The sequence below is a fragment of the Methylobacterium indicum genome, assembly GCF_017347565.1.
GTDB lineage: Bacteria > Pseudomonadota > Alphaproteobacteria > Rhizobiales > Beijerinckiaceae > Methylobacterium > Methylobacterium indicum.
In genome coordinates this window covers 1,737,255-1,793,459 of the sequence record NZ_AP024145.1, presented here as the reverse complement: position 1 = coordinate 1,793,459, position 56,205 = coordinate 1,737,255, and the positions used below count along the sequence as shown (strand labels likewise).

Annotated in this window: 51 protein-coding genes, 2 tRNA genes, 2 pseudogenes and 1 CRISPR repeat array (2 of these 56 running past the window's edge); of the genes and pseudogenes, 26 read left to right on the top strand and 29 right to left on the bottom strand. The window is 71.2% G+C overall.

Translation table 11 applies throughout. The features are described 5' to 3' along the window. On the top strand, positions 1–385 hold the end of the coding sequence (purB, locus tag miv_RS08365) for an adenylosuccinate lyase (RefSeq protein WP_207182256.1). It extends 926 nt beyond the left edge of the window; only the last 385 of its 1,311 coding nucleotides appear in the window; its start codon lies off the left edge, out of view; it ends in the stop codon at positions 383–385. Between the two features lie 252 nt (positions 386–637). Here purB and miv_RS08360 read toward each other — a convergent pair whose 3' ends face one another. Next, positions 638–1,564: a dihydrodipicolinate synthase family protein gene (locus miv_RS08360; RefSeq protein ID WP_058619644.1), complete on the bottom strand. Its 927-nt coding sequence runs from the start codon at positions 1,562–1,564 to the stop codon at positions 638–640. A 197-nt stretch (positions 1,565–1,761) separates the two neighbouring features. On the opposite strand from miv_RS08360, the gene miv_RS08355 reads away from it, so the two are divergent. From miv_RS08355 to miv_RS08325, 6 genes are all read left to right on the top strand, one after another. Then, positions 1,762–2,613, top strand: coding sequence for a D-amino-acid transaminase (locus miv_RS08355; protein ID WP_207182255.1), 852 nt, complete (start codon positions 1,762–1,764; stop codon positions 2,611–2,613). A gap of 191 nt (positions 2,614–2,804) precedes the next feature. Further along, positions 2,805–3,416 (top strand): HigA family addiction module antitoxin, encoded by a 612-nt coding sequence (locus miv_RS33905; protein ID WP_425312965.1) that lies wholly within the window; start codon positions 2,805–2,807, stop codon positions 3,414–3,416. A 67-nt stretch (positions 3,417–3,483) separates the two neighbouring features. Beyond that, positions 3,484–3,846, top strand: a complete 363-nt coding sequence (locus miv_RS08340) for a hypothetical protein (RefSeq protein WP_207182254.1) — start codon at positions 3,484–3,486, stop codon at positions 3,844–3,846. 161 nt (positions 3,847–4,007) lie between these two features. After that, on the top strand, positions 4,008–5,300 hold the full coding sequence (locus miv_RS08335; RefSeq protein ID WP_207182253.1) for an adenylosuccinate synthase: 1,293 nt from the start codon (positions 4,008–4,010) through the stop codon (positions 5,298–5,300). 73 nt (positions 5,301–5,373) lie between these two features. After that, complete coding sequence (locus miv_RS08330; protein ID WP_207182252.1) at positions 5,374–6,708, top strand: histidine kinase; 1,335 nt, start codon at positions 5,374–5,376, stop codon at positions 6,706–6,708. A 261-nt stretch (positions 6,709–6,969) separates the two neighbouring features. Then, on the top strand, positions 6,970–9,942 hold the full coding sequence (locus miv_RS08325) for a PAS domain-containing hybrid sensor histidine kinase/response regulator (RefSeq protein WP_207182250.1): 2,973 nt from the start codon (positions 6,970–6,972) through the stop codon (positions 9,940–9,942). An 85-nt stretch (positions 9,943–10,027) separates the two neighbouring features. On the opposite strand, the gene miv_RS08320 is transcribed toward miv_RS08325, so the two are convergent. Both miv_RS08320 and miv_RS08315 read right to left on the bottom strand, forming a co-directional pair. Then, positions 10,028–11,806 (bottom strand): PQQ-dependent dehydrogenase, methanol/ethanol family, encoded by a 1,779-nt coding sequence (locus tag miv_RS08320; RefSeq protein WP_048426422.1) that lies wholly within the window; start codon positions 11,804–11,806, stop codon positions 10,028–10,030. A gap of 59 nt (positions 11,807–11,865) precedes the next feature. Then, the gene (locus miv_RS08315) at positions 11,866–12,525 is read right to left on the bottom strand and encodes a QcrA and Rieske domain-containing protein (RefSeq protein ID WP_207182248.1); all 660 of its coding nucleotides are present in this window, start codon (positions 12,523–12,525) and stop codon (positions 11,866–11,868) included. Between the two features lie 471 nt (positions 12,526–12,996). Between miv_RS08315 and miv_RS08310 the strand changes: the two genes are divergently transcribed. After that, positions 12,997–13,377 carry a hypothetical protein gene (locus tag miv_RS08310; RefSeq protein WP_207182245.1) on the top strand — a complete coding sequence of 127 codons (381 nt, stop codon included), beginning with the start codon at positions 12,997–12,999 and terminating at the stop codon, positions 13,375–13,377. A 61-nt stretch (positions 13,378–13,438) separates the two neighbouring features. Here the strand turns inward: miv_RS08310 and miv_RS08305 are convergent, their stop codons facing one another. Then, positions 13,439–15,130 carry a methyl-accepting chemotaxis protein gene (locus miv_RS08305; protein WP_207182244.1) on the bottom strand — a complete coding sequence of 564 codons (1,692 nt, stop codon included), beginning with the start codon at positions 15,128–15,130 and terminating at the stop codon, positions 13,439–13,441. 504 nt (positions 15,131–15,634) lie between these two features. On the opposite strand from miv_RS08305, the gene miv_RS08300 reads away from it, so the two are divergent. After that, positions 15,635–16,567 carry an AEC family transporter gene (locus miv_RS08300; protein ID WP_207182243.1) on the top strand — a complete coding sequence of 311 codons (933 nt, stop codon included), beginning with the start codon at positions 15,635–15,637 and terminating at the stop codon, positions 16,565–16,567. A gap of 71 nt (positions 16,568–16,638) precedes the next feature. On the opposite strand, the gene rpoH is transcribed toward miv_RS08300, so the two are convergent. Next, positions 16,639–17,529, bottom strand: coding sequence for an RNA polymerase sigma factor RpoH (gene rpoH / locus miv_RS08295; protein ID WP_048426417.1), 891 nt, complete (start codon positions 17,527–17,529; stop codon positions 16,639–16,641). Between the two features lie 282 nt (positions 17,530–17,811). Beyond that, positions 17,812–18,807 carry an RluA family pseudouridine synthase gene (locus miv_RS08290; protein WP_207182242.1) on the bottom strand — a complete coding sequence of 332 codons (996 nt, stop codon included), beginning with the start codon at positions 18,805–18,807 and terminating at the stop codon, positions 17,812–17,814. A 95-nt stretch (positions 18,808–18,902) separates the two neighbouring features. On the opposite strand from miv_RS08290, the gene miv_RS08285 reads away from it, so the two are divergent. Both miv_RS08285 and miv_RS08280 read left to right on the top strand, forming a co-directional pair. Then, positions 18,903–18,978: transfer RNA gene (locus miv_RS08285), tRNA-Glu, on the top strand. Between the two features lie 81 nt (positions 18,979–19,059). Next, positions 19,060–19,135: transfer RNA gene (locus miv_RS08280), tRNA-Glu, on the top strand. A gap of 402 nt (positions 19,136–19,537) precedes the next feature. Here miv_RS08280 and miv_RS08275 read toward each other — a convergent pair. Both miv_RS08275 and miv_RS08270 read right to left on the bottom strand, forming a co-directional pair. Continuing rightward, complete coding sequence (locus tag miv_RS08275) at positions 19,538–20,716, bottom strand: pyridoxal phosphate-dependent aminotransferase (RefSeq protein WP_048426415.1); 1,179 nt, start codon at positions 20,714–20,716, stop codon at positions 19,538–19,540. Between the two features lie 115 nt (positions 20,717–20,831). Continuing rightward, the gene (locus miv_RS08270; protein ID WP_048426414.1) at positions 20,832–21,044 is read right to left on the bottom strand and encodes a hypothetical protein; all 213 of its coding nucleotides are present in this window, start codon (positions 21,042–21,044) and stop codon (positions 20,832–20,834) included. Between the two features lie 226 nt (positions 21,045–21,270). On the opposite strand from miv_RS08270, the gene miv_RS08265 reads away from it, so the two are divergent. From miv_RS08265 to miv_RS08235, 7 genes and pseudogenes are all read left to right on the top strand, one after another. Then, positions 21,271–23,082, top strand: coding sequence for an IlvD/Edd family dehydratase (locus miv_RS08265; RefSeq protein ID WP_048426413.1), 1,812 nt, complete (start codon positions 21,271–21,273; stop codon positions 23,080–23,082). Between the two features lie 240 nt (positions 23,083–23,322). Next, complete coding sequence (locus miv_RS08260; protein ID WP_207182241.1) at positions 23,323–25,287, top strand: methyl-accepting chemotaxis protein; 1,965 nt, start codon at positions 23,323–23,325, stop codon at positions 25,285–25,287. Positions 25,288–25,382: 95 nt separating this feature from the next. Next, the gene (locus miv_RS08255) at positions 25,383–26,234 is read left to right on the top strand and encodes an isocitrate lyase/PEP mutase family protein (protein WP_048426426.1); all 852 of its coding nucleotides are present in this window, start codon (positions 25,383–25,385) and stop codon (positions 26,232–26,234) included. Then, a complete protein-coding gene (locus tag miv_RS08250; RefSeq protein WP_207182239.1) occupies positions 26,231–27,391 on the top strand; it encodes a GNAT family N-acetyltransferase in 1,161 nt (386 codons plus the stop codon). The genes miv_RS08255 and miv_RS08250 overlap by 4 nt, the downstream gene beginning before the upstream one ends. 55 nt (positions 27,392–27,446) lie before the next feature. Continuing rightward, positions 27,447–28,193 carry an SDR family oxidoreductase gene (locus miv_RS08245; RefSeq protein ID WP_207182237.1) on the top strand — a complete coding sequence of 249 codons (747 nt, stop codon included), beginning with the start codon at positions 27,447–27,449 and terminating at the stop codon, positions 28,191–28,193. Positions 28,194–28,206: 13 nt separating this feature from the next. Further along, a complete protein-coding gene (gene denD / locus miv_RS08240) occupies positions 28,207–29,190 on the top strand; it encodes a D-erythronate dehydrogenase (protein WP_058618842.1) in 984 nt (327 codons plus the stop codon). Between the two features lie 174 nt (positions 29,191–29,364). After that, positions 29,365–29,694 (top strand): annotated as a pseudogene (locus miv_RS08235) (transposase); the annotation flags it as partial. A gap of 108 nt (positions 29,695–29,802) precedes the next feature. Here the strand turns inward: miv_RS08235 and miv_RS08230 are convergent. From miv_RS08230 to cas3, 17 genes are all read right to left on the bottom strand, one after another. Next, entirely contained in the window at positions 29,803–30,495 is a 693-nt protein-coding gene (locus miv_RS08230) for an RHS repeat protein (RefSeq protein WP_207182233.1), read from the bottom strand. A gap of 24 nt (positions 30,496–30,519) precedes the next feature. Next, positions 30,520–32,028 carry an RHS repeat protein gene (locus tag miv_RS08225; protein ID WP_207182231.1) on the bottom strand — a complete coding sequence of 503 codons (1,509 nt, stop codon included), beginning with the start codon at positions 32,026–32,028 and terminating at the stop codon, positions 30,520–30,522. Between the two features lie 77 nt (positions 32,029–32,105). Further along, on the bottom strand, positions 32,106–32,627 hold the full coding sequence (locus miv_RS08220; protein ID WP_048426406.1) for a hypothetical protein: 522 nt from the start codon (positions 32,625–32,627) through the stop codon (positions 32,106–32,108). Continuing rightward, positions 32,624–33,271: a hypothetical protein gene (locus tag miv_RS08215; protein WP_207182228.1), complete on the bottom strand. Its 648-nt coding sequence runs from the start codon at positions 33,269–33,271 to the stop codon at positions 32,624–32,626. The genes miv_RS08220 and miv_RS08215 overlap by 4 nt, the downstream gene beginning before the upstream one ends. 336 nt (positions 33,272–33,607) lie before the next feature. Next, positions 33,608–34,864 carry a DUF4150 domain-containing protein gene (locus tag miv_RS08210; RefSeq protein ID WP_207182226.1) on the bottom strand — a complete coding sequence of 419 codons (1,257 nt, stop codon included), beginning with the start codon at positions 34,862–34,864 and terminating at the stop codon, positions 33,608–33,610. Continuing rightward, positions 34,861–35,940: a DUF2169 family type VI secretion system accessory protein gene (locus tag miv_RS08205; protein WP_207182223.1), complete on the bottom strand. Its 1,080-nt coding sequence runs from the start codon at positions 35,938–35,940 to the stop codon at positions 34,861–34,863. The genes miv_RS08210 and miv_RS08205 overlap by 4 nt, the downstream gene beginning before the upstream one ends. 12 nt (positions 35,941–35,952) lie before the next feature. Further along, the gene (locus miv_RS08200) at positions 35,953–36,810 is read right to left on the bottom strand and encodes a hypothetical protein (RefSeq protein WP_207182221.1); all 858 of its coding nucleotides are present in this window, start codon (positions 36,808–36,810) and stop codon (positions 35,953–35,955) included. Positions 36,811–36,935: 125 nt separating this feature from the next. Then, positions 36,936–37,757: direct repeats of the CRISPR family, unit length 29 nt; unit sequence GGGTCGATCCCCGCGGATGCGGGGGAGCC. Positions 37,758–37,779: 22 nt separating this feature from the next. Continuing rightward, entirely contained in the window at positions 37,780–38,151 is a 372-nt protein-coding gene (cas2e, locus tag miv_RS08195; protein ID WP_048428683.1) for a type I-E CRISPR-associated endoribonuclease Cas2e, read from the bottom strand. A 19-nt stretch (positions 38,152–38,170) separates the two neighbouring features. Beyond that, complete coding sequence (locus miv_RS08190; RefSeq protein ID WP_207182219.1) at positions 38,171–38,740, bottom strand: CRISPR-associated endonuclease Cas1; 570 nt, start codon at positions 38,738–38,740, stop codon at positions 38,171–38,173. A gap of 15 nt (positions 38,741–38,755) precedes the next feature. After that, the gene (locus tag miv_RS08185; protein ID WP_207182217.1) at positions 38,756–39,100 is read right to left on the bottom strand and encodes a CRISPR-associated endonuclease Cas1; all 345 of its coding nucleotides are present in this window, start codon (positions 39,098–39,100) and stop codon (positions 38,756–38,758) included. A 4-nt stretch (positions 39,101–39,104) separates the two neighbouring features. Next, positions 39,105–39,935, bottom strand: coding sequence for a type I-E CRISPR-associated protein Cas6/Cse3/CasE (locus tag miv_RS08180; protein ID WP_207182215.1), 831 nt, complete (start codon positions 39,933–39,935; stop codon positions 39,105–39,107). After that, complete coding sequence (cas5e, locus tag miv_RS08175) at positions 39,932–40,741, bottom strand: type I-E CRISPR-associated protein Cas5/CasD (RefSeq protein WP_207182213.1); 810 nt, start codon at positions 40,739–40,741, stop codon at positions 39,932–39,934. Before cas5e ends, miv_RS08180 begins: the two co-directional genes overlap by 4 nt. A gap of 5 nt (positions 40,742–40,746) precedes the next feature. Next, entirely contained in the window at positions 40,747–41,961 is a 1,215-nt protein-coding gene (gene cas7e / locus miv_RS08170) for a type I-E CRISPR-associated protein Cas7/Cse4/CasC (protein WP_207182212.1), read from the bottom strand. Continuing rightward, positions 41,958–42,611, bottom strand: coding sequence for a type I-E CRISPR-associated protein Cse2/CasB (locus miv_RS08165; RefSeq protein WP_207182211.1), 654 nt, complete (start codon positions 42,609–42,611; stop codon positions 41,958–41,960). Before miv_RS08165 ends, cas7e begins: the two co-directional genes overlap by 4 nt. Further along, the gene (locus miv_RS08160; protein ID WP_207182210.1) at positions 42,601–44,127 is read right to left on the bottom strand and encodes a hypothetical protein; all 1,527 of its coding nucleotides are present in this window, start codon (positions 44,125–44,127) and stop codon (positions 42,601–42,603) included. Before miv_RS08160 ends, miv_RS08165 begins: the two co-directional genes overlap by 11 nt. A 119-nt stretch (positions 44,128–44,246) precedes the next feature. Continuing rightward, complete coding sequence (locus miv_RS33225; protein WP_244496404.1) at positions 44,247–44,339, bottom strand: hypothetical protein; 93 nt, start codon at positions 44,337–44,339, stop codon at positions 44,247–44,249. Positions 44,340–44,673: 334 nt separating this feature from the next. Further along, positions 44,674–47,247: a CRISPR-associated helicase Cas3' gene (gene cas3, locus miv_RS08150; RefSeq protein WP_207182209.1), complete on the bottom strand. Its 2,574-nt coding sequence runs from the start codon at positions 47,245–47,247 to the stop codon at positions 44,674–44,676. A 171-nt stretch (positions 47,248–47,418) separates the two neighbouring features. On the opposite strand from cas3, the gene miv_RS33900 reads away from it, so the two are divergent. After that, complete coding sequence (locus miv_RS33900; RefSeq protein WP_420890935.1) at positions 47,419–47,736, top strand: contractile injection system protein, VgrG/Pvc8 family; 318 nt, start codon at positions 47,419–47,421, stop codon at positions 47,734–47,736. Continuing rightward, a pseudogene (locus miv_RS33895) lies at positions 47,733–47,792 on the top strand (hypothetical protein); the annotation flags it as partial. The gene miv_RS33900 and the pseudogene miv_RS33895, both read left to right, overlap by 4 nt. Positions 47,793–47,932: 140 nt before the next feature. Here the strand turns inward: miv_RS33895 and hppD are convergent. Next, positions 47,933–49,063, bottom strand: a complete 1,131-nt coding sequence (hppD, locus tag miv_RS08135; RefSeq protein WP_207182208.1) for a 4-hydroxyphenylpyruvate dioxygenase — start codon at positions 49,061–49,063, stop codon at positions 47,933–47,935. Positions 49,064–49,183: 120 nt separating this feature from the next. On the opposite strand from hppD, the gene miv_RS08130 reads away from it, so the two are divergent. Both miv_RS08130 and miv_RS08125 read left to right on the top strand, forming a co-directional pair. Further along, positions 49,184–49,675, top strand: coding sequence for an Lrp/AsnC family transcriptional regulator (locus tag miv_RS08130; protein ID WP_207182207.1), 492 nt, complete (start codon positions 49,184–49,186; stop codon positions 49,673–49,675). Positions 49,676–49,824: 149 nt separating this feature from the next. Continuing rightward, a complete protein-coding gene (locus miv_RS08125; RefSeq protein ID WP_207182205.1) occupies positions 49,825–50,877 on the top strand; it encodes a patatin-like phospholipase family protein in 1,053 nt (350 codons plus the stop codon). An 18-nt stretch (positions 50,878–50,895) separates the two neighbouring features. Here miv_RS08125 and miv_RS08120 read toward each other — a convergent pair whose 3' ends face one another. Continuing rightward, on the bottom strand, positions 50,896–51,327 hold the full coding sequence (locus miv_RS08120) for a CBS domain-containing protein (RefSeq protein WP_048428671.1): 432 nt from the start codon (positions 51,325–51,327) through the stop codon (positions 50,896–50,898). A 133-nt stretch (positions 51,328–51,460) separates the two neighbouring features. Further along, entirely contained in the window at positions 51,461–52,273 is an 813-nt protein-coding gene (locus miv_RS08115; RefSeq protein ID WP_207182203.1) for a rhomboid family intramembrane serine protease, read from the bottom strand. A 472-nt stretch (positions 52,274–52,745) separates the two neighbouring features. Here miv_RS08115 and miv_RS08110 point away from each other — a divergent pair, with 472 nt between their 5' ends. From miv_RS08110 to miv_RS08100, 3 genes are all read left to right on the top strand, one after another. Next, positions 52,746–53,348: a PAS domain-containing protein gene (locus miv_RS08110; protein ID WP_048428670.1), complete on the top strand. Its 603-nt coding sequence runs from the start codon at positions 52,746–52,748 to the stop codon at positions 53,346–53,348. 188 nt (positions 53,349–53,536) lie between these two features. Beyond that, positions 53,537–54,112 (top strand): PilZ domain-containing protein, encoded by a 576-nt coding sequence (locus miv_RS08105; protein ID WP_048428686.1) that lies wholly within the window; start codon positions 53,537–53,539, stop codon positions 54,110–54,112. Positions 54,113–54,488: 376 nt separating this feature from the next. After that, positions 54,489–54,986: a hypothetical protein gene (locus miv_RS08100; RefSeq protein ID WP_207182201.1), complete on the top strand. Its 498-nt coding sequence runs from the start codon at positions 54,489–54,491 to the stop codon at positions 54,984–54,986. A 75-nt stretch (positions 54,987–55,061) separates the two neighbouring features. Here miv_RS08100 and miv_RS08095 read toward each other — a convergent pair whose 3' ends face one another. After that, positions 55,062–55,544, bottom strand: coding sequence for an MmcB family DNA repair protein (locus miv_RS08095; protein WP_048428668.1), 483 nt, complete (start codon positions 55,542–55,544; stop codon positions 55,062–55,064). A 277-nt stretch (positions 55,545–55,821) separates the two neighbouring features. Here miv_RS08095 and miv_RS08090 point away from each other — a divergent pair, with 277 nt between their 5' ends. Continuing rightward, a protein-coding gene (locus miv_RS08090; RefSeq protein WP_058617981.1) for an ABC transporter ATP-binding protein crosses the window boundary here: on the top strand, positions 55,822–56,205 show its start. It continues 444 nt past the right edge of the window; the window shows 384 of its 828 coding nt (coding positions 1–384); its start codon is at positions 55,822–55,824; its stop codon lies off the right edge, out of view.

Genomic DNA, 56,205 nt, shown 5'->3' with positions numbered 1-56,205 from the left:
CTCGGTCGAGCGGATGATCGGCCCGGACGCCACCGTCACCCTGGACTTTGCGCTCGCCCGCCTCACCGGCGTGGTCGACAAGCTGCTGGTCTATCCCGAGCAGATGCAGCGCAACCTCGACCGGCTCGGCGGCCTCGTCCACTCGCAGCGGGTGCTCCTGGCGCTCACGCAAGCCGGCGTGTCGCGCGAGGACGCCTATCGGCTGGTCCAGCGCAACGCGATGCCGGTCTGGCGCGGCGAGGGCGACTTCCTCACCCTGCTCCAGGCCGACCAGGAGGTGACCGCGGCGCTGAAGCCCGAGGCGATCGCCGAGTGCTTCGACCTCGGCTACCACCTCAAGCACGTCGACACGATCTTCCGACGGGTGTTCGGCTCGGAGAAGTAAGTGGACGGGCCGGACGCTCCAATGCGCCGGGCCACACCACGCGCAGGCTGAATTGAAACCTCCGCGTCATCCCGGGGCCGCGAAAGCGGAACCCGGGATCCATAACCGCTGACGTCGCAAGACGAAGCGGAACGCGATCTGTCTCGTCTTGAAATCTCAGCGGCTATGGATCCCGGGTTCTCGCCTTCGGCGAGCCCCGGGATGACGCGGAGAGTTTGGCTTTTCTCGATCAGACCCGACCAAGAGTCGGCGTTACACCCGCGCCCGCGGGTCGTGCCGCCCCAGGCGCTCCAGCAAGAAGTCCACCTCGGCGCGGGCCGCCGCCGACAGGCCGCCGGCGGGCTTGCGCTGGGCGTCCGAGGCGAGGATGCCCCGGCGCATCAGCACGTATTTGCGCACCGCGAGGCCGACGCCGGGCTGCTGCTCGTAGCGCAGGAGCGGCAGGTGGGCGTCGAAGATGTCGTGGGCCTGCGCCCGCTCGCCGGCCGCCGAGAGGCGGACGACATCCACCAGCATCTCCGGGAAGGCGTAGCCGGTATTGGCCCCGTCGGCGCCGCGCTCGCACTCGAAGTCGAGGAAGAGGCCGCCATTGCCGCACAGGATCGAGATCGGCCGCATCGACCCGTCGCGCTGGAAGGCGCGCAGCGCGGAGATCTTCTCGAGGCCCGGCCAGTCCTCGTGCTTGAGCATCACGCAATTGGCGTTGTCGGCGACGATGCGGCGGATCACGCCCGGCGTCATCACCACGCTCAGGGTCAGCGGGTAGTCCTGGATCACGAACGGCACGTCCGGCCCGATCACCTCGGCGGCCTGGGCGTAGTAGCCGACGATCTGGTCGTCGGTGCGCAAGGACGGCGGCGGCGCGATCATCACGCCGGCCGCGCCCGCCTCCATGACGGCGCGGGTGAGCGAGCCCATGGCGGCGAAACCCGGGGCCGAGACGCCGATGATGACGGGAAGCTTGGTGCGCCGGATCACCCGGGAGGCGACCGCGATCGCCTCGGCGCCGTCGAGCTTGGGCGCCTCGCCCATCATGCCAAGCACGGTGAGGCCGGTCGCGCCGATCTCGCCGTAGAAATCGGTCATCCGGTCGATCGAGGCCTCGTCGATGCGGCCGTCCGGGTGGAACGGGGTCGGGGCGATGGGGAAGACGCCCTTCGCGTCGGGGGTGAGCCGCATGTCGTGTCCTCTCCGTGTCGGCGAACGATAGGTCGCGCGCGCAACGGAGCGCAACCGCCCCGCGCGCCGGGGGCCCGCCGGATTCGCGCAGGGCGGGGCGGCCGGAATCGCGCTTGCCGCCGGGCGCCGCGTGGTGCTTGAAGGGCGGCTTGTTCGTGTATGGCCGCGCCGCCGGCCCCGCGAGAGGAAGACCCGCCATGTCCCGCATCGTCTACGTCAACGGCCGCTTCGTGCCCTTCGAGGAGGCGACGATCCCGATCATGGACCGCGGGTTCCTGTTCGCCGACGGGATCTACGAGGTGAGCGCGGTGCTCGACAGGCGCCTCGTCGACAACGAGGCCCATCTCGCGCGCCTCGACCGGTCGCTCTCCGAGATCGGCATCCGCAACCCCCACAGCATCGCCGAGTGGACGAGGCTCGAGGAGGAGCTGGTCACCCGCAACGGCCTCAAGGAAGGCCTCGTCTACATGGAGGTGACCCGCGGCGTCGCCGAGCGCGACTTCGCCTTCCCGCCCGAGGGCACGCCGCCGACCGTGGTGATGTTCACGCAAGCGAAGACCGTCTCGGCCAACCCCCTCGCCGAGCGCGGCGCCAAGGTCATTACCGTCGAGGACCTGCGCTGGAAGCGCCGGGACATCAAGTCGGTGGCCTTGCTCGCCCAGGTGCTGGCCAAGCAGCAGGCCGCCGCCGCCGGCGTCGCCGAGGCCTGGATGCACGAGGACGGCTTCGTGACCGAGGGCGGCTCCTCCACCGCCTTCATCATCACCGAGGACAACCGCATCGTCACCCGCCCGCTCTCGACGGCCCTGCTCCCCGGCATCACCCGCCGCGCGGTGATGCGGCTCGCCGAGGAGAACGGGCTCACGGTCGAGGAGCGCGCCTTTACGGTGGCGGAGGCGGAGGCCGCCGCCGAGGCGTTCTTCACCTCGGCCTCGGCCTTCGTGATGCCGGTGATCGAGATCGACGGGAAGCGCGTCGGCGGCGGCCAGCCCGGACCGATGACCCGGCGCCTGCGCGACCTCTATCTGGAGATGGCCAGGGCCGGCTGACGGCAAGGACGGCTGCGCGTCGTTCCGCCTGCCGCGGACGGCCGGCTCGCTCGCGGATTGCCCCGGAAAGTCCCGGGCATGTCCGCGGCGACCGACGGAGACCGCGACGCGCTCGTATCGGGCACCGATACGTCTCACTTGATCAGACCGTATCGGCGTGCGATACCAAATGCCGATGAGGGGGCCGCCTCGTGATCCGCAGCTTCGCCGATGAGCGGACCCGCCACGTCTTCGAGGGACGGCATCCGAAGGGTATCCCGGCCGACATTCTCAAGACGGCCCGGCGCAAGCTCGACTATCTGGACGCGGCAACCTCCCTCGACGCCCTGAAGGTTCCGCCGGGCAACACGCCATCCGGATCAACGATCAGTTCCGCGTGTGCTTTCGCTGGACGGAAATCGGACCGGAGGACGTGGAGATCGTCGACTATCACTGACGACCACCGTTCCGGGCAGCGCCCTGCTCCGTGGGAGACGACCGGCATGAGCACCGAGTACGAGAGCGATACCGTCCTGCCGCCGATGCACCCGGGCGAGGTTCTGCGGGAAGAGTTCATGGTTCCGCTGAACCTGACGGCCTACGCCATCGCGAAGGCGTGTCGCGTGCCGCGGACGCGGATCGAGCGCATCGCCCGCGAGGAGATCGGCATCACCGCCGATACCGCCCTGCGGCTCGGACGCTATTTCGGAATGGACCCGCAGGTCTGGGTGAACCTGCAGAGCCGTTTCGACCTGCTGACCGCCCGCGCGGCGATCGGTGCGGCGATGGACGACATCCGCCCCCTGCAGCGCGAGGCGGCCTGAGCGGGGCCGGAACCCTCGGGAGCCGGCCCGGTTTCCTTCGGGAGACTCCACTCGCAGGAGAAACCCGATGTCCAAGCTGATGCGTGGCGGGCTCGCCGCGCTGGCGATCGTCGCCGGCGCCACCGCCGCCCTCGCCCAGTCGCCCGAGGTACCCCTGAAGGGGCGCGACCGCGATCCGAACCTGCCGCCCCTGAACCAGACCATCCCCGAGAAGGTCCGGCCCGGCGATGCGACCACGAACGCCGACAAGTCCGACACCACCGGCTCGACGCTGAGCGACAAGCTCCAGCGCTCCGACGGCGTGATCAAGCCGCCGGCCACCGGAACGCCCGACATGGCGGTGCAGCCCCCGGAGCCGACCCCGAACTCGACCCCGGTGATCAAGCCCGGCGAGCTGCCGGGCCAGGGTCCCGGCACCGAGGCGAAGTAGGCCCCTGTCCCCGCGCGCCTGACGCATCTCCCGGGCCCAGCTTGATTTCCAGGCCCGGATCGCCGAAGAGCGCATACGCGTGACACCATTCGCAGCCGATCAGCCCCGCGCCTCGTGCGCCGGGGCTTTTCGCGCGGCGGGCAGGGACGGGTATTAGTGATATGGCGAACGTCGTCGTCGTGGGCGCCCAATGGGGCGACGAGGGCAAGGGCAAGATCGTCGACTGGCTCTCCGAGCAGGCCGATGTCGTGGTGCGCTTCCAGGGCGGGCACAATGCCGGCCACACCCTCGTCATCGACGGCGTGACCTACAAGCTGTCGCTCCTGCCCTCGGGCGTGGTGCGCGGCGGCACCCTGTCGGTCATCGGCAACGGCGTGGTGGTCGATCCCTGGCACCTCGTGGAGGAAATCGCCCGGATCGGCCAGCAGGGCGTGACCATCACCCCCGAGAACCTGCGCATCGCCGACAACGCGACGCTGATCCTGCCGCTGCACCGCGAGCTCGACCACTTCCGCGAGACCTCGAACGCGGTGCTCAAGATCGGCACCACCAAGCGCGGCATCGGCCCGGCCTACGAGGACAAGGTCGGCCGCCGGGCGATCCGCGTCGTCGACCTCGCCGATGCCGAGATGCTCGATGCCAAGATCGGCCGGCTGCTCGCCCACCACAACGCCCTGCGCCGGGGACTGGGCATCGACGAGATCGACGGCGCGGCGCTGAAGGCCGAGCTGCTCGCCATCGCCCCCAAGATCCTGCCCTTCGCCGACACGGTGTGGTCGCTCCTCGACGACGCCCGCCGCTCGGGCAAGCGCATCCTGTTCGAGGGCGCGCAGGGCGCCCTTCTCGACGTCGACCACGGCACCTACCCGTACGTGACCTCGTCCAACATCGTGGCCGCGCAGGCGGCGACGGGGTCGGGCCTCGGCCCGGGCGCGATCGGCTACGTGCTCGGCATCGTCAAGGCCTACACCACCCGGGTCGGCGAGGGGCCGTTCCCGACCGAGCTCACCGACGCGATCGGCGAGCGGATCGGCGAGCGCGGCCGCGAGTTCGGCGTCGTGACCGGCCGCAAGCGCCGCTGCGGCTGGTTCGACGCCGCCCTGGTGCGCCAGACCGTGCGGACCTCGGGGATCGACGGCATCGCGCTCACGAAGCTCGACATCCTGGACGGCTTCGAGACGATCCAGATCTGCACCGGCTACCGCCTCGACGGCCGCGAGATCGACCACCTGCCGGCGAGCCAGGCCGACCAGGCCCGGGTCGAGCCGATCTACGAGGCCTTCGAGGGCTGGAGCGAGACCACCGCGGGCGGCCGTTCCTGGGCCGATCTGCCGGCCCAGGCGATCAAGTACGTGCGCCGGATCGAGGAACTGATCGGCGCGCCGGTCGCCCTGCTCTCGACCTCGCCGGAGCGGGACGACACCATCCTGGTCCACAACCCCTTCGAGGATTGAGCGGATCCCTGCGCGCATCCCGGCGGGCGAAGCTTGACGCCCGCCGCCCCGCACGACAAGGCATGCGGCGACCATGGCCGATTATTACCCCCTGCTCGCCCGTGCCCTCGAGGCCCTGCCCGACCGCTCGCCCGACCTGCGCCACACGGTCTACGAGCGCGCCCGCGCGGCACTGATCGGCCAGCTCCGCTCCCTCGATCCGCCCCTGTCGGAGGCCGATATCGAGGCGGAGCGGGTCTCCCTCGACCGGGCGATCGCCCGGCTCGAGATCGAGCATGGCGGCCAGCCGGATCCCGCGGCCCGGGAGGCGCATCCGGAACCGTCACCACCGGCGCCGGCCGCCGATGCGACGCCCGCGCCTTCCCCGGCCGAGCCGGAGGCGAAGCCCGGACTGCCCCGGGCCACCCCGCCCGCCCCCCTCCCCGACCCCGCGCCCCACACCGCCGACGCCCTACCGGAGGCCGGTCCCCCGGTCGAGCTGAAGCTGCCCCCGGCCCGCCCCCGCACGCCGGAGCCGGCCGCCGAGGAACCGGGGACGGAGACGGCCGCCGGCGGCCCGCAGCGTCCGCGCCTCGACGTGGTGGCGCCGAAGCGCGACCGCTCGCGGCTGGTGCGCAACGGCATCGTGGCGGCGGTGCTGGCATCGATCGTCGGCGCCATCGCGGTCACCGCCTGGTCCCTGCGCGACAACCCGGCCGCTCTGCCGACGGGGTTTGCCGAGAACGGTCCCAACCGGCCGGCGGAGGCCCAGGATTCGAAATTCGCCGACCGGGTCGGTGGCGAGCGGGCGCCCCAGGCCCCGGCGCCCGCGCCGGCACCCGCCGCGCCCCAGGGCGGCACGGCCCGTCCCGCGCCGACGCCCGATCTCGCGGTGGCACAGCGCGGCACGCTCTACGAGGAGAACGGCCCGCAGGGCTCGGCCCCGAAGGCGACCCAGGCCCGGGTGGTCTGGCGCCTCGACGCGGTGAATGCCGGCCAGGGCCAGCCGCTCCAGACCGTGGTGCGGGCAACCGTCGACGTGCCGGATGCGGGCCTCAGCCTCGCGATGGTCCTGCGCCGCAACACCGACGCGACCCTGCCGGCCTCGCACATCATCGAGCTGACCTTCACCTCGACCGACGCGAACCGCACGGTGCGCGACGTCGGCCTGATCCAGTTCAAGGACGACGAATCCAGCCGCGGCTCGCCGGTCTCCGGCCTGCCGGTGCCGGTGCGCGACAACCTGTTCCTGATCGGCCTCTCGAACCTGAAGGCCGATATCGAACGCAACACCGACCTCCTGCTCAAGCGCAACTGGATCGACCTGCCGATCCGCTACGCCAACGGCAACCGGGCGATCCTGACCTTCGAGAAGGGCAATGCCGGCGAGAAGGTGCTGCGGGAAGCCTTCGAGCAGTGGCAGCCGTAAGGGCCCGGCACGGCTGACCGGCCCGCCGGCACGAGACGCGATCATGCCCGAACCTGCGGCGGGCCGGCCTCACCCGTCCCGGAATTCGTCCGATATCATTGTGCATGTCGGGCGGCGCGGATCGAGCATTGTGCGACGAAGTGGAGGCTGGTTCGTCGAAGAAAATGCGGCAAGACAACGACTTAGAGAGCTTCGCGATTGCAAGGCGATCGTGAAGTGCTCTAGAAGCCCGCCCCTGGGGCGGGCATGGCGGGTGGGGACGTGCTGACAACTCTTTCGCGCGACGAGCTCGAGGCGGAAGTCCTGCGCCTGCGCGCCATCCTGGACAGGGCGGGAATCGAGCCCGGCTCCGTCGGCACGCCGGTGGATGCGGCGTCGCCGGACGGCGCGCGGGATCTGGCGGCGGCCCTCGACGCCAGCCGGACGGCCCTGGCCCAGAGCGAGGCGCGCCAGCGGGCGATCTTCGACAGCGCGGTCGACGTCGCCATGATCGTCACCGACCTCGACGGCACCGTCACCAACTGGAATTCGGGCGCCGAGCGGGCGATGGGCTGGACGGGCGCGGAGATGCGCGGCCAGGGGGTCGACCGCATCTTCGCGCCTGAGGACCGGGCCCGGGGCTGCGTCCCGCGGGAGATGCGGCAGGCCCTGCGGGACGGACGGGCCTCCGACGACCGCTGGCACCTGCGCAAGGATGGCGAGCGGTTCTGGGCCTCGGGCGAGCTGATGCCGCTGCGCGACGGGGGCGGCGGGCCGATCGGCTTCGTGAAGATCCTGCGCGACCGCACCGGCGAGCATCTGGCCGGCATCGCCCTGCGCGCGGTCGAGGATCGTTACCGTCTCGCCGCCCGCGCGACCAACGACGCGATCTGGGATTGGGATCTGGCGACCGACGCCGTGCTCTGGAACGAGGCCCTGGCCCGGTCCTACGGCTACGCCCTCGCCGGCGTCGCGCCGACCGGCGCGTGGTGGATCGCCCGGATCCATCCGGACGACCGGGACCGCATCGAGCGCTCCATCCACGCGGTCATCGACGGGACCGCCACCTCCTGGACCGACGAGTACCGCTTCTGCCGTGCGGACGGCTCCTACGCGCCGGTGCTCGACCGCGGCCACGTGATCCGCGATGCCGAGGGCCGCGCCGTGCGCATGATCGGCGCCATGCTCGACCTGACCGGCCTGCGCGAAGCCGAGACCGCGTTACGCGCCAGCGAGGAGCGCTTCCGCACGATCCTCGACACGGTGGAGGCGGCCTTCGCCATCGTCGAGGTCAAGTTCGATGCCGACGACCGGCCGGTGGATTACCGCTTCGTCGAAGCGAACCCCGCCTTCGAGCGGGAGGCCGGGGTCAACCTGCGCGGCAAGTGGGTGACCGAATTCGCCCCGGACCTGGAGCCGTTCTGGTTCGAGACCTACGGGCGCGTCGCCCGGACCCGGGAGCCGACGACCTTCGAGAGCTACGCCGAGGCGTTCAAGCGCTGGTTCGACGTCCGGGCGGTCCCGGTCGGGCAGCCCGACGACCGGCAGATCGCCATCATCTTCAACGACGTGACCGCGCGGCGCGACGCCGAGGAGCGCCTGCGCGCCAGCGAGGCGCTCGCCCGCGAGAACGTCGAGCGCGTCCAGCTCGCCCTGGCGGCGGGCGCGATCATCGGCACCTGGCATTGGGACATCCCCGCCGACCGGTTCACCGTCGACGAGGGCTTCGCCCGGGCCTTCGGCCTCGATCCCGCCCTGGGTCGCGAGGGCATTCCCCTCGCCCAGATCGTCGCCCCCGTCCACCCGGACGACCAGGCAGCCCTGGCCGCGGCGATGAACGAAGCGATCGAGCGAGGCGGCGCCTATGCCCACCAGTACCGGGTGCGCCGCGCCGACGGCCATTATTCCTGGATCGAGGCCAATGGCCGCGTCGATCACGGGCCGGACGGGACGCCGCTGAGCTTTCCCGGCGTGCTCCTCGACGTCGAGGAGCGCCGCACCGTCGAGCAGGAGCGCGACCGCGCCATCGCCCAGCTGCGGGCGCTCGCCGGCACCCTGGAGCAGCGCGTGAGCGAGCGCACCGCCGAGCTGATGCAGGCGGAGGAGCAGCTGCGCCAGTCGCAGAAGATGGAGGCGGTGGGCCAGCTCACCGGGGGCCTCGCCCACGACTTCAACAACCTGCTCGCCGGCATCTCCGGCAGCCTGGAACTGATGAACGCCCGCATCGGCCAGGGCCGGCTCGCGGAGATCGACAAGTACATGGTCGCGGCGCAGGGGGCGACCCGGCGGGCGGCGGCCCTGACCCACCGCCTGCTGGCCTTCTCGCGCCGCCAGACGCTCGACCCCAAGGCCACCGACGTCAATGCCCTGATCGGCGGCATGACCGAGCTGATCCAGCGCACGGTCGGCCCCAGCGTGCAGATCGACACGGTGTGCCTGCCCGACCTGTGGCCGGCGCTGGTCGACCCGTCGCAGCTCGAGAACGCGCTCCTCAACCTCTGCATCAATGCCCGCGATGCGATGCCCGACGGCGGCCGGATCACGATCGAGACCGGCCACCGCCGGATCGACCGTCCGGCGGCGCAGCGCCAGGACATGCCGGAGGGCCATTACCTCGCGCTCGCCGTCTCCGACACCGGAACCGGGATGCCGCCGGAGGTGATCGCCAAGGCGTTCGACCCGTTCTTCACGACGAAGCCGCTGGGCCAGGGGACGGGCCTGGGCCTGTCGATGATCTACGGCTTCGCCAAGCAGTCCGGCGGGCAGGTGCGCATCCACTCCAAGGAGGGCGAAGGCACGACCGTCAGCATCTACCTGCCGCGCCATCGCGGCGCGGCGGAGCGGGACGAGGCACCGGTGGAGCAGGGCCTGCGCCCCATCGCGGAGGCCGGCGAGACCGTGCTGGTGGTGGACGACGAGCCGACCGTGCGCATGCTGGTCGCGGACGTGCTCGGCGACCTCGGCTACACGGCGATCGAGGCGGCGGATGGCGGCGGCGGCCTGTCGGTCCTGCAATCCGACGCGCGGATCGACCTGCTCGTCACCGATGTCGGCCTGCCCGGGGGCCTGAACGGCCGCCAGATGGCGGATGCGGCCCGGGTGAGCCGCCCCCACCTCAAGGTGCTGTTCATCACCGGTTTCGCGGAGAACGCGCTTCTGAGCAACGGCCAGCTCGAACCGGGCATGGCGGTGCTGACGAAGCCCTTCGCGGTGGATGTGCTGGCAACCCGCATCCGCGAGCTGATCGGCGCGTGAGCGGTGCCGGGCGCCCCGAGAGGAATGCGGTGCCGCGCCCCGTCGGCGCGGCACCGGACCGTTCGGCTCCGTCTCGCCCGGAGGATTACCGGATGGACGACCCGACCTCGGCCCGCTTCTGCGGCACCGTCTCGTCCTCGACCGCGAAGACCCAGACCGTGCCGCCCTGCGGGATGTCCTTCTCCCAGCCGTGCTCGTCGGCCATGATGCCCTGGACCAGGGCGGAATCGACGCCCCAGCCCGACACGACCGCGATGTACTGCTTGCCGTCGATGGCGTAGCTGATCGGCGGCGAGATGATCCCCGAATTGGTCTTGAAGCTCCACAGCTCCTTGCCGGACTTGGCGTCGTAGGCCCGAAACATCCGGTCGCTGGTGCCGCCGGTGAAGATCAGGTCGGTGGCCGTCGACAGGATCGAGCCCCACATCCACGACTTGGCGTAGGTGTCGCGCCACACCTCCTTGTTGGTGTTGACGTCGATAGCCTGGATGCCGCCGATATATTTCACGTCCTTGTCGATCAGGAGCTTGATGTCGGTGATGTCGACGCCGGCGGACCATTGGCCGGGGACCCGCTCCTGGATCTTGCCCTCGTAGGTCATGCAGTGATTGTCGTTGAACGGGACGTACAGCATCCCGGTCTTCGGGTTGAAGGATTCGTAGGGCCAGTCCTTGCCGCCCCACACGCTCGGGCAGTAGGTGCCGGCCCGGCCGGTGCCGGGCACGCCGGCCTGGTTGTAGGTCGGCCGACCGGTCTTCGGATCGACGCTCGAAAAGACCGTGTTCTTCACGAAGGGCCGGGCGTCGAGGAAGCTGATCTGGCCGCCATCGGTGCGGCCGAGCCGGTAGAGATACCCGTTGCGCTGGGCGCTGATCATCGCCGGCACCTTCTTGCCGTCGCGGTCGAGCTCGATCAGGGTCGGGGCGTTCATCGCGGCCCAGTCCCAGGAATCGTTCCAGTGGTACTGGAAGTGGCTCTTGATCGTGCCGTCCGCCGGGTTCAGCGCGACGACCGAGGCGACGTACAGGTTGTCGCCGGGCCGCTGGTCGCCGAGCCAGGGCGAGCCGTTGCCGACGCCCCAGTAGAGCACCCCGTTCTTGGCGTCGTAGTTGCCCGGCATCCACATCGTGCCGCCGCCGATCTTCCAGGCATCCTTCCAGCGGCCCTCCTTCGGCCAGGTCTCGGAGCCCGGTTGGCCGGGAGCCGGCACGGCCCAGAAGGTCCAGTCCTCCTTGCCGGTCTCGGCGTCGAAGGCCTTCAGGAAGCCGCGCACGCCGAACTCGCCCCCGGACGGGCCGATCATGATCCGGCCGTTCACCGCGACCGGGGCCGAGGTGATGTAGGCCCCCTGCGTCCAGTCGCAGACCTCGGCCTCCCACGCTACCTTGCCGGTCTTGGCGTCGAGGGCGACGAGCCGGCAGTCGAGGCCGGCGACGTAGACCTTGTCGCCCCACAGGGCGACGCCGCGATTGGTGTAGTGGAAGGCGCTGAACCCCTCGGGGAAGTCGCGCTTGTAGCGCCAGACCGACTCCCCGGTCTTCGCATCCATGGCGATGACCTGGTTGTAGGGCGTGGCGACATACATGACGCCGTTGTTGACGATCGGCGGCGCCTCGTGGCCGGAGGTCACGCCGGTGGCATAGCTCCAGACCGGCCTCAGCGACTTGACGTTGCCGGCGTTGACCTGCTCGAGCGGCGTGTAGCTCCAGCCGGCATAGTTGCCCTTGGCCATCAGCCAGTTCTCGGGCTCCGGGTTGGAGAGCCGCTCCTGGGTGACCGTCGCGTAGGTCTTCAGCGGCGCCGCCGCGGCGAGGGCGGGCACGAGGACGGAGCCGAGCAGGGCCGCGGACAGGGTCTTGATCATGGCGTTGACCTCCCAGAAGCGTCGTGTGGCGAAAGCGTCTTTCCGGTTCTCGCGACCGGTTATTGCTGCGACGGGGCCGCGCCGAGGGCGCCGACGAACGCGCCCGCCACCGTGACCGCCCCGTCGGTCACGGCGATCGGCAGCCCGGCGAGGCGGCGCGTGGCCGGGCCGGTCAGGACGGTGCCGTTGTCGGCGAGGTCGAAGCGCGAGCCGTGGCAGGTGCAGACCACCGAGCGGTGGTCCTCGTTGAGGAGCGTGATCGGGCAGCCGTTATGGGTGCAGATCGCCGAATAGGCGACGAGGCCGTCCGCCGCTCGCGGCGCCGTGGCCGCGGTCAGGGCGGCGGGGTCGGTGCGGATCAGCAGGATCTGGTTGACCCGCGAGCCGCTGCGGACCGTCCCGGTCGCCGGATCGACCGGATAGACGAGACGCGGCGGATCGCCGGCCTTGAGGTCGGCCGCCATGACCTTCTGGTCCTTGGCCTCGCCGCTGAGATACGCGAAGGTGTCGCCGGGCTGCGGGCGCATCGATTTGGGATTCGGCGCCTTGACGGTCGATGCGTTGGCGGCCGGGACTTGACCGCCGGCCGGCTCTGCGGCGGCGAGGGCGTCGGCGGGGGCGAGAAGCAGCGCGAGCCCCGCCGTGAGAAGGCCTCGGCGCGGCAACGGCGCCCCGGTGCATCCGCCCGCGCACGGCTCCTGCGTCGTCTCGTCGGTCATGGGCACTCTCTCCGCGAAGGACCTATCGGGGAAGGGCTTCGGCCCCGGCCCCGGAGCAGCGTGCGGCCGCCCGGGACGGCGCGCGTCAATGGACGCACGGTCGTCGCGGCCTCGACGCCGCAGCGCAGCATGGTGATGTCAAGAAATGTGTGCGTCGCACACGCGGTCATGACCGACTTATGCCGGTCTCTCGCATCCTTATCCTCCCTGTCGTCTCGTCGGTCGGACGTGTCTCCGCCGGATGGCACTGCTAAAGGCGCCTTGGACAGACGATATCACCGTGATTTTCTCTCTTGCAACAATTCTAGACACAACAGAGACGACAATATTATCATAATAAGATTATGATAAATCTATAATATCATAATAAAAATCAGGGACGCACTTTCCATTTGCGGGACGTCTCGCCGCCCGGCAGGCTCGCGACGACGCGCGCCGGTACCTCGGCGGCGCCTCTGCGAAGGACCGGGCATGACGATGCGACTCGCGCTGGGCAGCCTCGCCCTCGTGCTCCAGGCCGCTGCGGCCCAGGCCGTCGAGTGGAGCCGGCACGACATCCTGACGGAAGCGGGCCGACCGCTGCTGGTCGCGGGCGCCGGCGCGACGGTGGAGGTCGGCGAGACGCCCGCCTTCTTTCGGCGCGTCGCGGCCGGCGGCGCGGAGTGCGAGGCCAAGGACGGCAAGACGGGCCGCATCCGCATCGTCTGCACCGGCGCGGGCGGCCATCCGGTCACCGTCTATATCGGCGCGATCGTCGACGCCGGGAAGTTCCTGATCCAGCAGGTCGCCATCGACACGCGGATGCTTCCGGCCGCGGAGCGCGTGGCGCATATGCGAACGCTGACGCGATGACGGGCCGGTCGTCGGACCGGCCCGTCATCGCGTCGATTCGACGTGCGGGGCGACGAACGCCTCAGGCCGCCCGCACGGTGTCGAGGAAGCGGTGGACTTCCGCCGAGAGCTGCTCGGACTGGCGCGACAGCTCGGAGGCCGAGGCGAGGACCTGGCTGGCCGCCGCGCCCGTATCCTCGGAGGCGCGGGCGACGCCCGCGATGTTGCCGGTCACCTCGGCGGTGCCGTTCGCGGCCTGGGAGACGTTGCGGACGATCTCCTGCGTGGCCGCACCCTGCTGCTCCACCGCCGCGGCGATCGAGGCCGCGACCCCGGAGATCTCCTGGATCCGCCCGGCGATGCTGCCGATGGCGCCGACGGCCTGCGCCGTCACGCCCTGCACCTGACCGATGCGCTGGCCGATCTCCTCGGTGGCGCGTGCCGTCTGGCCGGCGAGCTCCTTCACCTCCGCGGCGACGACCGCGAAGCCCCGTCCCGCCTCGCCGGCCCGGGCCGCCTCGATCGTCGCGTTCAGCGCCAGGAGGTTGGTCTGGCCGGCGATGCCCGAGATCATGCCCACCATGGCGCCGATCTGTTCGGCCGCCCGGCTGAGCTCCTGCACCAGCTGCGAGGTCCGGTCGGCCTCGGCCACCGCCGATTGGGCGAGGTCGGCCGAGCCGGCGACCTGCCGGCCGATCTCCTGCACGGCGGCACCCAGCTCCTCGGCCGCGGCGGCCACGGTGTTGACGTTGGCGGCGGCCTCCTCGGCGGCCGCCGCGACCGTCGTCGATTGGGACGCGGTCTCGGCGGCGGTCGAGGTCATCTGCTGGGCGGTCGCCTGCAACTCGGTGGCGGACGACGAGACGACGCCGACGATGCCGCCCACCGCGCGCTCGAACCCGTCCGCCATCTCCACCATGGTGCGCTTGCGCTCGCTGGCAGCCGCCTCCTCGGCGATGCGCTCGATCTCGGCCTGCTCGGCCGCCTTGCGGGCCACCATGGCCTTGATGTCCTGGACGGCGCGGCCGACGGCGCCGATCTCGTCGCCGCGTGCCGCCTCCTTGATCTCCGCCTCGGCGTCGCCGCCGGCCATGCGCTGCAGCACCGCCACGAGGCGGCCGAGCGGGCGCGTGATGCCGAGCACGCTGACCAGCATCGCCGCGAGGAGCCCGAAGAGCACGCCCGCCGTGCTGAAGGCAATCAGGCTGTAGCGCGTGGCGTTGGTCTGGTCGGTCAGGTCGTCCGAGCTCTTCTCCATGTAGACCCGGATATCGTCGGAGAGCTTGGCGGCCTCAGCGACCATCGTCCGGAAGGTCGGATCGACCTCCCGGTGCACCAGGGACAGGGCCTCGGCGTTCCGCTTGGCGAGGCCGAGGCGGCGCACCTCGGCGACGGCCTCGACGAAGCGGGCGATGCGCGCGGCCTGCTCGTCGGTGCGAGTCGCGAAGCCCGGCGCCTCGCGGCGCAGGTCGGCGAGCATCTGGGTGATCTCGGGCAGGGCCGCCTCGAAGGCCGTATCGGCCCGCCGCATCACCTGCTCGTCGTTCTCGGCGATGATACGGTAAACGTGGTAGTTGAGCTCGAACACGACGCGGTTGATGCGCCGGGCGGTGGCGACGGCCCGGGCCTCCCGCACGAGGAACCGGCTGTAGGCGTCGTCGATGTCGGTCATCCGCGCCTGCGCGTACCAGATGCAGCCGCCGACGATGATGCCGATCAACGCGATCACCCCCATCAGCTTATGCAGGATCTTGACGTTGTTCAGGCCGGACATGATGCAACTCCTCGGGGTGTGTCCCGGTTAGGTCCGATCGTCTAAAAAATCCCTAATGCTCGACCGCCGGCGATGGAAACGCTCGCCTCCGATGCCACGGACCGGCGAATTCGCTGACCTGGGGGAACAAATCTCAAAAGGACGATTTTTGGCCAAATGTAGTTCGACGATGATCGTTCGAGGACCGCCGCGCACGCCCCGCTGGCGACGTGGGACGGCGAGACCGGCCAAGGCGCGGCCGCGATCCCGGCAACGCCCTCGATGGATGAGGATTCGCCCGCGCATGGCCGGGCTCCGTCCACCCGGCTAGGAGACGTCCGCGGCTTGGGCCGGCGCATGGCCCGGCGATGCGCGCGCCGGTTCGTCGCGAGAAACGCGGCCCCATCAAGGACCTAGAGCAGCGCCCGGTTGCAACGCGATCGGGCGCTGCTCTAAGCGTGGATCGCAGCCGGATCGCCGGCCGCCCCTCCCGCTCGAAGGCCATCCCGCGTTGACCACCTCTCCATGACCGGCGCCGTCCTGCTGGCGCTCCTGCCGATCGTGTTCCTGACCACCCTGGGGCTGGTTCTGCGGCGGCGGCGCTTCCTCGCCGAGAGCTTCTGGCCGCAGGCCGAGCGGCTCGGCTACTTCGTGCTGCTGCCGAGCCTGTTCTTCCACGGCCTCGCCACCGCGCGGGTCGAGGCGGTGCCGGTGGGCACCCTCGCCCTGACCCTGATCCTCGCGACGCTCCTCGTCGCCGGGCTCGTCGTCGCGATGCGGCCATTGTTCCGGGTCGACGGGCCGGCCTTCACCTCGGTGTTCCAGGGCAGCGTGCGCTTCAACAACTATGTCGGGGTCACGCTCGCCGTCGGGCTGTTCGGCCCGAAGGGCATCGCGCTCGCGGCGATCTGCAACGCGGCGATCGTGCCGACGGTCAACGTCCTGTGCGTGCTGGTCTTCGCCCGCCACGGCGCGGCGCGGCTGACGCCGCGGGGCGTCGCCCGGCAGCTCGCCACCAATCCGCTGATCGTCTCGTCGCTCGCCGGCCTGGCCTTCCATCTCCTCGGCTGGAGGCTGCCACCGGGGCTGGAGCCGGCGCTCCGCACCCTGGGCGCCGCCTCGCTGCCGATCGGCCTACTCTGTGTCGGCGCCGCGCTCGAATTCACCGGGGCGCGGACCTGGCTATGGCCGGTCCTCTCGGCCTCCGCGATGAAGTTCCTGGCGATGCCGGCGGCGACGCTCCTCGTCGCCTCGCAGCTCGGCCTGGGCGGGCCGGCGCTGACGACGGCCCTGTTGTTCCAGGTGCTGCCGACCGCCTCCTCGGCCTACATCCTGGCTCGCCAGCTCGGCGGCGACGCCGCCCTGATGGCCGGCATCACCGCGGTGCAGACCGTGCTGGCGCTGGTGGCGATGCCGCTGGTGCTGATCGGTCTCTCGGCCTTCGTGCCGATGGGATGAGGCTGATGCTCACGGGCCGGTGCCGGGGCTGCGGATCCGGGGCCGATCCTTGCGAGCCGAGGGCCCGGCCCTCAGGCCGGCACCCCCGCCCGCGGCGCCTCGCGGGTGGCGAGGTTGCGCTTGACCGCGTCCTGCACCTTCTCGAAGGCCCGTACCTCGATCTGCCGCACCCGTTCGCGGGAGACGCCGAACTCGCTCGACAGATCCTCCAGCGTGATCGGGTCGTCGGCCAGCCGGCGGGCTTCGAAGATCCGGCGCTCGCGCGGGTTGAGCACGCCGAGCGCGTCCTTGAGGGCGGCGAGGCGGTTCTGCCCCTCCTGCTCTCGGGCGAGCACGGTCTCCTGGGTCGGGCTGTCGTCGACGAGCCAGTCCTGCCACTCGCCCTCGCCCTCCTCGCGCAAGGGAGAGTTGAGCGACGCGTCGCCGCCGAGGCGGCGGTTCATGTCGATCACGTCCTGCTCGGGCACGCCCAGGCGGGTGGCGATCTGCTTGACCTGATCGGGGCGCAGGTCGCCCTCGTCGAGGGCGGAGATGCGGCCCTTGGCCTTGCGCAGGTTGAAGAACAGCTTCTTCTGGTTCGCGGTCGTGCCCATCTTCACGAGCGACCACGAGCGCAGGATGTATTCTTGAATCGCGGCCTTGATCCACCACATCGCATAGGTGGCGAGGCGAAAACCCTTGTCGGGATCGAAGCGCTTGACCGCCTGCATCAGGCCGACATTGCCCTCGGACACCACCTCGCCGATCGGCAGGCCGTAGCCGCGATAGCCCATGGCGATCTTGGCCACGAGCCGCAGGTGGGAGGTCACGAGCTTGTGGGCCGCGTCGCGGTCGCCGTGTTCGCGCCAGCTCTTGGCGAGCATGTACTCCTCCGTCGGCTCCAGCATCGGGAACCGGCGGATCTCGTCCAAGTAGCGCGACAGGCCCCCTTCATTGGCGAGCACGGGAAGTGCAGCAGCCATACCTACCTCCTCAAAGCTCCCCTCGGTCAGGCGAGCACGAACGACCTCCCGTTGGCCGGCCGCTCGATCCGCTTTCATAGCAGAACGCGGCGCAGCCCGGTAGCGACGGGTGTCGCCACTAACGCGCGAGAGGCCGCTTGGTGCGGCCGTGGCGGTTCGCCGCGTGCGGTGCCGCACGCTCCGGGCGAAGGTCCGCCCGCGGCAGCCGCGTCCCTCCGAGAAGAACGGTCAGGGCGGAGGTTTTCGTCCCGCCGCCCTCGCTGCGTCGCGCCCGGGGCGGTCCTACGGCGTCAGCGCCGCGATCAGCCGGGCCATGTCGGCAGGGGGCGGGCTCTCGAAGCGCAGAGTCTCGCCGCTGCGGGGATGGCGGAAGCCCAGCAGCGCGGCGTGCAGCGCCTGGCGCCCGAGATCGTCGAGGGCCTGGCGCGCCTCCGGCTCCAGGCGGTTCGCCTTGGTGCGGAACGCCGCGCCATAGACCACGTCGCCGAGCAGCGGGTGGCCGCGATGGGCGAGGTGGACGCGGATCTGGTGGGTGCGCCCGGTCTCGAGCCGGCAGCGCACCAGCCCGACGGGCTCGCGCGCGCCCAGCACGTCCTCGGTGCGGTAATGGGTGATCGCGTGGCGCCCGCGGCCCTCGCGCACCACCGCGATCTTCTCCCGGTTGCGCTCCGACCGGGCGAGCGCCGCGTCGATCGTGCCGTTGGCGGGGTCCGGCACGCCCCAGACGAGCGCGAGATAGGCCCGCTCCAGGGGGCCGGTGCGGCCGTGATCGGCGAACTGCGCCGAGAGATCCTGGTGGGCGAGATCGGTCTTGGCCACCACCATCAGGCCGGTCGTGTCCTTGTCGAGGCGATGGACGATGCCCGGCCGCGCGACCCCGCCGATGCCCGACAGGCTGGCGCCGCAATGGGCCAGCAGCGCGTTGACCAGAGTGCCGCTGTCGTTGCCCGCCCCGGGATGCACCACGAGGCCGGCCGGCTTGTCGATGACGATCAGGTCGTCGTCCTCGTGGACGACGGCGAGGTCGCGGGCCTCCGGCTCCGGCTCGGCCGGGCGCGGCGCCGGCACCGTCACGGCGACGCGCTGGCCGCTCACGACCTTGGCGGAGGGATCGCCCGCGGGGGCCGCATCCAGCGTCACTTGGCCCTCGCGGATCAGCGCCTGCAGGCGGCTGCGCGACAGATCCGGCCACAGCCGCGCCAGGGCCCGGTCCAGGCGCTCGCTCCCCTCCCCCGGCGGGATCACGTCCTCCCGCACTTCGCCGTCGCTCAAACCCATCTCTCCCGTCGCGTCACCGGAAACGCCGCCGGGATACGATTTCGGGCTTGTGCCCGTCCAGGCCCGTCGCTATACCCCCGCCATCCCGCCGGCAAGCTCCCATCGTCTAGCGGTCCAGGACGTCGCCCTCTCACGGCGAAAACAGGGGTTCGAGTCCCCTTGGGAGCGCCACGGGTTTCTGGACGACGGAGGATGGGTCCGGGCTTCTCTCTCGAGGATCTCGCGGGTCTTCTTCCGGTGTCCGGCATGTCAGCTCCCATCGTCTAGCGGTCTAGGACGTCGCCCTCTCACGGCGAAAACAGGGGTTCGAGTCCCCTTGGGAGCGCCATTCCACCCCTCCGGGGTGTCGGCGGCCGTATCACCAGCCATCCTCGTCATCACCAGCCATCCTCGTCGTTTCATAGCTGATGCTCTGCGGATCGCGGGGTTTTAGCGCGAACGAGGCGCGTTTCGGCCAGATTTCTTCGGACATGCAGCCCGTCCCGCGGCCAGTCCGTCCCGCGGCGCCGGTGGCCGACCGATAGGATTTTCGTTCGATCCCTTCGAATGAAGGGGGGGCGCATCTCCCCGCCCCCGTGTGGTCGGACCTGCCCCGGTGCAAGAGAAGCGGGCCGTCTCCCCTCCCCGCCGGCGGGGAGAGTGAGTTTCCCGCTCTCGACCGGTCCTGGGCCGCGCCGAGCGGCAATCCTCCCCGCGATCGCCGCCCGCCTCTCGGACCCGCGCCGGGCCCTCAGCGCCGGTTCCGCTCCAGGAACGCCCCGATCCGCTCCAGCGCGCGAGAAATATTCTCCGCCGAGTTGGCGTAGGACAGGCGCAGGTAGCCTTCGCCGTGGATGCCGAAATCCGGCCCGCCGATCGTCGCGACGCCGGCGTCCTCTAGGAGCGCCGAGGCGAGCGCCTTGGCCTTCCAGCCCGTCTCGGAGATGTTCGGGAAGGCGTAGAAGGCGCCCTTCGGGGTGATGCAGGAGACGCCCGGCAGGCGGTTCAGCCCCTCGACCACCAGGAGGCGGCGGCGGTCGAACTCGGCCATCATCGCGGCGACGCAATCCTGCGGCCCGTCGAGGGCGGCGATCCCGGCCCATTGCGTCGCGGCGTTGACGCAGGAGAACGAGTTCACAGCGAGCTTGCGGGCGGCGTCGTAGAGCGGCGCCGGCCAGACCGACCAGCCGAGGCGCCAGCCGGTCATCGCGTAGGTCTTCGACGCACCGTCGAGGTAGATCAGGCGGTCGCGGATCTCCGGATAGGCGAGCAGCGTGTGGTGGCGCTCGCCGTCATAAGTCATCGTGCCGTAGATCTCGTCCGACATGATCGTCACGTCGGGATGCGCGGCGAGGCCGGCGACGAGCTTGTCGATCTCGGCCTTCGGGGTCACGCCGCCGGTCGGGTTGGCGGGAGAGTTCAGGATCAGCAGGCGGGTGCGCGGGGTGATCAGCCCCAGCGTCTCCTCCGCCGAGAAGGCGAAGCCGTTCGCCTCGCGGATCGGCACCGGCACGGGCGTCGCGCCGGTGAACTCGATCATCGAGCGGTAGATCGGGAAACCCGGATCCGGGTACAGGATCTCGGCGCCCGGCTCGCCGAACATCAGGATCGCCATGAACATGGTGACCTTGCCGCCCGGCACGATCATCACGCTGTCGGGCGAGACCTGGACGCCGAGCCGCCGGTCGAGGTCGCGGGAGACCGCCTCGCGCAAGGGCAGGATGCCGGTCGCCGGGGTGTAGCCGTGGTGCCCGTCCTGCAGGGCCTTCACCGCCGCCTCGACGACGTGGGGCGGGGTCGGCATGTCGGGCTGGCCGATGCCGAGATTGATCACGTCGCGGCCGGCCTGGGCGAGAGCCGTGGCGCGGGCGAGGACCGCGAAGGCGTTCTCCTCCCCGATGCGCGAGAAGGCGGGGACGATCACGGGCATGCGATTCTCTCGTTTCCTCGAGGGACGTCCGGCGCGACGGGGGTCTGCCCCGCCTCGCCGCGGCGTCGTCAGGATCCCGCGGCCTTCCTGTGCCGTCGGGACGGGTCGTCCGGGCTCAGCGCGAGCCGTTGCGCTCGGCGAGCCGGCTGACGCCGAACGAGATCGCGCCGCCGAGCACGATCAGGATGATGCCGGTCTTGATCGCCGCCCAGAGCAGCGAGCGCTCGATGCCGGTATCGGTCAGCATCAGGATCAGGCAGACGAGGACCGGAATCGCCACCACGATGGCGATCGGCACGAGCGGGTTGGACGGCGTCTCTTGGCTCATCGGCGGCTCCCCCTGGAGAAGTCGAGCGGTATGGTTCAGCCGGCCTCATAGCATCGCTCGGCGGCCTTGCGACAGCGCCCGCGCGATAAACTTTGGGCGCGGGCCGCCCCTCGCCGGCACGGCCCCGGTCATGCGCCGCGCGGTGTTGCCTTCCTGCACCGGCCGGGTCCATAGCTTCCCGAGAACGGTTCTCGACAAGAACGAACTCGGGAAGGACGACCCCGCCATGGCCCAGACGCCGCGCCCCCGCATCGACGCCAGCCGCCTGCGTTCGCGCCTCTGGTTCGACAACCCGGACAATCCGGGCATGACCGCGCTCTACCTCGAGCGCTACCTCAATTTCGGCCTCACCGTCGGCGAGCTGCGCGGCGGCAAGCCGCTGATCGGCATCGCCCAGACCGGCTCCGACCTGTCGCCGTGCAACCGCCACCACCTCGAGCTGGCTAAGCGCGTGCGCGAGGGCATCACGGCGGCCGGGGGCGTCGCCTTCGAGTTCCCGTGCCACCCGATCCAGGAGACCGGCAAGCGGCCGACCGCCTCGCTCGACCGCAACCTCGCCTACCTGTCCCTCGTCGAGGTCCTGTACGGCTACCCCCTCGACGGCGTCGTGCTGCTCACCGGCTGCGACAAGACCATGCCGGCCTGCCTGATGGCGGCCGCCACCGTGAACATCCCGACCATCTCGCTGAACGTCGGCCCGATGCTGAACGGCTGGAGCCGCGGCGAGCGCACGGGTTCGGGCACCGTGGTGTGGAAGGCCCGCGAGCGCCACGCCGCCGGCGACATCGACTACCAGCAATTCCTCGACATCGTGGCCTCCTCGGCGCCCTCGGACGGGCACTGCAACACGATGGGCACCGCCTCGACCATGAACGCCCTGGCGGAGGCGCTCGGCATGGCGCTGCCGGGCTCGGCGGCGATCCCCGCCCCCTACCGCGAGCGCGGCCAGGCGGCCTACGCCACCGGCCAGCGCATCGTCGACATGGTGTGGGAGGACCTGAAGCCCTCCGACATCCTGACCCGCGAGGCGTTCGAGAACGCGATCGTCGCCAACACCGCCATCGGCGGCTCGACCAACGCGCCGATCCACATCAACGCCATCGCCAAGCTGATCGGCGTGCCGCTCACCTGCGACGACTGGGAGCGCGTCGGCTACGACATCCCGCTCTTGGTCAACATGCAGCCCGCCGGCCAGTATCTTGGCGAGGAATATTATCGCGCCGGCGGCCTGCCGGCGGTGATGTCGGAGCTGCTGGAGGCCGGCAAGCTCCACGCCGACGTCCTCACCTGCAACGGCAAGACGGTTGCCGAGAACTGCGCGGGCGCCCACACCTGGGACCGCGACGTCATCAAGCCCTACGGCGAGCCGATGCGCGAGCGCGCCGGCTTCCTCAACCTCAAGGGCTCGCTGTTCGATTCGGCGATCATGAAGACCAGCGTGATCAGCCGCGAGTTCTACGACCGCTATCTCGCCAACCCGGACGATCCCTACGCCTTCGAGGGTAAGGTCGTGGTGTTCGACGGGCCGGAGGACTACCACCACCGCATCGACGACCCGGCGCTCGAGATCGACGAGCACACGGTGCTGATCATGCGCGGCGCCGGCCCGATCGGCTATCCGGGCGCGGCGGAGGTCGTGAACATGCAGCCCCCGGGCGAGCTGATCCGCAGGGGCGTTCTGTCGCTGCCCTGCATCGGCGACGGGCGCCAGTCCGGCACCTCGGGCACGCCCTCGATCCTCAACGCTTCGCCGGAGGCGGCGGCCGGCGGCGGCCTCGCCTTGCTCCAGAACGGCGACCGGGTCCGCATCGACCTCAACAAGCGCACCGCCGACATCCTCCTTCCCGCGGAGGAGATCGCGCGCCGCCGCGAGGACCTGACCGCCCGGGGCGGCTACCCCTACCCGGCGAGCCAGACCCCCTGGCAGGCGATCCAGCGCGCGATGGTCGACCAGCTCTCCGAGGGCATGATCCTCAAGGGCTCCGAGGCCTTCCAGCGCATCGCGCAGACCCACGGCGTGCCGCGCGACAACCACTGACGTCCATGCACTGACGCCCGTGCACTGACGCTCAAGCCCCGTCCGGCCGCCCGGACGGGGCACCCGCGGCCTCGGGCGGCGATCAGGGGTCGCGCGCACGACCGGAACAAGATCTTACAATGTCGCAACACCCCGCCGACGCGCGAAGACTTGCGACATCAGTCCTCGGGCGCGCGGCATCGGATCTTAACGCTTTCCCGGCTAATAAGACCGTCATTCCTCCGGGAGGGCGGTCACGTGATGTTCGGGTTTCCCAACGTCGGGTTGCGTGCACAAATCGCGGCGTTGGGCGTCGGCGGCGTCCTTCTCGTCGGCCTCATCTTCGGCCTCGGCGCGCATAATCAGGAACGTCTCCAGGACGAGGCCGACCGCGCCGCCGCCCTCGCGGGCCTCGTCGCGGCGATGGCCGAGGAGGTGCAGCAGGCCCACCAGATCGAGACCGACTTCCTGCTGAACCGGCGCGACGCGCTCATCGCCGCGCGTCACGACCGGCTCGCCCGGGCAGCCACGCACCTGGACGAGATCGAGCGCCGGGTCGCCCTCCTGCCGGCGGAGGCGCCGCTCAGGGCGGCCGACGGGCTGCGGGCGGGCCTGAACGTCTATGCCACGCGCTTCGAGAACGTGGCGGCGGCCCAGCGCACCCTCGGCTTCACCGAGAAGGAGGGGCTCCAGGGACGGTTGCGCCAGGCGGTGCACGCCATCGAGCGGCGCCTGGCGCGGGTCCAGGAGACGCGCCTGACCACGCTGATGCTGATGATGCGGCGGCACGAGAAGGACTTCATGCTGCGCGGCGAGGACACCTACGGCGACGAGCTGCGGGCGCGGGCCGCCGAGTTCGAGGCGGCCCTGGCGGCATCGGCCCTGCCGCAGGTGGACAAGGCCGAGATCGCGGGCCTGCTCGGCACCTACCGGGACGGCTTCATGGCCTATCTCGTCGGCGCCGGCAGCCTGAAGGAAGAGGCCGACGACCTCCGGACGATCCACGCGCGCCTCGCGCCACGGCTGGCCGAGGTGGGGCAGCTCGCCGAGGAAGAGCGGCGACAGGCCCAGGCCGCGGTGACGACCTCGCGAACGCAGACCGGCCGCGTGATGCTCGGCTGCATTGCCTTCGTGGTCCTGTGCGCCGGCGCCCTGTCCTGGTGGGTCGGCCGGCGCATCACGATCCCGCTCCGGCATCTGGCCGGGGCGATGGGCCGGGTCGCCGGCGGCGACCTCTCGGTCGGCGTGCCGCCATCCCGGCGCCAGGACGAGATCGGCGCCATCGGCCGGGCCTTCGCGGTCTTCCATGCCGGGATGACGGAGAATGCCCGGCTGGTCGTTGAGCAGGCGGCCCAGCGATCCCGCGGCGAGGCGGAGCGCAGGGCCGCGTTCCGGGAGATGGCCGACCGCTTCGAACGGGCCGTCGGCGGGGTCGCGGCGTCGGTCGCCGTCTCGGCGGACGCGCTGCAGGACACCGCCCGCACGATGAGCGCCATCGCCACCGGAACCGCGGGGCGCTCCGTGACCGTGGCGGCGGCCGCCGAGGAGACGGCGCAGAACGTGGCCGCCGTCTCCTCGGCGACGGAGCAGTTCGGCGCCTCGGTGGCGGTGATCGGGCGGCAGGTGGCGGGCTCGGCCGACCTCGCCCGCCGCGCCGTGGCCGAGACCGACGAGACCGGGGCGCTGGTCCAGGCCCTGAACGGGACGGTGGCACGGGTCGGCGATGTCGTCGGAGTGATCGCCTCGATCGCGGCCCAGACCAATCTCCTGGCGCTGAACGCTACGATCGAGGCGGCCCGCGCCGGCGAGGCGGGACGCGGCTTCGCGGTCGTGGCGGCGGAGGTGAAGGCGCTCGCCACCCAGACCGCCCGGGCCACCGACGAGATCGGCGAGCAGATCGACCGGATCCAGGCCGTGGCGGGCCGGGCGGTCGCGGCGATCGGCACGATCACGGCGCGCATCCGCGAGATCGATGCCGGGGCCGGCGAGATCGCGGCGGCGGTCGCCCAACAGGGCGATGCCGTGCAGGAGATCGTCCGCAACGTGACCCAGGCCTCCTCCGGTACCGGCGAGGTGACCCGCACCATCACCGGCGTGGCCCAGGATTCCGAGGAGACCGGCGCGGCGGCCGCCGAGGTCCTGGCGGCGGCTTCCGCGCTCGCGCGCCAGTCCGAGCATCTCGGGGCCGAGGTCGCGGGCTTCATCGCCTCGATCCGGGCGGCCTGAGACCCACGCGCGGGGCGGGAGCCCGGTCGGCGGCGGTTTACAGCGGCCGGCGCCCTATGGAACTGTGGGACACCGATTCCCGCGAGACGTCCCCGATGACCGACTTCGCCGCGCGCCGCGCCGCCTTCCGGCGGCTCCACGAGGGCGGCTGCTTCGTGATGCCGAACCCCTGGGACATCGGCACCAGCCGCTACCTCGCGGCGATGGGGTTTCCGGCGCTCGCCACCACCAGTTCCGGCTTCGCCTTCACCCGGGCGCTGCCGGACACCGACTGGGCGGTCCCCCTCGACGCGATGCTCGCCCATATCGCCGAGATCGTCGCCGCCACCGACCTGCCGGTGAACGCCGATTTCGAATCCGGCTACGCGCACGATCCCGAGGGCGTCGCCCGCAACGTCCGTTCCTGCGTCGCCACCGGGGTCGCCGGCCTGTCGATCGAGGACGCCACCGGCGATCCCGCCCGGCCGCTCTACGACATCGCCGAGGGCGCGGAGCGCATCCGCGCCGCCCGCGCGGCGATCGACGCCGCGGGCGGCGGCGTTCTGCTGACCGGCCGGGCCGAATGCTACCTCACCGGCCATGCCGAGCCGCTGCCGGAGGCGATCCGCCGGCTCCAGGCCTATGCCGAGGCCGGAGCCGACGTGGTCTACGCGCCGGGCCCGAAGCGGCGCGAAGAAATCCGGACGCTCGTCGAGGCCCTGGCGCCGGTGCCGGTCAACATCCTGATGAGCACCAATCCCGGCCTCAAGGTCGCGGATCTCGAAGCGCTCGGCGTGCGCCGGATCAGCGTCGGCTCGTCGCTGGCGCGGGCGGCCTGGACCGGCTTCATCCGCGCCGCCCGGCGCATCCACGACGAGGGCAGCTTCGGCGGCTTCGACGGCTCGGTCAGCTTCTCGGAGATCAACGGCTTCTTCCGACAGGACCTGAAGGAGCGAGGAGGCGCATGAATCCCGATCGCGATCCCGTCACCGGCCAGCCGATCGGCCACCCCGTCGCCGAGACCAGCCCGGCGCCCGGGCCGGAGCAGATCCGCCTGAACGGTCGCCACGTCCTGGTCGTCCCGCTGAACGCGGACGTCCACGGCGCCGACCTCGCCGAAGGGGCGGTCGGCCCCGGCAAGGAAGCGCTCTGGCAATACATGGCCGCTGGTCCGTTCGACGACCGCGAGAGCTTCCAGGCCTATCTCGTGGCCTGTGAGGCTTCCAGCGATCCCCTGTTCTACGCCATCCTCGATGCCGGGAGCCGCAAGGCGATCGGCCACGCCTCGCTGATGCGGATCGACCGGGCCAACCGGGTGATCGAGGTCGGCAACATCCTCTACACCCCGGCCTTGCAGCGCACGGCCGGCGCCACCGAGGCGATGCGGCTCCTCGCCGGATACGTCTTCGACCTCGGCTATCGCCGCTACGAGTGGAAGTGCAACGCCCTCAACGCGCCGTCGCGAAGCGCCGCCGCGCGCCTCGGCTTCTCCTACGAGGGGCTGTTTCGCCAGGCGGTGATCGTGAAGGGCCGCAACCGCGACACGACGTGGTTCTCGATGCTCGACGGCGAGTGGCCGCAGATCCGCCAGGGCTTCGACCGCTGGCTCTCGCCCAAAAACCTCGAGGGCGGCCAGTCCCTGCGCCTCGGCGCGCTGACCCGGGCGACGATCCCGGGGCACGCCTTGCGCCGGGCGACGACCGCCGACGCGCCCGCCCTCGCGGCCCTGCAGAACGCCGCCTACGCGCCGAACCGCCCGCTGCTGGGCGTCGAGCCGGTGCCGCTCCTCACCCCCGCCGCCGAGGTCCTGGGGCGCTACGAGGTCTGGCTCGCCGACCACGAGGGGGAGCCCGCCGGCGCCCTGGTGCTCGATCCGCAGCCCGACCACCTGATGCTCTGGAGCGTCGCGGTCGATCCGGCGCATCAGGGCTCGGGCCTCGGCAATACCCTGCTGGCGGCGGCCGAGAGTCGGGCGCGGGACCTCGACCTCGTGGAGCTGCGGCTCTACACCGGGGACAAGCTCGTGCGGAACATCGACTGGTACGCCCGGCGGGGCTACGCCACCGCGCGGGTCGAGACCCTGACCGACCGACGCCTGGTGCACATGCACAAGCGCCTCGGCTGAGCGACAGACCAAGCCCCGCCGATCGAGCGGGGCACGACACGACGGGAGGATGAACATGGCGGGACGGCTGACGGGCAAGCGCGCGGTCGTGACGGCGGCGGGCCAGGGGATCGGACGCGCCATCGCGGCGGCCTTCCTGGCCGAGGGCGCCGAGGTTCTGGCGACCGATCTCGACGCGGGCAAGCTCGAGGGCTTGACGGGCGCGCAAGCCGCCTCCCTCGACGTGCGCTCGGACGCGGCGGTGGCGGACTTCGCCAAAGGCGCCGGCCCGGTCGACGTGCTGGTGAACGCCGCCGGCTTCGTGCATCACGGCACCATCCTCGACTGCACCGATGCCGAGTGGGAGCTGGCCTTCGACCTCAACGTGCGCTCGATGCACCGCACCATCCGGGCCTTCCTGCCCGGCATGCTGGAGCGCGGCAATGGCTCGATCGTCAACATCGCGTCGGCGGTCGGAGCGGATGCCACGGCACCCAACCGCTACGTCTACGGCGCTTCGAAGGCGGCGGTGGTCGGCCTCACCAAGGCGGTGGCGCGGGACTTCATCCGCAGCGGCGTGCGGGCGAACGCGATCTGCCCCGGCACCATCCAGTCGCCTTCACTGGACGAGCGCATCGCGGCGCTGGCCTCGATGAACAAGACCTCGGTCGACGAGGCCCGCCAGGCCTTCATCGACCGCCAGCCGATGGGCCGGCTCGGCACGACGGAGGAGATGGGCGCGCTCGCGGTCTACCTCGCCTCGGACGAGTCCCGCTTCACCACCGGCCAGTGCTATATCGCCGATGGCGGCTTCACCCTCTGAGGGAGACGGTTCGATGCATATCCTCATCCTCGGCGCCGCCGGCATGGTCGGCCGCAAGCTCCTCGACCGGCTGGTCAAGGACGGCTCCCTCGGTGGCGAGACGATCTCGCGCCTGACCCTGCACGACGTGGTGCCGCCCGAGGCGCCGGCCGGAACAAAAATCCCGGTCTCGCTCTCGGCGTCAGACTTCTCCGAGCCCGGCGAGGCCGAGCGCCTGGTCGCCGGCCGTCCGGACGTGATCTTCCACCTTGCGGCCATCGTGTCCGGCGAGGCGGAGGCCGATTTCGACAAGGGCTACCGGATCAACCTCGACGGCACCCGCCGTCTCTACGACGCGGTGCGGGCGATCGGCGAGGGCTACAAGCCCCGCTTCGTCTTCACCTCGTCGGTGGCCGTCTTCGGCGCGCCGATGCCCGAGCCCATCCCCGACGAGTACCTGACGGCGCCGCTCACCAGCTACGGCACCCAGAAGGCGATCGGCGAATTGCTGCTCTCCGACTATTCGCGCCGCGGCATCTTCGACGGCGTCGGCATTCGGCTCCCCACCATCTGCGTGCGGCCGGGCAAGCCCAACAAGGCGGCGTCCGGCTTCTTCTCCGGCATCATCCGCGAGCCGCTGGCCGGCCAGGAGGCCGTGCTGCCGGTCTCCGACCAGGTCCGCCATTGGCACGCCTCGCCGCGCTCGGCGGTCGGTTTCCTGATCCACGCCGCGACGATCGACACCCAGCGCCTCGGCGACCGCCGCAACCTGACCATGCCGGGCGTCGGCGCGACCGTCGCCGAGCAGATCGAGGCCCTGCGCCGGGCCGCGGGTGATTCCGCGGTCGCCCGCATCCGCCGCGAGCCCGACCCCACCATCGAGCGCATCGTCGCCGGCTGGCCCCGCACCTTCGACGCCCGGCGGGCGCTGGAGCTGGGCTTCCAGGCCGAGCCGGACTTCGACGCCATCGTGCGGGCGCATATCGAGGACGAGCTGGGCGGAAAGGTGCCGACGTAAGGATTGGCTTGGTAGGCAGAGCGCGGGTTCCCCCCTCTCCCCGCGGGCGGCTGGCAGCCTGTCGGATTCGGCAGGCTGGCACGGTCGCCGTTCTTTGCTGCCAACCTGTTGGCTTCGCAGGCTTTCCAGCGGTTTTGACAGGCGCGTCCCGCCAGGTCGGCGTAGCGTGCGGCCATGACCGTCCTGCGACCCTACAGCCGCCAGCAGCGGTTCCTCCTCCCCCCTGACCTGGCGGACTGGGTGGCGGAGGACGATCTGGCGCACGTCGTCGCCACCGTCGAACGCGTTGCGCTCGATGCGTTCGGGATCAACCATCGCGGCGCTGGCAAGGCCCAGTCCCATCCCCGGCTGATGCTCGGTCTGCTGATCTACGCCAACGGCATCGTCTCGTCGCGGCGCCCCGAACGGGCCACCTACCGCGACATCGGCGCGCGGTTCGTTGCCGCCGACCAGCATCCCGATCACGATACGATCGCGGCGTTCCGCCGGGACAACGCTCGCGCCTTCGGGCCGTTGCCGTCGTAGCGGTAGGCCGCCGGGCCGAACAATGCGTCGTCGATCAGCGTCGGCGCGCCGGCCCTGTCCCAGGCGTAAGACCTGCCCGCTTGGCCCTCACGGCCCGCCCGCTGGTGGCGCAGCTGCCCGACCGGGTCCGAAGGCCTGCTCCAGCACGAAGCCTTTCGCGGAGGCCCGCCGCGTCTCCCGCCCGAGCGGGTCGCGGGTGAACGCCAGCGGCGCGTGGTCGTCGATGGTCAGCGAGGCCAGGGCCCCGAGGGGATCGCGCCCGATCCGCACTAGGCTCGCCCCCGGCTGACCCGCCCCGATCCGCCGTTCGATCCGCCGCCCGAGCCCGTCGAGGCGGCTCTCGACCCGGCGCCCGTTCGTCGTCTCGGCCACGATCCGGCCGTTGCCGTCCCGCTCCAGCACCACCCGCGCCGCCCGGCTCGACGCCTCGACCAGCAGGCCGCGGCCGTCGTAGCGCAGATGCGTTTCATCGCGCGGACGCCCGCCCTCGGGATCCTCGGCGGCGTAGGTGCGGATCGCGGTCAGCCGGTCGGAACGGTCGTAGGCGTAGGTGAGCCGCGACCCGTCGGGCTTGCGCGTCTGCGTCACCCGCCCGGCCGGATCGCGGGTATACTCCGTGCGCCGTCCGTCGAAATCCTCCTCCGCCACCACCCGGCCGGCGGCGTCGCGGATCAGGTGGTAGACATGCCCGGTCTGGTTGGTGACCGCGATCACCCGGCCCTCGCCGTCGTGGGTCAGCGTCAGGCGCCCGCCGCGGGGGTCCTCGATCGCCTGGAGCACGTCGAAGGCGCCGTAAGCGTAGCGTCAGGTCCGGCCCTCGCCGTCGCTGACCGAGGCCAGCACCCCGTCCTCGGCGAAGGTGCGGCTGACGCTCACCCCGTCGGGGCGCACCAGGGTGGTGGGGGTGGCGAATCCTCCGGCGCCGGCCTCGTAGGCGAAGCGGGTGGTGTGGCCGGCCGGATCGGTGAGCGCGACCTGGCGGCCGAACGCGTCGTAGGCGTAAGTGCTGGTGCCGCCGCGCGGGTCGGTGAGGGTGGAAAGCCGCCCGAACGCGTCGTAGCTGCGTCGCTCCTCGCTTCCATCCGGAAAGGTGGTGCGGACGATGCGCCCGCCCGCGTCGCGCGCGTGGCGGGTGACGTTCCCCTCGGCGTCGATCTCCTCGACGACGTTGGCGTGTTCGTCGTGCTCGTAGCGGCGGACGTGGCCTGCGCCGTCGACGACGAGGTCGAGCTGGCCCTCCGGCACCCAGCCGTACTCGGTGCTGCGGCCTTCCGGATCGACGACGCTCTTCGGGTTGCCCCAGAGGTCGTAGGTCGTGGTGGTGGTGTGGCCGTTGGGATCGGTGAGGGCGGTCTCGAAGCCGGCGGCGTCGAAGGTGCGGGAGACGGTGTGGCCGAGGGCGTCGGTCTCGGCGGTGACGTTGTGGTGCTCGTCGTAGGTGAAGCGTTGGGCGAGGGCCTCGGCCCCGCCGGGCAGGTAGGTCGTCTCGCGCTTGTCCCGGTCGTAGGCGAAGCGGTCGTCGTGCCAGAGGCCGTTGGTGGCGGTGTGGACGACGCGTCCCTCGGCATCGTAGGTGAAGCGCGACTGCGAGCGGCGGGTGCGGTTGTGCCAGGCGGCCAGCAGGTCGCTGTCGGGCTCCCAGAGATACGCGACCGACATGCCGAAGGCGCAGTCCGCCTCGGTCATGCGGCCCTTGGCGTCGTAGGCGTAGCGGGCGAGGTCCAGGCGCGAGCCGTCGGTGCTGATCAGCGCGATGCCGGTGCGCCGGCCGCGTTCGTCGTTCGTGAAGGCGAGCGCCAGCCCGTCGGTGCCCTCGGCCCGCTCCAGCACCCCGTCGGCGTCGCGCAGGAAGGTGATGGCGTGGCCGTCCAGATCCTCGATCCGCACGAGGCGGTAGATGTCGTCCTCGTCCTGGCGGAAATGCTTGATCAGGCGGCGGTCGCGCAGCTCGAGCTGGCGCAGCCAGGGGGCGCGCAGGTCGAGATGGGGGCAGCCGGCATTGTGGCTGGCGAGGAAGTTGAACGGCCGGTCGAAGCTGACGACCTTGCCGTCGGCCCGGTGAAAGTCGAGCGGGCCGGGCTCCGGGTTGGCGACGATCTCGTCGAACATCGAGATCTGGCAGGGGCCGAGGGGGCTCGCATAGCCCGCGGGCAGGGGCAGCTTGAGGCCCATGTAGCGCGCCCCGTCGAAGGGCAGCGTCGCCGGAATCAGGAAGTCGTGCCAGGTCTCGAGGTATTCGCCGGTGGCGACGGAGACGGGTCCGTGCGGCGCGCATCGGCCGCCAGACGGTGGTTCTCCCCATGGTTCACCCACCACTCGTCGTCGTGGCGCGCCAGGGCACCCCTTCCGCCCGCACGCGCCACGACCCGTCGATGATCTGCCCGTCGATCTCACCGACCGGGGACGGCGGAGCCGGAGCGTGGCGGAAACCGCACCGCCCCGTACAACCGCGTCACGCGCAGGGTCTCGATCCCCCGGCCGCCCTCGAGGAACACGATCGTCACGGCGCGGTCGTCGTCGAGGTAGAACGTGCTGGTCCGCGTCGCCGGGAAATCGTCACGGTCGGGGTCGAGCTTGCCCGTGGCGCTCTCGACCGTCTCGCCCTCGGCCTCCAGATCGAACGGCAGAGGCGCCCGCAGCGGATCGAACGTCACGTCGGCGATGAGCCACTGGTCGGGATCGCACGTGGTCGCCCTGTCCCAGAAGGGATAGTGCAGGCGCAGGGCCACCCCGCGCTCGGGCGCGGCGTAGAGGGCGAAGCGCTCGGGGCGCGACGGCGGAAAGGTCCCGGCCGGCTGGCCGAGCCAGGCGCCGATCTCGGGCAGTTGGTCCGCGATGCCGGTGCACCAGACGAGACCGGCCAGCCGGTCGCTCCAGGCCCGGGCCTCGGGCCGCTCGGACGGCGCGCTCATCGGATCGGCGGATGACCGGGGAAGTCGATCCGCTCCCAGGCATGGCCGTCGAAGCGGACGATGTCCTTGATGCTCATCGCCCACAGGACCCCGTGCGCGCTGTCGACGAAGTGCGGGTCGGCGATCTCGGGCTGCAGCCCGGTACGGACCGGGGCGATGCGTCCGTCGCGATAGGTGAAGAGGCCGAACGGATCGCCGCCGCTGGCCGCGAGATAGAGCGTGCCGTCGTACATCGTCATGCGCTGGAACAGCGTCGTGCCGAGGCCGGTGCCGGGGCAGAGCCGGAACCCGGTCCTGTGGTTGCCCTTGAGCAGGGTGCCGTCGCCGCCGCAGATCCAGATCGCGTCGTCGGACTCGACGTGGATGTCGATGAGGGTGGAGCGGACGGGGCAGTCGAGCTTCCGGACGGTCTCGCCGTTCCAGAAGTAGATCGATCCGCGCTGTCCGACGGCGTAGACCGCGCGCTCGTGGGGACCGTTGATGCGGGGCATGATGCAGTAGGCGGAGGCCGGCGTTCCGGGCGGCTGGCGCAGGTCGGGCGCGAGGCAGTGCCAGGTCCCGTCCCCGTAGCGGTTGCGCCTGTAGAACTGCAGGCCGTCTCCGCGGGCAAACAGGCTGTCGCCGATCTCCTGGATGTCCTGCATCCGCCCGAAGTATTTGGAGTCCGGCGCATGTATGCCCGTCTCGGGTATGCGTTCGGAAATGGTCGGAAATGAAAAATAACCAACATCGCCTTCAGCCGAAACGACACAGAATCCAGCGTACTCTACTCCTTCGAGCTGAATAATAGTGACGCTCTGAACGCAGCTATCAAGCGCAAACGATCCCTACTTGTTTTCGCCTCGATCATGGTGATCGTAGACACAAAATCGTGTGAAAGATGAATATGTATTGTTTTCCTCCGGATCAGCAGAAATACCAAGACGTCGACCACATTTCATGCACGTCAACAAATATTGCGTTTTCATTTTGAATGAACATTATCTCTCTGTTCCTGGCTTGACAATATTTAACAACTTTGATGTTGCGCTATCTTTGCCGATCGGATTTTTGGTACCTCTAATCGGCGTGTCCGGATCGAACCTCCCATATTCGTCATAAGTCTTCGTCAGGATTTCGCCGCTGCATTCCGGTCTCGCCGCGAGGGCGTGCGACACCGAGATGTCAACGCCCTCACCGAGGGAAAGCACCCCACCGTTGTCGGCAGCCTTGGACTGGATTTCGCCGTCTCCCCCATGGGCGGCGTTATGGGGAGTTCCCTGGGTCGACTTGTTGCCGATCAGGCAGATCGCGGGTCCATCGCCGAACGACGTCAAGCGACTTCCATCGTTGGCGTAGAGGCGGTCGCCCCTCTCCCGCATCTTCCAGTTGCTCGCCCCGAGAAGATAATCCGGGACGATGTGGTGCGCCTGCGACCCGGGGCATTCGACCTGGCAGGCCGTCTTCTGCTTCGAGTAGGGCTCGACGGTGCAAGGGCATTTCCGTTGGCGATCCCGCGCACTGATACGGACGCTGCCCGTTCCCGATTTCGTTCCTGACTTTTCTTTCTTCTTCTTTATCCCGAGATTGTACAGCGGCCGCTGCATGTAGTCCGAGAACGTCTCCCCTTCCTCGGGTTTCAGTCCCTTGATGCCCTTCCACACCGCATCCGCCGCCGCCGTTCCCTGCCCCTGCGGGATCGGCGGCACCGGCATCGGCACCGGAACGGGACCCGGCATCGGCACCGCCAGTTGCGCGTAGTGCGCGCCCGGACGAACCGCATCCGGCCTCGCGTCGCTCGCCGTCTCGCCCGGCGGCCCGGACGCACCCGGCATCCGCGGCGTGATCTCCTTCTCCTCCGGCGTCTCGTAGCGCTTGGCATCCTTGACGTAAGTCAGACGCCCATACGTGTTCCTGTGGTTCATCCACCACTCGTCGTCGTGGCGCACCATGGGGCGCCCTTCCGCCCGCACGCTCGACGACCACGTCTTGGGCTCGCACTCCGCCCCCCGCGTCCCCGACCTCACGCCCCCGCCAACCCCCGGCTCGTCGCCGTAGCACTGCCGGATCAGCGAGCCCCGCACGTGCGAGCGCTCGTCGGTCTGGCGCACGCTGTCGGCGGTGCCCGCCCCCTCCACCTGATGATGCGTGTAGATCCTGTAGGGCACGATCGCGGTCGGCGAGCGGCACCAGTCCATCGCCTCCGCGACGACGATCCCCTCGCGAACCGTCCGCGAGCCCTCCCGCGGCAGGCTCATGCCCCCGCCTCCGCGCTCAGCCCGTGCTCGCCCGACACCGCCAGGCCCGCCGCTTCGGCCAGCGGCAGCACCGCCAGCACCGCTCCGTGATAGGCCGGGCAGCGCGCCACCCAGCCGCGCCAGGTCAGGTCCACCCGCCAGGGCGGCGCCTCCGCCCGCAGGTCGAGATGCACCCCGTCGAGGTGCAGCCGCGCCGACACGGCCCGGCCGTCGAACCAGGCGTGGTGGGCCACCGGCACCAGCCCGGGCAACCGGAACGCCAGCGCCCCGCCCGGCACCAGCCCGTCGAGCCGCACGGTCTCGTCGCCGTGGAGGCGTGGCCGGACCAGGGCGGGCGGGGCGGTCTGGAAGAAACGGTAGTCGAAATCCGCCGGCATCTGCGGGCAGCGCTCGCGAAGCCACGCCTCGTCGCGGGTGCCGCAATGCCCCTCGCGCCAGCGCCAGAACGGCGGCACCGGGCCGAAGCCGGCCGGGCGCGCGACCGTGAAGGGATCGGCGAGGGCCGCCTCCGGCGCCTCGATCCGGGGCGCCGGCAGCACGCGGCCGACCGGGCTCCAGTCCCGGTGCAGCTGCCCCGGGCCGATCGGGTTGTCGGGGCTCATCGTGCCCTCCGGATCCCCCACGATGCGCCCGCCCGCGGCGAGGCGATAGTCGAGCGGCACGCGGGTGGCGGGCTCGGCCGGGCCGAGCTTCCAGGTCGGCCGCAGGAAGCGCAGCGCCGGTTGCCAGGCGCGCGGCCCGTGGACCCGCAGCGCCGCCCGCGTCTCGCCCACCGTCAGCGCGACCGTCCACGAGCGGGCCGGCCGGCCGCCGGGCGCATGGGCGTGGCCGAGGACGGTCACGTCGGCGCCGGGCTTGTAGGGAATCAGGTCCCCGACCTGCACGAGCGGCGTGCGATGGGGATCGCCGGCATAGACGTCGTTGAGCACGAGTGCCTGGGTGTCGGCGAGGCCGAGCGCGCCCTCGGCGGAGAGGTCGTAGCGGCCGCGCACCGCGACCACCGCCATCCCGATCCCGTCGCGGTGCAGGTCGCCGAAGCCGAGGGCGGCGAACGGCGTGTCGTTGCGGATGAGCATCGGACGTCCCCGTCAGCGCGACGGGTTGAGGTCGATGACCTTGCCCCAGTGCTTCACCTGGTCGGAGAAGTCGGTGGTGAAGGTCTTGCCCGTGATGGTGACGTTGCCGTCCTTGTCCATGGTCAGCGTCGAAGCGCCGACGACGATCCGGAACACCTCGCCGACCTTGACCAGCATCTCCTGGCCGACCTCGATCACGTACTGCTCGCCGACCGTGTGGGTGTGGGCCTTGCCGACGTTCTCCCGCATCGTCTGCCCGACATTGACGACCTTGCTGACGCCGACCTGCTCGGTCGAGGCGATGCCGGTGGTGGAGTTCTGGAAGCGCGTGACCATCGTGTTCATCACGCCGCCCAGGCCGCCCATCATCCCGCCGACCTGGCCGGCGAGCGCCGTGCCCGCCGCCGCCATGCCGGCCCCACCGGCGGTCCGCATGCTGCGCACGCTCGCGTCGTTGATCCCGGCCCGGGTTCCGTCGATGCCCGCGCCGATCAGCCCGCCGATGCCGCCGCCGCCCACCAGCCCGCCGAACCCCGCCGCCAGCGCCCCGAGGGCAGAGGCCGCGGGATCGCCCGCGGCATCGCCGCCGCCCGTCCCGGCCGGCCCCGCGAGCGCCCCCGCATCGACCGGCGCCGCCCCGCCGTTCCCGGAGGCCGCGCCCATCGCGTCCATCGCGACGCCCATCGCCTGGCCCAGCAGCCCCGCCGTCTGCCCCGACATCGCCGACACCGCCGCGGCCAGGGCCGCGCTCGCCGCGCCCCCCACCGCCCCCACGGTGAGCGAGCGCGAGCCCCCGATCGCCTGGTTCTGGTTGTGCCCCACCTCGAACGAGTGGTTCGCCCCCACGCTGCCGACCTGGTTGGCGTCCACCCGCGCCGTCACAGGGATGCACGAAGGCGTCAATGTGGGTCGATCCCCGCGGTGCAGAGGAGTCTTGATGACGTCCACGCCCTCGGAGAAGCCCTCAGGTCGATCCCGACGACGTTGATCTCACGGGGTCGATCCCCGCGGATGCGGGGGAGCCTGCCGGAGCACGTCTTCGCGGCTCGGGAGGTTGGGTCGATCCCCGCGGATGCGGGGGAGCCCTTCTACCAGCGCCAACATCGCCTTCAAGATCGGGTCGATCCCCGCGGATGCGGGGGAGCCATGATGCAGACCTTCGACACCGAGGAGGTCTACGGTCGATCCCCGCGGATGCGGGGGAGCCGTTGTGGAAGGGCCGATCATTCTCGCCAACCAGGGTCGATCCCCGCGGATGCGAGGGAGCCGTGCAGAACCGCATGACCGGGTTGGCCGGCATGGGTCGATCCCCGCGGATGCGGGGGAGCCGCGGCCCAGCCCGGGGAGGCGCCGGCCTCGCGGGGTCGATCCCCGCGGATGCGGGGGAGCCAGGCCGCCGCTGCCGACGCTCATCTGGCAGTAGGGTCGATCCCCGCGGATGCGGGGGAGCCACGGTGCCGCTCTCCCCCTACATCCTCGGCCTGGGTCGATCCCCGCGGATGCGGGGGAGCCACTTCGTTGAGTGCCGCCCGAGCCGAGGAATAGGGTCGATCCCCGCGGATGCGGGGGAGCCCCGGACCCTCGCCTCCGACGGCGTCGCGCGGGTGGTCGATCCCCGCGGATGCGGGGGAGCCTACGACCGGGTCGCCGCAGAGCAGAAGGTCGAGGGTCGATCCCCGCGGATGCGGGGGAGCCGGCATTGCGAGCGGCGGCAGATGGACTGCACGGGGTCGATCCCCGCGGATGCGGGGGAGCCACGCCGATCAAGGCGAGCCTCGACCTGTCGCGGGGTCGATCCCCGCGGATGCGGGGGAGCCTCTACCAGTCAATATACTGACATCATTCACTTATCAAAGAGCTCGTCTCCTGGGCCAGGGTCGTCTCCTGGGCCAGGGGCGGTATCCCCGCTCCGCGGCCCAGCGGACGGCGGGTGAGAAGGACGCCCTCATGGGCGATCACCTCCTTGGGCGGCGAGCCGAGCGTGCGAACGCCGAGCGCGCCTGCCGCAGACGTGTCCGCCCAGGTCATCACGATGCTGCCACGGCCGAGCTGGCCGTACCAGTCCGACAGCACGGTCCAGACACGATCGCGCACGCCCGCGCTCATGCGCGGGTAGGCGTAGACACCGGGGGCCAGCTCCAGCATGGCGGATCCCAGGAAGCCCCGGTAGCGATCCTCGACATCGCGGGTGACGACCACGCAGAGCGGCATGCCCCTCTCCTCGTCGCGTTCACGTCGGCTCGGCGTCGGTCGTCGAACCGACCTCTGCCTGGGGGGCGTCGTCCCGCTCCCGAGGCACCAGGACGGACTTGATCGCGTCGATCAGACCCGGGATGACCTCGCGTCGGCGAAACAGCTCGGCTGCCCTGCGGCGGACCAGCCGGTCGATGCTCTCCGGACGCTTGGTCGCCTCCTTGGCAGCCCCGAAAGCGATGTCGAGGACGACGTCGTGGCGCCGCACGTCGGCGATGTCGAGGACGAAGCTCTGTCCGGAGTCTTCGTGGATGAAGCCGAGTTGGGGGATCGTGCCGGTGGCAGCAACGGCGATGGCGGCGGCGGCCTGCACCGTCACAGCCGCGTGGTTGAGGGCCTGGTTGGGCAGGTCCGCGCTGTCGGGGTTCGCTCGATCGTAGCGGCGTCCGCGCCAGGGCACGCCGAATCGCTCGGCGGCCAGCTCGTAGGCCCGCTTGATGCGCCCGCCCTCCATGCCGCGCAGGACCGCGATGTCGCGGGTTCGCACGATCTCGCCGAAGCGCAGGGCGTACATCCGCCGCGCCACCTCCATGCGCGTGGCCTTCACCGCCCAGAGCTCGACCTAGCGCCGAGCCAGGGCGGAGGTGTCCGGCAGGAGCGGCGGCGCCGTGTCGAGCCGTACGCCCCCCTCACCGATGGCGCACAGGGCGCAGCCGTGGCGGGCGAGGAGTCGAAGGGCATCGTGGGTCACCGAGGAGCCCGGGCCGAGCAGCACGGCCGAGACCGACTGATGCGGGATCTGATCGTCGCCCGGTGCGAGGGTCGCGCCGCCCTCCGGCCCGGCTCGAGTGACGAACCGCAGGCAGCCGTCCTCCACCTCCAGGCGACCGCGGTCGAGCCGGAGGAGGCCGTGCCGGTCGCCATGGGGGACGCGGGCCGTGTCGAGGCCGAGGCGGCCGAGGAGCATGGCGCTATCGTCCCGCCGGCCGCAGCAGCAGCATACCGAAACCGAACGCGCCGTGCCGCCCCACCCCGCGTCCCAGCAGGGCGATAAAGGCCGCCGGATCGGCGATCGTCAGCACCCCGTCCACCACGGTCTCCGGCCCGGCGAACCCCGGCCGGCGGCGGGACGCGGCATCCGGCGGGATGGATCGCACGGTGCGGATGCGCCGATGCGCCACCAGGCGGAAGGCGGAGAGACGCGCCGCCGAGCTCATGCGCCGTTCCAGCCAGGCTTGGTAGACCGGTTCGCGGTCCAGGGGATCGTTCGCCTCGCTCCCGCCCGCCAGATCGCGTTGCTCGAGCGCCGCCAGGAAGGCGTCCCGCTCGTGGCCGCCCTGGCGGTCCGCCGCCGACCGGGCAGCGGCGGCACGCGGACCGTAGCGCACCACCGGCCGCATCCGCAGGGTAAAGCCGTAAGCGGCCCCCTCGGCAAAGGAGCGTGGCATCGCCTTTGTCTCGAACGGATGTGGAAAAATCGCCGCCAACGCGCTCTCGGCGTCGTCGTCCGCGCGCCAGTCCGCCTCCCAGTCCGGAGGGCGTTCGGGGCGCGCATCCGCACGGGGATCGGCCGCTCGCAGGGCGTCCTTGTCGTGGCTATAGCCGAGCAGCATGTCCGGTCCGCCGTCGCGGCCTGGCATCAGGCGCCAGGGCTGAGGGGCCGCCGCCCCGAAGCGCCGCCGCAGGGCGAGATGCAGCGCGTAGCCGAGATCGTCGTCGAGGACACCCTGATGCGCCGCGAAGATCCGCAACGCCGCGGGCGCCACGGCGGTGCGCACGAGGTGCAAGAGCGGACCGCTCACGGGGTTTCTCCGTGGGTGCGGGCCGGAAGGCACAGCCGGCCCTCGATCACCCCGCGCGAGCCGCCATGCACGCCTACCACCCAGTCGCGCTCGTCGCACATGTCCAGGCGGCGCTCACGCTCCCCCGGCGCTCGATCGGCCTGCCCCAGGTCGGCCGGCCATTGGGCGCGCACCCGACGCTCGGAGCGGGGCCAACCGTCGGGCGTCTGCCGGAGGCGGGAGGGATGGAGGCGAAAGCGCTCCGTGCCTGCCGCGCACGCAGCGAGGGCAAGATCGAGGGCGGTGCGGATGTCGTTCGATGCGATGCGCCCGGCCACGAGCGGCCGCGACGGCAGGCAGGGCTTTCGCCCGATGAAGAGCGGCCGCTCCGGCCGGTCGAGGGCGCCCTCGATCTCCGCCAGGGTCGGCCTTTCCTCGGGCGGATCGAGGTGGAAGACGACCAGCACCAGCGCATCGGCATCGGCATCGCGGTAGCGGATATGGGGCGAGTCGTAGGTCGCCGCCCCGCCGCTGCGGCCCTCGACCCGGCCTCGCGTGGTCCAGCCCCGGTCGCCGGCGCCGAGGCGGGCGGTCTGGAAGTCGCGCACCCGCCGGCCCTCCGCCACCCGGGCGGAGCCCAGGACGAGGCGGGCTTGCAGCCGGTCGAGCAGGGCACCGTCGGCCCGGTCGTAGCCCAGCGCGTTGGCGAGGAGCCCGGTGACCGTCGAGCGGCCGGGGAAGTCGCGCACGACCCCGTAGGCGTCGATGATGTCGCCGCCGAAGGCGCAGAGCGGCGCGTCGAGGAGGAGGACGAGGTGCTCCGGCACGGCCGCTACCCCGCGATCAGCGCCCGGCGCACCATCGCGCCGGCACGGGTGGCGAGATCCGGCAGGGTCAGCGCGTCGATGCCGGGCAGCCGCGCCGCGCCGCGGGCCGCCTGCATCCGGGTCTCGTGCGGGCCGAACATCCCGTCGAGCCCCTCGATCTCCCGCTCGATCGCCCGGGCGGTCTCGCGGGCCAGGGTCGCGCCGGCCTCCAGCGCCTGGCGGTTCCGGGGCGGCTGGACGGGATCGCGGAAGGCGTTGGCCAGGGTGCGCGGCTGGCGTTCGCCGGCCTCGACCAGCACGAGGTCGGCATAGGCGTAGGGCGCCGTCGAGCCCCGCTTGGCCCCGGGGCTGACGGTGGCGACGAGGTGGACCAGGTTCTCGACCACGCGGGCCGCGAGGTCGCGCGCCTCCGGGTCGAGGCCGGCCCAGGCCTTGCGCGGGCAGCCGGTCAGGTTCGAGACCAGGAGCGGCACGTCGACGACGACGTATCCATAATAGAGGCCCGAGGTCAGCTCGGTATCGAAGACGCCGGCCGCACCCGCATCCTCGCGCTCGGCGAGGTCGTCGACCACGGTGAAATAGTCGAGCTCGGGCTGCTCGTCATGGACGGTGAAGGCGTGGGCGACGTGGATGGCGGCGTCGGTGTTGGCACGGACGTCGGAGGTCACCATGCGGCCGAACAGGGCGCTCTCGAGACCCGGGGCGAGGTGGTTCTGCTCGCGCAGCTGCTTGAGGTTCGCCTTCCCGTCGCCGTCCTTGAAGAAGGCCTGTGCGGCGGCCTCCGCGGCCTTGGCGTCCTCCGCCTCCCCGGCGATGCGGGCGGCGTTCTCGGCGAGATAGGCGAGTTCGGGGCGGCCGAGCAGCAGCGCCTGGCGGGACTTCTTGTCGCCGGCCTTGCCGCCGTAGACCTTCTCCACGAAGACCTTCTCGATGGCGTCCACCACCGCCTTGTCGGCCCGGCCGCGCAGCGGATCCGTCACCGCCTGTTCGATCGCGACCTTGGAGCGCTCGGCCTCGAGGCCGACCTCCTCGGCGAGCCGGTGCAGGCCGCGGGCGTCCTCGGTCATGCGCCAGTGGCGCTTCAGGCATTGCGAGGAGATCCGCGTGCGGGTGGCGCCGCCGAAGGGCAGGCGCTTGGCGAGCCCCGCATCGTCGCGGTTGAGGAGCACGCCCGGATAGGAGGCCAGGAAGTGGATCTGGATGAAGCGGGGAGTGGTCACGCTCGAGCGTCCTCGTCGATCTGGTCGGTATCGCGGTCGTTGCCGGCTTCCGCAGCGTAGTAGGCGCGGGCGAGCGCGAGGCGGGCCTCGTCGGCCCGGGTCTCGTCCAAGCCTTCGCTCAGGATCAGGTGCGCGAGGGGCGTGAGGTCGAGGGGGATTGAACCGGCGGCGGCCAGGAACCGGCCGAGGCGGGCGACCTGGGCGACGAGCGCGGGCCCCCGGGCCGTGGTGAGCCGCATCAGTCGCGTCTCCGACACGCCGGCGGCGTGGATCCTGCGTCCGGCCTCGCGCTCGCGGTGCCGCGGGCCCGTCATCTGTCCGTCGGCCCCGCGCTCCCGCACCGGCGCGTGGACCTCACGCGCCGCGGTGCCGGCCAGGGTCGCGACCAGGTGGCAGATCAGCGCCCAGCGGCGAAAGCCCTCGTCGGAGGCGAAGGCGCGCCGGTTCACGCCGGCCGCGATCAGGAGCGGGATCACCGCATCGACGCCGCGGCCGGGGGCCGCCGGATCCAGGCGCCGCAGCGTCGCCCGGGTCCCGGTCGGCAGACCCGGCATCCGGCCGGAGATCGACCGCAGCTGCGCGGAGAGCGAGGGCGCCCGCCGTGCCGTCCGCTCGCCCGCCTCGGTCATCGGTTCGGCCTCACCCGGCATCCTTCACCTCCGCCACGAACGCGCCGGCCCGGCGCTCGAACAGGTCCGAGGCCTGGGCTCGGGCCCGGATGCGCCGCATCTCGGTGCGCGGCGCCGCCTCGGCGGCCTCCGCGAGGACCGCGCGGGCGAGGCCCGCGAGCCGCCCCCGCCAGGGCATCCGATGCGGCCCGTCCCGCTCCGCCACCTCGTTCCAGAATGCGTCGTCGAAGAAACCCACCTCGACGCGGCCGTCATAGGCCGCCTGCCAGGACGCGGCCTTGCGCTGGGCCGCCTCGTCGTCGAGCCGCACGCCGTCGCGTCCGCCGCGGATCAGCGCCAGGAGGGCGTGGCGCAGGATGCGCCCCAGTTCCCCGGCCTCGTCGGCGCGCTCCTGCGCGACCTTGCCGGTGCGGTCGAGGATCGCGTCGCCACGCTGTTTCAGCAGGGCACCGACGAAGCCCGGTACCGGCAGGTGACGCTCGTGGAAGCCCTCGGTCTTGCCCTGGCCGCGGACCACGGCGCTGATCGTGATCGCGAGGCCGGTGCCCGGCATGCCCGGGGTCGGGGTGGCGAGCACCGGCCGCACGATGATGTCGGTGTTCATCAGCCGGGCAATCTGCCGGTAGCCGAACCCGGCTCCGGTCGGCGTGTAGGCCTTCTCGCCGTCCTTCAGCACCGGCGCCCACGGATCCCCGGTCCGCCCGGTGAGCGCCTTCGCCTCGATCCGGGCCGCCTTCGAGCCGGCGGTGCGAGCGATGAGGCGATCGCCCTCCCGCACCAGCCGCACGCGCCGGCACACCTCGACGTAGAGCGGATCGAGCCCCGCGAAGCCCAGCGAGGCCTGCCCGTCCCACGGAGCGAGCCAGACGAGGCCCAACCCGTCGCGGGCGGCGAGCGCCGGCTGCCTCTTCAGGATCTCGTCGCGCCCTCCGGCCAGGAGCTGGCCGACATCGTGCCGGAAGGCGGCGCCGGGACTGCCCTGCGGGCGCAGCCCGACGGTCGTGCGGCTGCCGAATCCGCCGTTCATCCGGCTGATGCCGAAATTGCCGGCCCCCATGAAGCCCTCCTGGGTCTGGAGGCTGACCAGGGCGAAGAGCCAGTGGTCGTCCGCGGCGTCCCGCATCCGCTCGGCCTTCAGGTCGTGGTTCTTGGCCGTGACCAGCATATCGAGGCCGTCGGGCGCCTCGATCCGCCCCCGGTACTCCGCGGCGTTCGCAGGTCGGACCACCGGCGGCTGGAGCAGGGCCGGCTTGCTCCAATCCTCGACCACGAGGTCCCAGGCCTCGCCATCCGGCCAGTCCGGAGTGAGGGCGAGGAGCAGCCGGCGCCACGCCTCCCCGGTCTCCGGCAGCGTCGCCGCGCCGGCACGATGCAAGGCCATCGCCGCGACCTGGACCAGGAAGGCGTGCCAGGCTTGGCGCTGGTGCGGGCGCAAGGCCGGGAAGGCGGCGACGGCGTCGGCGCTCAGGGCGGCCAGGATGTCGAACAGGTCGCCTGTTCTCGGCTGGCTCGATCGATCGCGATAGCGGATCGGCATGTGAGATCCCCGCGGATGCGGGGGAACGACCCGCATGATGGCGGCAGCCACCATCTGACGCGGTCGATCCTCTCCGGGAGAGGGAGCGGTTCGGGGCAGGATGTCCTGCCCCGATGTGGCTACAGGCGCGAGACGGGGGCGCCAGAGGAGGATTTACTTAATGCGATCGAGTAATCGCACGCATGCTCGGTGACGTATGTCTCGCGCGACATCGATATGATGCGCCCGTTATCGGCACGAAGGTGCCATCGCCATCCTCGCCCTCCAGCGACCATGAACTTCTCGTACCTCATCGGCGACATCCTGTGCGCGATCGACTTGACGAAAGGCGCAGAAGATCTGCAATTGTCGTGTCAGACGACACCCGACTCTGCGGTCCCAAGCCGCCTTCGTTCGGAACAAGGACCGGAGGCGGTGGAACGTCTCCGGTCCTTACCTCATCGCAAATATTTATACTTGAGGTGAGATAGGGGTCAAGTGGCCCCCGAACCGTTCGACGGCGCGGCGCCTGCGGCAGCACCATCTGACGGTTTGACGAGTTCCGGCTCATTCCACCCGCAGCCCCAGCCGATCGTAGCGAAACCCGACCGCGCCGAGCGTGAACCTCACGCCCTCGGCACCCGCCTTCTCCCGGACCGCGACGGTCGCGTCGTCGGGGATCGGCCCGGCCTTCGTCAGCATCCATCCCGGGATGCGCAGCTGCGTGACCACTGCCCCGAACGGGCCGACGACCGGCACCTCCGGCCGGATCAGCCGGTCGTCGGCGCCGAGCCGGGTGCGTACCGTTTCGTCCTCGGGAAACGACAGGTCCGTGAAGGGAGCCGCCATGTCGAGCCGATGGTGAGCGGCCAGGGCCATGTCGGCGACACGGCCGCCCTCCTGGCGGGTCGCATGGTCGAGCCAGGCGCCGCCCTTCTGCGCCGCGACCGCGTCGAGCGCCTCCGGATGGGTCGTCAGCTCGACGAGCCGGCGGCAATCGCACGGGACGATGATCCGGGCGCGCTCCTCCAGCAGGCGCCACGTCGCCTCGATCACCGCCAGCCGGGGATAGATCCCGCGTCCCTCCTTGGACGGCCCCAGCCCGTGCCGGGCGCGCTCGAGCAGGGGCGAGAGATCGCGCGCCTCCGGGACCAGCACGATGGCCCGCGGCGTCTCGAAGCCGGCCGGCCGGTCGCGCCGGTGCCGATGCAGGCGGCCGAAGCGCTGGAGCAGCACATCCATCGGCGCGAGATCGGTGATCAGGAGATCCGCATCCAGGTCCAGGCTCATCTCGAGCGTCGTCGTCCCGACCGCGACGATCGGCCGGCGCTCGCGGCCGCGACGCTCCCCGGGGGCCTGATCGTCGTCCACCTTGCCGAAGACCGCCTCGATCTCCGTGTCGAGGAGACGCCGATCCTCGGCGGCGAAGCGGCCGTGATGCAGGGTCGCGACGTCCCCGACCCGGAACAGCAGGTTGCCGGCGTCCTCGGCTTCGAGTGCCTGCTGCACCGCCACCGCGTCGGCGACGGTGTTGCGGACGACGAGCACCGAAGCGCCCGCGCGGGCGGCGGCGAGGGCCCGGACGGCGATCTCCCGCGGGTGGGCGATCAGTGGCACGGTCCCGACCACGATCTCCTTGCGCCGGCCTCCGGTCTTGACCTCCGCCGGAGCCGCCTCGGCGCCCGAGAGCGCCGGATAGGGCGTCTCGAGGGCGAGCGCGAGACTCGGCGCCTCCTGGCCGAGGAGGGCCGTGCGCGCCGCGCTGCCGAGGGTGGCCGAGAGCAGCATCACCCGGCCGCCGGCCGCAACGTGGTTCCCGATGACGGTCTTCAGGATTTCGGTCTGGAACGTGTCCGACGCATGGACCTCGTCCACCACGAGCAGCGCCCGCGACAGGGCGGCGGCGCGCAGGTGAGCGTGCTTGACCTGCAGGCCCGCCATCAGCGCCTGATCGATGGTACCGACGGCGATGCGGGCGGCGAGATAGCGCTTGGGCGCCTCCGCCGCCCACCGTGCGTCGTTATCGTCCTCGTCGGGCCACAGCACCGTGAAGGGTGCGAGCCGCTGCCCGTCCTCGTCGCCGGCGCGCAGGTAGCCCGGCACCGCGAGCACCGCACGGGGGGCATCGGCGCCGAGGATGCGGGCGAGGTGGCGGTTGATCCGCCCGTGCAGCTGCGTGGCGGCGGTGCGGGTTGGTACCGCGAAGTACAGCGCGTCGACCTCGCCGCGGGCGATCAGCGCCAGCGCCCGCCACAGGGCCGCCTCGGTCTTGCCCGAACCGGTTTCGGCCTCGAGGGCCGCGATGGCGCCGAGCGATGCGGCGGCGGCCTTCTCCTGGGCCTCGTAGGGTGGAAATCCGAAGGCCGCTGCAAAGGAGTCGGGCGCTGCGCGTGACAACGGGCGGAGGCCCCGCACGGTGACGCCCAGAGCCGCTTGCCGCACCGCAAACTGCGATCGCGAGAGCCCGGGCGGCGTCGCGAGGGGAAAGTGCGCCGTGTCCGAACCGAGCCAGTCGGCCAAGGTCGTCAGGCCGGCGAGCAATGCCACGAAACGCGCGGCATCGGGCAGGGGCGGGCCCTCCAGGAAGGCGAGCGGAAAGCGCAGGCGGGCGGCGGAGAGGAGCCGTGCCAATTCGGCGAGCGGATCGTAGCCGTCGATCGGACGCCACCAGCCGGCATCACACCGTGCCTCTCTGGTGCTGGATCCGCTCATGGCACCTGGCGTGCTGAAACTCGTGAGCGGACGGCCGTGATGAGCCATGACGGCCGTGAGATGTTCGGCCGCCCCCCAAGCCGCGATACGATCGCTCAGCTCCCGCACCACGGCTTGGTCACGGAGCGGTACGCTGTGGTGAAACAGGGCGCCGACGACCTCGGTGTGACCGATGCGCGGCATCTTGGGAAACTGGCGCCGCCAGAAGCCGCTATTGGCTTTGCCGAGATCGTGTAGAAAGGCGAGCGTGCACAATCGCTCGATGTCTTGATCAGACAACGCACGTCCGGCGAGTCTCTCGATCCTGCTTCGGTAGGCGGTCTGCGTCAGCACGGCGTACAGGACGGCGGCGACATCCTCGCCGTGATCGATCAGAGCGAGCGTCGTACCGAACTCGTCACGCTTGGCCCAGGCGTGAATTTCAGTCAACGATCCCTCCCGATCACTTCAATTTGAAATGATGATATTCGTGATAAACCATAAGATGCGAGGGATATTTCTGTAACGCGATCGGTTGTTCACGGCGTCCCCCCCGGGTCGCGCTCTACTCGCCGCCCGCGGCGGCTCCCCGGACCCGCTGCGCGGTTTCGGCCTGTCAGGTTGCGGTCGCCGACGCACCGTGCGGCGATCTACGGCCGAGGTCACTTGGTCTGGTTTCGCCATGAGCGCGACAAGCATACGCTCGTCGGCGGTGACCACCCCTCGGCCTATGACGAGCGAGACCGAGACCCGGGCTCGTCGGATGCCGAGCACATCCACGACTGGCGCCGGCAACTCTCGTTCACGCCGGGACGACGAGCCGGAAACGATGACGAATTCTTGACGCCAAATCTCGATCTTACTTCCGATACGCCGTCGATCGATCGCGTTCCCGAGGCACGGCTTACGAACTCTACGAGTATCCGGCACGGGCGCTGACCCGCGAGGCCGGCGAGCGCGCCACGCGACTGCGCATCCAGGCGACCGAGACCGGCTTCGACCGCGTCGAGGGCCGCTCCAGCGTGCGAACCCTGGCGGCGGGCGGGCGCTTCACCCAATACGCTCGCTGCCCGCGGGGAGAGGGGAGGTCCGCGCCCTTTCCTTCCCCCGAGCAGCCCCGCCCCAGCGCCTCTCCTCACGCCGCCGCGCCGCGGGCTCCGTCGGCGGCGAGCACGCCGCGGCGGATCTGGTCTTCCTCGATCGATTCGAACAAGGCCTTGAAGTTGCCCTCGCCGAAGCCGTCGTCGCCTTTTCGCTGGATGAACTCGAAGAAGATCGGCCCGATGGCGTTGGCCGAGAAGAGCTGGAGCAGGATCTTGGTCGTCCCGCCCTCGACCACGCCTTCGCCGTCGATCAGGATGCCGTTGCGCTCCATCCGCTCCAGGGGCTCGCCGTGGCCGGGCAGGCGACGGTCGACGCGGCGGTAATAGACCGAGGGCGGCGCGGGCATGAAGGCGACGCCGCGCTCGCGCAACGCCTCGATCGTCGCGTAGATGTCGCGGCAGCCGCAGGCGATGTGCTGGATGCCCTCGCCGTGATAGGCGTGCAGGTATTCCTCGATCTGGCTCTTCTCGTCGGCCGATTCGTTGATCGGGATGCGAATCTTGCCGTCCGGCGAAGTCAGGGCCTTCGAGAACAAGCCGGTCTGCTTGCCGGCGATGTCGAAGTAGCGGATCTGCCGGAAGTTGAAGATTGTTTCGTAGAACCCGGCCCAGACGCCCATCCGGCCGCGATGCACGTTGTGGGTCAGGTGATCGAGGTAGAAGAGGCCCAGGCCCACGGGCTTGGGGTCGCGCGCATCGAGCCAATCGAACTCGGCCTCGTAGGGCGAGCCCTTCTGCCCGTAGGTGTCGACGAAGTAGAGCAGCGAGCCGCCGATGCCCTTGATCGCCGGCACGTCGAGGGTCTTGCTCCCCTCCGCCGGGTCGGCCGGCTCGGCGCCGAGCGCGACCGCCCGCGCGAAGGCGGCCTTCGCGTCGACGACGCGGAACGCCATCGACGGGGCGCAGGGGCCGTGGGCGGCGACGAAACGGTGGCCGTGGCTGCCGGGCTCCTCGTTGACGAGGTAGTTCACGTCGCCCTGGCGATAGACGGTGATCGCCTTGGTGCGGTGGCGCGCCACCGCGGCAAAGCCCATGGCGCGGAACAGGTCGTGCAGGGCTTGCGGCTCGGGATGAGCGTATTCCACGAACTCGAACCCGTCCGTGCCCATCGGGTTGGCGGCGGTGACGTAGGCGGCCGGGGCGTCGTGCGGATAGGGGCCCATGGGGTTGCGTCCTCTTGCGTTCGTGGTCCCCATCACAGCATGGACGGCCCGCGCGGGGCGTGCGAAATCCCGGCGCCGACCCGGGTTCCACGCACGGATCGTGCATGGAGATGCCCAGCGATGACCGATCCGCTCACTCTCGACGGGTTCGACCTGAAGATCCTCGCGGCACTCCAGCAGGACGGGCGGCTCGGCAACCAGGAGCTCGCCGAGCGGGTCCACCTCTCGGCCAGCCAGTGCTCGCGCCGGCGCCTGCGGCTGGAGGAGCGCGGCGTGGTGCGGGGCTACCGGGCCGAGCTCGCTCCGGAGCCGCTGGGCCTCGCCGTCACGGTCTTCACCAAGGTGGCGCTTGCCACCCACAACCGCGACAATGCCCGCCGCTTCGCCGAGCTGGTCCGTGGGCTCGACTGCGTGCTGGAGGCCCATGTGATGACCGGCGACAGCGACTACCTGCTCAAGCTGATCGTGCCCGACCTGAAGGCCCTCTCGGCGGTGATCAACGACGTGCTGCTCCCGCACGAGAGCGTGTCGCACGTCCATTCCGCCGTGGTGCTCGACACGCTGAAGGCGGCGGCTCCCCTGCCGCTGCCGCGCGGGGCGGCCGCCGGCTGACGCCCGCCTCCGGGTCCGATCGCGGCCCGGCTCCGTCCATGCCGCGACGATCCCCGACGAATCGACGATGCAACCTCCGCCGTTGATGAACGCTTGATGGATCCAGGCCACACTGGGAACCGGGACAGGCCCGGCAGAGGTCAGGCGCCATGATGTGGGACGGCATCGCACTCTTTTCCGGCGCGCCCGTGCGGCGCTCAGCGGACGGCGTGCTGGGTGCCGCGGGTGTTCCTCCCCTGCGCGAGCCGGAGCGGCCCCGGCGGGCCAAGGTCGGCCTGGCGCTCGGCGGCGGGGCCGCCCGGGGCTGGTCCCATATCGGGGCGATCGAGGTGCTGCAGGAGGCGGGCATCCCCATCGACGTGGTGGCGGGCTGCTCGATCGGGGCGGCGGTGGGTGCCTGCCACGCCGCCGGCAAGCTCGGCGAATTGCGCGACTTCGCCCTCACCCTGACCAAGCGCCGGGTGATGGGCCTGCTCGACTTCCACATCAGCGGGTCGGGGCTGATCGCCGGCGAGCGCCTGCGGCGGCTCCTCGAGCGCGATCTCGGCAGCACCCGCATCGAGGATCTCTCGCTCACCTTCGCGGCGGTGGCGACGGAACTCGGCACCGGCCACGAGATCTGGCTCACCCGCGGCGGTCTCGTCGAGGCGGTGCGGGCCTCCTACGCGTTGCCGGGCATCTTCGATCCGGTGAAGATCGCCGGGCGCTGGCTGATGGACGGCGCGCTGGTCAATCCGGTGCCCGTCACCGCCGCCCGCGCGCTCGGCGCCGACGTGGTGCTCTGCGTGAACCTCAACGGCGACATGCGGGTGCGCGGCACGGTGATCCAGTCGCACGGGGCGGAAGGGGCGGATGCCGTGATGGAGGCGGCCGCCGAGGCCGCCGGCGCGCCGGCCGAGGAGGCGCGGCGCTGGCCGCTGATCGGTGGGCGGCGGGCCAAGCCGAAGCCCCGGCCGGAGGCCGGGGCGCCGAGCGGCATCGCCAGCGTGATGGTCGACGCCTTCAACATCACGCAGGACCGGATCTCGCGCTCGCGGCTCGCCGGCGACCCGCCCGACGTGATGATCAACCCGAAGCTCGCCCAGATGGGCCTGTTTGAGTTCCACCGCGCCGAGGAGTGCATCGAGCTCGGCCGTCAGGCCACCCGGCGGATGCTGCCGGAGATTCACGAGATGATCGCGGCCGCCGTCACGCCGGCGTGAGGCGGCCGCCGGGAGGCATCAGGCGGTGGCGATGTACTCGCGCATCGCCTGGTGCTCGGCCTCGACCGACTCGATCCGGTGCTTGACCACGTCGCCGATCGACACGAGCCCGACGAGGCGGCCGTCCTCGACCACGGGGACGTGGCGGAAGCGGCCGTCGGTCATCAGCTCCATCACCTCGTCGACGGCGCTGGCGCGGCTGCAGCAGATCACCTTGGCGGTCATGTGCCGGGAGACCGGCGCCTCGAGCGCCGCACCGCCGCCGCGGACCACCGCCCGGATGATGTCGCGCTCCGACAGGATGCCGAGAACGGTCTGGCCGGCATCGCTCACCACCAGGGCGCCGATGCCTTTCTCGGTCAGGAGCGCGGCGGCCTCCGCCAGGGTGCGGTGGGGCTGCACGGTCACGACGGTGCGGCCCTTCTGCGACAGGATGCGCGCAACGGTCATCAACACCTCCCTGCTCGGGCCCCGCCGGCCTGTAGCGGTCCGGGCGGGGCGCTCGTTGGGCGACGAGTGTGTGACCGCGCGCCGGACGATGCAAGCACCCCGGAAGTCGAAGGGAAACAATCCTTTGCCCGCCTCAGCGGCGCCCGATCCGCTCGACCAGGGGCAGCAGCAGGAAGCCGACGACGAAGCCGCCGAGATGCGCGTCCCAGGCGACGGGGGCGTCGCTCAAGCCCAGCGGCAGGGCGGCGAGGCCGAACAGCAGGTTGGTGACGAACCAGATGACGAGGAAGACCACCGCCGAGCGGTTGCGGAGGAGTTCGGGGATCGTCTGCAATCGGGTCGGCACCGGGCGCTGCCACGGCACTGCGGCGGGGCCTGCGGGCTCGGGCGGCTGGAAGGCGAAGCGCACCGCCGCCGCCATCAGCCCCGAGACGCCCGCCGAGGCGCCGATCAGCGGCACGGTGCTCAGGGGATCGATGAGGACGTGGAGCAGGCCGCCGGCGACGGTGGCCGCGAGCGCGACCGCGCCGTAGCGCCAGGCGCCGCAGCGCCGCGCCACCGGCGTGCCGAAGGCTGCGAGCCAGACGCTGTTGAGCAGCACGTGGGCCCAGGAGCCGTGCAGGAGCGCGTAGGTGGCGAAGGTCCAGGGCATCCCGTCGGCATCGGCCACCAGATAGGCGGCGAAGGCCTTGCGCAGCTCGACGCCGTCGCCCTCCGTCCCGGCGGCGGCGCGCAGCACGTCGGCGGCCCGGCCCGGATCGAGGGCGAGGGTCCAGCGGGCCGGGATCAGCGCGAGATCGAGGAGCAGGGTGATGTCCCAGACGTCGGGCAGGACCTGCCGCACGGCGTGGATCAGCACCAGGATCCCGACCGAGGCGGTGACCACGGCGGGCATGTTGAACACCGGCACGCGCGGCGGTCGCGGGAGGTCGGGGGTGGCATCCATGCGGGGCACCATTGCGGGGCGCGGGGCCCGTCCGCAAGGGCGGGCGCCGCCGCGGCCCGGCGTGGTTCGGGGATAGAGGCCGCGCCGGTCGAAAAAAAAGGGAGAGCGTTGCCGCCCTCCCCGAAGAGGATGATCGCGCCGAGCCACGCGGGCAGACGCGGAACGCCGTCAGGACCGTGACGACGCGGGCCGGATCCGGCCCTCACCCCTTTACACGCGAACCGGCGTAGGGCACGCCCTCGGCCCCTGCCAGCCCAAAACCGTCATTGGTCCCCACAATCGCCCAGGTGTGTGGCAAAAGCAACAGCGGTGGGAGGTTAACCCTAACTAAACCTTACGCTCTCGCGCCCGCCCCGTTCGGCATAGGGTCTGCTCAACCGAATCAGCCGCGCCGGCCACAGTCCCGAAACGGGACGGTAACCGGTCGCCACGCGAACAGCCCGCCCGAACGCCCGTGCCAGACCGAGACGCCATGAAGCACCCGACCAGCCGCATGCTCCACGCCTACTGGAACGGCTTGCGCGGCGCCCGCGCGGCGCCGGAGCGAGGCGAGATCGAGCCCGGCGAGATCCGCCACGTCCTCGCCGACAGCCTGATCCTGGAGATCGACGCGGCCAGCCAGGCCGCCACGGTCCGGCTCGCCGGCACGCGGCTCTGCGCCCTGTTCGGGGCCGAGCTGCGGGGTCACTCCTTCGGCGGCCTGTGGGGCGAGGCTCCGGCGGCCGATCCCTGGCGGCTGGTCGAGGTGGTGATCCAGGAGACCGCCGGCGTGGTGGTCGGCCTCGTGGGGGTGACGGAGGCGGGCGAGACCCTCGACCTCGAATTGCTGCTCCTGCCCCTGCGCCACCGCGGCAAGACCCAGGCGCGGGTGATCGGCGCGCTCTCGCCCGCGGTGATCCCGACCTGGCTCGGCCTGCGCCCGATCGTGGCGCTTCGCACCGTCTCCCTGCGCATCCTCACCGGGGAGGCCAACGCCGCCCTCGCCCCGCTGGCGGCGCCCCCGCCGGCGGCCAACGACGAGCCGGGGCCCGAGCGCCGCAAGCGCTTCGTGGTGCATCACGGCGGGCGGGCCTGAGGCACGGGGGTTCGTTAACCATTCCGACGCATGATCCCGCGTGAGCGAGCCGCTCCGCGGCGGGAGAATCGGGCGTCATGGCGGCGAGCGTAGGGGCGAGCGTGATGGGCAGCGCCGCGGAGGACGCGCCGGGCGACGTCCCGGTCCGTCCGGCCTCCGCGATCGCGCGCGCGCTCTCCCTGCGGGCGATGTCGGAGCAGCGCCGGCACAACCGCGTCGCGGTGGCGCTCCTCGGGCGCTACATGCTGTCCGACCGGCAGGAATATCCGTGCCAGACCGTCGACATGTCCCCCGGCGGGGTGCGGCTGACCTGCGCGGTCGGCGGCGAGGTCGGCGAGCGCATCGTGATCTACCTCGAACATGTCGGGCGGATCGAGGGTACCGTCGCGCGGATCCTGCCGGACGGGATCGCGGTGACGATCAACGCCACGACGCACAAGCGCGACAAGATCGCCTCGCAGCTGACCTGGCTCGCCAACCGGACGGTGCTCGGCCTGCCGGAGGACCGCCGGCACGAGCGCGTGGTGCCGCGCCGCGCCCTCACCACCCTGCACCTCGACGGCGGGCGCGAGATCTCTGCGCGCATCGTCGACATCTCGCTCTCGGGCGCGGCGATCGCCTGCGAGGTCGAGCTGCCGCTCGATACCGCCCTGACCGTCGGCCGCACGCCCGGCCGGGTGGTGCGCCGGTTCAAGGGCGGCGCCGCGATCGAGTTCCGCCTGCCGCTCTCGCCGGACCGGTTCGACGAGAATCTGGTGTTGTGACGCTCCGTCGTTGAAGGTGCCCTCGGTCAGGGTCCGGTGGCCTTCAGGCCGAGCGACGCCCGTTGTCCCGCACCGGGGCGCGGCCCGCTCCCGGGGCGACTCGCTCAGACCCGCGCGCGGAGCGCGTCCGGTCGCGAAGGCGTTGCGTCACGCCGTCGGGGATCCGTAGGCCGAGATCCGAAGGTCGAGATCCGAAAGTCGAGATTGACGAGCCGGGATCCGCGGGATCCGGGATCGCCCGGGAAGCGCGGAGCGCCGCGGCGCGACGATGTACTAGTCCACTGGACAGGTCATTCGGGACCGTGGGACGACGCGCCCCGCCACCCTGCGCCGTGCCCCGCCGGCACCGGATGCGCCCGATGGAAGGATTATCGCCATGACGCAAGGCTGGGCCAGGACCGCGCTCGCGACCTCGCTCCTGACCGGCGGCGCGATGGCCGCGGCCCCCACCCTGGCGGCACCGGCCGCGGCGCGGGCCGAATTGCCGGCCGAGGCCTGCAAGAAGACGGAGGACGGCTTCAGCGAGTTCCTGAATGCGATCGCGTCCGATCCGGCCTTGCGCGCGGCCTACAGCGCCTCCCCGATTGCCGAGCGCGACCTGCGGGATCCGGCAAGGCCGGTGGCCCGGCCCGGCGAGCCGTTCCGGGTGACCATCGTCGACAACATGTGGGTCTACGACGAGCCCGGTCGCAGCACGGCGAAGCTGTCGCGGGTCAAGCTGACGTTCAAGATCGACGGCAACCGGATGCGCCTGGGTTTCGTCAAGGCCAAGTTCTCCCCCGAGGACGACCTCATCCGGACGTTCGGTGCGCCGGAGGCCTACGTGTTCGAGCACATCCAGGGATGCTGGCGCCTGGTCGAGCATCTGCGGTAGCGGGCGCGAGCGTCGCACTCCGCATCGGACGGCGGATGGGAAGACCGGACCTGGCGGGAGCGTCGGGCGGGGCGCCTACAGCGCGCCCTCCCGGATCGAGCCTGGATCGGCCAGCGCGTGGAGCAGGCCCGCCGCCGCGTGGGCGAAGCGCAGGGTCACCGCCTTGCGGCGGGCGCCGGCCAGGGGATGCTCGGGCGGATCGCGCAGGATCGCCGCCCCGAAGGCGTCGGCGACGATGAGCCCGGTGTCGTCCGGCAGGATTTCCACCGGCAGGGTCTCCGGCACCGCGAAGTAGAAGCGGTCGCAGAAGTCGCGGTAGTCGGGCCATTTCCGGTCGGCGCGGAAATCGGCGACGCTCGACTTGATCTCGATGATCGTCAGCTTGCCGCACGTCCCCAGCGCGATCAGGTCGGCACGCCGGCCGTTGGCCAGGGTGAATTCCGGAATCGTGACGAAGCCGAGTTCGGCGAAGAGGCGCCGCACGCCGCGCTGGACGCCGAGGGCGGTCGGAGACTGGCGGCGGTCGACGGGGAGCGAGAGGGCGAGGGCGGCGGACAAGGCTGTGGAACGATGCGGCTGATGGGTTGCAAACGAGATCGAATCGGGAACGCCATCCGACCAGCTTCGCCCGATCTTGTCACCTGCGGCCCGTGTCGCACCCGCGCCGCGCCCAAAACCGGCCTGCGCAACGGAGGGAGCGGTTGATCTCGCGGGCCCGCTCGCCGATGGTCGGCCGCATCCGGGAGCCGCGCGAGACGGCCGGGACGACGGGAGGGAGACGGGACGCATGGTGGGGCAGCGCGCCGCCGAGAGGCATAAGGGAGGGCGGTCCGGCATGCGCCTGGTCGGCGGCACGGCACTCGCCCACGGCGACGCGGTGCGTCTCGAGGATGTCAGCATCGCCTTCACCCTCAAGGGGGGCAAGCGCTACGTCGCCGTCGAGGGGATCGACCTCGGGGTGATGCCGGGCGAATTCGTCGCCATCGTGGGACCGACGGGCTCGGGCAAGTCGACCCTGCTCAACGCCGCCGCCGGGCTGCTCAAGCCCGCTTCGGGCCGCGTCACGGTCTTCTCCTCGGCGCTCTCGGGGCTGAACGCCCGCGCCGGCTACCTCTTCCAGGCCGACGCCCTGATGCCGTGGAAGACCGCCCTCGACAACGTCGCGGTGGCGCTGGAGCCCCAGAGCGTGAAGCGGGCGGAGGCCCTGGCGCGGGCCCGC

What these genes read in the sequence shown, in the direction of transcription:
- miv_RS08360 (WP_058619644.1), bottom strand. Translation starts at nt 1,564, where the DNA reads ATGCGGCTCACCCCCGACGCGAAGGGCGTCTTCCCCATCGCCCCGACC.
- miv_RS08355 (WP_207182255.1), top strand. Translation starts at nt 1,762, where the DNA reads ATGTCCCGCATCGTCTACGTCAACGGCCGCTTCGTGCCCTTCGAGGAG.
- miv_RS08340 (WP_207182254.1), top strand. Translation starts at nt 3,484, where the DNA reads ATGTCCAAGCTGATGCGTGGCGGGCTCGCCGCGCTGGCGATCGTCGCC.
- miv_RS08335 (WP_207182253.1), top strand. Translation starts at nt 4,008, where the DNA reads ATGGCGAACGTCGTCGTCGTGGGCGCCCAATGGGGCGACGAGGGCAAG.
- miv_RS08330 (WP_207182252.1), top strand. Translation starts at nt 5,374, where the DNA reads ATGGCCGATTATTACCCCCTGCTCGCCCGTGCCCTCGAGGCCCTGCCC.
- miv_RS08320 (WP_048426422.1), bottom strand. Translation starts at nt 11,806, where the DNA reads ATGATCAAGACCCTGTCCGCGGCCCTGCTCGGCTCCGTCCTCGTGCCC.
- miv_RS08315 (WP_207182248.1), bottom strand. Translation starts at nt 12,525, where the DNA reads ATGACCGACGAGACGACGCAGGAGCCGTGCGCGGGCGGATGCACCGGG.
- miv_RS08310 (WP_207182245.1), top strand. Translation starts at nt 12,997, where the DNA reads ATGACGATGCGACTCGCGCTGGGCAGCCTCGCCCTCGTGCTCCAGGCC.
- miv_RS08305 (WP_207182244.1), bottom strand. Translation starts at nt 15,130, where the DNA reads ATGTCCGGCCTGAACAACGTCAAGATCCTGCATAAGCTGATGGGGGTG.
- miv_RS08300 (WP_207182243.1), top strand. Translation starts at nt 15,635, where the DNA reads ATGACCGGCGCCGTCCTGCTGGCGCTCCTGCCGATCGTGTTCCTGACC.
- rpoH (WP_048426417.1), bottom strand. Translation starts at nt 17,529, where the DNA reads ATGGCTGCTGCACTTCCCGTGCTCGCCAATGAAGGGGGCCTGTCGCGC.
- miv_RS08290 (WP_207182242.1), bottom strand. Translation starts at nt 18,807, where the DNA reads ATGGGTTTGAGCGACGGCGAAGTGCGGGAGGACGTGATCCCGCCGGGG.
- miv_RS08275 (WP_048426415.1), bottom strand. Translation starts at nt 20,716, where the DNA reads ATGCCCGTGATCGTCCCCGCCTTCTCGCGCATCGGGGAGGAGAACGCC.
- miv_RS08270 (WP_048426414.1), bottom strand. Translation starts at nt 21,044, where the DNA reads ATGAGCCAAGAGACGCCGTCCAACCCGCTCGTGCCGATCGCCATCGTG.
- miv_RS08265 (WP_048426413.1), top strand. Translation starts at nt 21,271, where the DNA reads ATGGCCCAGACGCCGCGCCCCCGCATCGACGCCAGCCGCCTGCGTTCG.
- miv_RS08260 (WP_207182241.1), top strand. Translation starts at nt 23,323, where the DNA reads ATGTTCGGGTTTCCCAACGTCGGGTTGCGTGCACAAATCGCGGCGTTG.
- miv_RS08255 (WP_048426426.1), top strand. Translation starts at nt 25,383, where the DNA reads ATGACCGACTTCGCCGCGCGCCGCGCCGCCTTCCGGCGGCTCCACGAG.
- miv_RS08250 (WP_207182239.1), top strand. Translation starts at nt 26,231, where the DNA reads ATGAATCCCGATCGCGATCCCGTCACCGGCCAGCCGATCGGCCACCCC.
- miv_RS08245 (WP_207182237.1), top strand. Translation starts at nt 27,447, where the DNA reads ATGGCGGGACGGCTGACGGGCAAGCGCGCGGTCGTGACGGCGGCGGGC.
- denD (WP_058618842.1), top strand. Translation starts at nt 28,207, where the DNA reads ATGCATATCCTCATCCTCGGCGCCGCCGGCATGGTCGGCCGCAAGCTC.
- miv_RS08220 (WP_048426406.1), bottom strand. Translation starts at nt 32,627, where the DNA reads ATGAGCGCGCCGTCCGAGCGGCCCGAGGCCCGGGCCTGGAGCGACCGG.
- miv_RS08215 (WP_207182228.1), bottom strand. Translation starts at nt 33,271, where the DNA reads ATGCAGGACATCCAGGAGATCGGCGACAGCCTGTTTGCCCGCGGAGAC.
- miv_RS08210 (WP_207182226.1), bottom strand. Translation starts at nt 34,864, where the DNA reads ATGAGCCTGCCGCGGGAGGGCTCGCGGACGGTTCGCGAGGGGATCGTC.
- miv_RS08205 (WP_207182223.1), bottom strand. Translation starts at nt 35,940, where the DNA reads ATGCTCATCCGCAACGACACGCCGTTCGCCGCCCTCGGCTTCGGCGAC.
- cas2e (WP_048428683.1), bottom strand. Translation starts at nt 38,151, where the DNA reads ATGCCGCTCTGCGTGGTCGTCACCCGCGATGTCGAGGATCGCTACCGG.
- miv_RS08185 (WP_207182217.1), bottom strand. Translation starts at nt 39,100, where the DNA reads ATGCTCCTCGGCCGCCTCGGCCTCGACACGGCCCGCGTCCCCCATGGC.
- miv_RS08165 (WP_207182211.1), bottom strand. Translation starts at nt 42,611, where the DNA reads ATGCCGGGTGAGGCCGAACCGATGACCGAGGCGGGCGAGCGGACGGCA.
- miv_RS08160 (WP_207182210.1), bottom strand. Translation starts at nt 44,127, where the DNA reads ATGCCGATCCGCTATCGCGATCGATCGAGCCAGCCGAGAACAGGCGAC.
- miv_RS33225 (WP_244496404.1), bottom strand. Translation starts at nt 44,339, where the DNA reads ATGTCGCGCGAGACATACGTCACCGAGCATGCGTGCGATTACTCGATC.
- hppD (WP_207182208.1), bottom strand. Translation starts at nt 49,063, where the DNA reads ATGGGCCCCTATCCGCACGACGCCCCGGCCGCCTACGTCACCGCCGCC.
- miv_RS08130 (WP_207182207.1), top strand. Translation starts at nt 49,184, where the DNA reads ATGACCGATCCGCTCACTCTCGACGGGTTCGACCTGAAGATCCTCGCG.
- miv_RS08125 (WP_207182205.1), top strand. Translation starts at nt 49,825, where the DNA reads ATGATGTGGGACGGCATCGCACTCTTTTCCGGCGCGCCCGTGCGGCGC.
- miv_RS08120 (WP_048428671.1), bottom strand. Translation starts at nt 51,327, where the DNA reads ATGACCGTTGCGCGCATCCTGTCGCAGAAGGGCCGCACCGTCGTGACC.
- miv_RS08115 (WP_207182203.1), bottom strand. Translation starts at nt 52,273, where the DNA reads ATGGATGCCACCCCCGACCTCCCGCGACCGCCGCGCGTGCCGGTGTTC.
- miv_RS08110 (WP_048428670.1), top strand. Translation starts at nt 52,746, where the DNA reads ATGAAGCACCCGACCAGCCGCATGCTCCACGCCTACTGGAACGGCTTG.
- miv_RS08105 (WP_048428686.1), top strand. Translation starts at nt 53,537, where the DNA reads ATGTCGGAGCAGCGCCGGCACAACCGCGTCGCGGTGGCGCTCCTCGGG.
- miv_RS08100 (WP_207182201.1), top strand. Translation starts at nt 54,489, where the DNA reads ATGACGCAAGGCTGGGCCAGGACCGCGCTCGCGACCTCGCTCCTGACC.